This is a genomic window from Streptomyces montanus, from assembly GCF_005786655.1.
In the GTDB taxonomy this organism is placed as follows: Bacteria; Actinomycetota; Actinomycetes; order Streptomycetales; family Streptomycetaceae; genus Streptomyces; species Streptomyces sporangiiformans.
In genome coordinates this window covers 1-57,671 of sequence record NZ_VBZC01000032.1, presented here as the reverse complement: position 1 = coordinate 57,671, position 57,671 = coordinate 1, and the positions used below count along the sequence as shown (strand labels likewise).

At 70.2% G+C, this 57,671-nt stretch carries 50 protein-coding genes and 1 pseudogene (1 of these 51 running past the window's edge); 40 read left to right on the top strand and 11 right to left on the bottom strand.

The window, feature by feature from the left end; translation table 11 throughout:
* The 5 genes from aroB to nusB form a co-directional block, all read left to right on the top strand.
* A protein-coding gene (aroB, locus tag FE633_RS26930) for a 3-dehydroquinate synthase (RefSeq protein ID WP_138047786.1) crosses the window boundary here: on the top strand, positions 1-878 show its 3' portion. It extends 223 nt beyond the left edge of the window; only the last 878 of its 1,101 coding nucleotides appear in the window; its start codon lies beyond the left edge, outside the window; the stop codon is at positions 876-878.
* A gap of 233 nt (positions 879-1,111) precedes the next feature.
* Positions 1,112-2,035, top strand: a complete 924-nt coding sequence (locus tag FE633_RS26925) for a Pro-rich N-terminal domain-containing protein (protein WP_138047785.1) — start codon at positions 1,112-1,114, stop codon at positions 2,033-2,035.
* 103 nt (positions 2,036-2,138) lie between these two features.
* A complete protein-coding gene (locus FE633_RS26920; RefSeq protein WP_138047784.1) occupies positions 2,139-3,254 on the top strand; it encodes an aminopeptidase P family protein in 1,116 nt (371 codons plus the stop codon).
* Positions 3,255-3,312: 58 nt separating this feature from the next.
* The gene (efp, locus tag FE633_RS26915; RefSeq protein WP_138047783.1) at positions 3,313-3,879 is read left to right on the top strand and encodes an elongation factor P; all 567 of its coding nucleotides are present in this window, start codon (positions 3,313-3,315) and stop codon (positions 3,877-3,879) included.
* A gap of 2 nt (positions 3,880-3,881) precedes the next feature.
* Positions 3,882-4,316: a transcription antitermination factor NusB gene (gene nusB, locus FE633_RS26910; protein WP_138047782.1), complete on the top strand. Its 435-nt coding sequence runs from the start codon at positions 3,882-3,884 to the stop codon at positions 4,314-4,316.
* A gap of 259 nt (positions 4,317-4,575) precedes the next feature.
* Here the strand turns inward: nusB and bldD are convergent, their stop codons facing one another.
* A complete protein-coding gene (gene bldD / locus FE633_RS26905) occupies positions 4,576-5,076 on the bottom strand; it encodes a transcriptional regulator BldD (protein ID WP_006379429.1) in 501 nt (166 codons plus the stop codon).
* A 243-nt stretch (positions 5,077-5,319) separates the two neighbouring features.
* On the opposite strand from bldD, the gene pyrR reads away from it, so the two are divergent.
* The 14 genes from pyrR (at position 5,320) to FE633_RS26835 (ending at position 22,027) form a co-directional block, all read left to right on the top strand.
* Positions 5,320-5,892 (top strand): bifunctional pyr operon transcriptional regulator/uracil phosphoribosyltransferase PyrR, encoded by a 573-nt coding sequence (gene pyrR, locus FE633_RS26900; RefSeq protein WP_138047781.1) that lies wholly within the window; start codon positions 5,320-5,322, stop codon positions 5,890-5,892.
* A 120-nt stretch (positions 5,893-6,012) separates the two neighbouring features.
* Positions 6,013-7,017 (top strand): aspartate carbamoyltransferase catalytic subunit, encoded by a 1,005-nt coding sequence (locus tag FE633_RS26895; RefSeq protein ID WP_138047780.1) that lies wholly within the window; start codon positions 6,013-6,015, stop codon positions 7,015-7,017.
* A 6-nt stretch (positions 7,018-7,023) separates the two neighbouring features.
* Entirely contained in the window at positions 7,024-8,310 is a 1,287-nt protein-coding gene (locus FE633_RS26890) for a dihydroorotase (RefSeq protein WP_119102683.1), read from the top strand.
* Positions 8,307-8,879 carry a PH-like domain-containing protein gene (locus FE633_RS26885; RefSeq protein WP_138047779.1) on the top strand — a complete coding sequence of 191 codons (573 nt, stop codon included), beginning with the start codon at positions 8,307-8,309 and terminating at the stop codon, positions 8,877-8,879. The genes FE633_RS26890 and FE633_RS26885 overlap by 4 nt, the downstream gene beginning before the upstream one ends.
* The gene (gene carA, locus FE633_RS26880) at positions 8,876-10,018 is read left to right on the top strand and encodes a glutamine-hydrolyzing carbamoyl-phosphate synthase small subunit (RefSeq protein WP_138047778.1); all 1,143 of its coding nucleotides are present in this window, start codon (positions 8,876-8,878) and stop codon (positions 10,016-10,018) included. The genes FE633_RS26885 and carA overlap by 4 nt, the downstream gene beginning before the upstream one ends.
* A complete protein-coding gene (carB, locus tag FE633_RS26875) occupies positions 10,011-13,319 on the top strand; it encodes a carbamoyl-phosphate synthase large subunit (RefSeq protein ID WP_138047777.1) in 3,309 nt (1,102 codons plus the stop codon). Before carA ends, carB begins: the two co-directional genes overlap by 8 nt.
* 74 nt (positions 13,320-13,393) lie before the next feature.
* Positions 13,394-14,500 (top strand): quinone-dependent dihydroorotate dehydrogenase, encoded by a 1,107-nt coding sequence (locus tag FE633_RS26870; RefSeq protein ID WP_138047776.1) that lies wholly within the window; start codon positions 13,394-13,396, stop codon positions 14,498-14,500.
* Positions 14,497-15,348: an orotidine-5'-phosphate decarboxylase gene (gene pyrF / locus FE633_RS26865; RefSeq protein ID WP_138047775.1), complete on the top strand. Its 852-nt coding sequence runs from the start codon at positions 14,497-14,499 to the stop codon at positions 15,346-15,348. The genes FE633_RS26870 and pyrF overlap by 4 nt, the downstream gene beginning before the upstream one ends.
* Before the next feature lie 289 nt (positions 15,349-15,637).
* Complete coding sequence (locus FE633_RS26860; RefSeq protein WP_005319887.1) at positions 15,638-15,961, top strand: integration host factor; 324 nt, start codon at positions 15,638-15,640, stop codon at positions 15,959-15,961.
* A 38-nt stretch (positions 15,962-15,999) separates the two neighbouring features.
* Entirely contained in the window at positions 16,000-16,593 is a 594-nt protein-coding gene (gene gmk / locus FE633_RS26855) for a guanylate kinase (RefSeq protein ID WP_138047774.1), read from the top strand.
* A 38-nt stretch (positions 16,594-16,631) separates the two neighbouring features.
* Positions 16,632-16,904 (top strand): DNA-directed RNA polymerase subunit omega, encoded by a 273-nt coding sequence (gene rpoZ / locus FE633_RS26850; RefSeq protein WP_003982715.1) that lies wholly within the window; start codon positions 16,632-16,634, stop codon positions 16,902-16,904.
* A 136-nt stretch (positions 16,905-17,040) separates the two neighbouring features.
* Complete coding sequence (gene coaBC / locus FE633_RS26845; RefSeq protein ID WP_138047773.1) at positions 17,041-18,243, top strand: bifunctional phosphopantothenoylcysteine decarboxylase/phosphopantothenate--cysteine ligase CoaBC; 1,203 nt, start codon at positions 17,041-17,043, stop codon at positions 18,241-18,243.
* 239 nt (positions 18,244-18,482) lie between these two features.
* A complete protein-coding gene (gene metK / locus FE633_RS26840; RefSeq protein ID WP_138047772.1) occupies positions 18,483-19,691 on the top strand; it encodes a methionine adenosyltransferase in 1,209 nt (402 codons plus the stop codon).
* A 188-nt stretch (positions 19,692-19,879) separates the two neighbouring features.
* A complete protein-coding gene (locus FE633_RS26835; protein WP_138047771.1) occupies positions 19,880-22,027 on the top strand; it encodes a primosomal protein N' in 2,148 nt (715 codons plus the stop codon).
* Positions 22,028-22,126: 99 nt separating this feature from the next.
* On the opposite strand, the gene FE633_RS26830 is transcribed toward FE633_RS26835, so the two are convergent.
* Positions 22,127-22,666, bottom strand: coding sequence for a hypothetical protein (locus tag FE633_RS26830; protein ID WP_138047770.1), 540 nt, complete (start codon positions 22,664-22,666; stop codon positions 22,127-22,129).
* A gap of 316 nt (positions 22,667-22,982) precedes the next feature.
* Here FE633_RS26830 and fmt point away from each other — a divergent pair, with 316 nt between their 5' ends.
* Positions 22,983-23,921, top strand: a complete 939-nt coding sequence (gene fmt / locus FE633_RS26825) for a methionyl-tRNA formyltransferase (protein ID WP_138047769.1) — start codon at positions 22,983-22,985, stop codon at positions 23,919-23,921.
* A 7-nt stretch (positions 23,922-23,928) separates the two neighbouring features.
* Here fmt and FE633_RS26820 read toward each other — a convergent pair whose 3' ends face one another.
* Positions 23,929-25,488: a multicopper oxidase family protein gene (locus FE633_RS26820; protein WP_138047768.1), complete on the bottom strand. Its 1,560-nt coding sequence runs from the start codon at positions 25,486-25,488 to the stop codon at positions 23,929-23,931.
* 212 nt (positions 25,489-25,700) lie between these two features.
* On the opposite strand from FE633_RS26820, the gene FE633_RS26815 reads away from it, so the two are divergent.
* From FE633_RS26815 to FE633_RS26800, 4 genes and pseudogenes are all read left to right on the top strand, one after another.
* Positions 25,701-27,146: an RsmB/NOP family class I SAM-dependent RNA methyltransferase gene (locus tag FE633_RS26815; protein WP_138047767.1), complete on the top strand. Its 1,446-nt coding sequence runs from the start codon at positions 25,701-25,703 to the stop codon at positions 27,144-27,146.
* A 35-nt stretch (positions 27,147-27,181) separates the two neighbouring features.
* Positions 27,182-27,572 (top strand): annotated as a pseudogene (locus FE633_RS26810) (SDR family NAD(P)-dependent oxidoreductase); the annotation flags it as partial.
* 82 nt (positions 27,573-27,654) lie between these two features.
* Positions 27,655-27,870, top strand: a complete 216-nt coding sequence (locus FE633_RS26805) for a hypothetical protein (protein WP_138047766.1) — start codon at positions 27,655-27,657, stop codon at positions 27,868-27,870.
* Positions 27,871-27,916: 46 nt separating this feature from the next.
* A complete protein-coding gene (locus FE633_RS26800; RefSeq protein ID WP_138047765.1) occupies positions 27,917-28,486 on the top strand; it encodes a TetR/AcrR family transcriptional regulator in 570 nt (189 codons plus the stop codon).
* A gap of 248 nt (positions 28,487-28,734) precedes the next feature.
* Here FE633_RS26800 and FE633_RS26795 read toward each other — a convergent pair whose 3' ends face one another.
* Positions 28,735-29,568, bottom strand: a complete 834-nt coding sequence (locus FE633_RS26795) for a PIG-L family deacetylase (protein ID WP_138047764.1) — start codon at positions 29,566-29,568, stop codon at positions 28,735-28,737.
* A 451-nt stretch (positions 29,569-30,019) separates the two neighbouring features.
* Between FE633_RS26795 and FE633_RS26790 the strand changes: the two genes are divergently transcribed.
* The 3 genes from FE633_RS26790 (at position 30,020) to FE633_RS26780 (ending at position 32,419) form a co-directional block, all read left to right on the top strand.
* Positions 30,020-31,318, top strand: a complete 1,299-nt coding sequence (locus tag FE633_RS26790) for an SNG1 family protein (RefSeq protein WP_138047763.1) — start codon at positions 30,020-30,022, stop codon at positions 31,316-31,318.
* A 232-nt stretch (positions 31,319-31,550) separates the two neighbouring features.
* A complete protein-coding gene (locus tag FE633_RS26785; RefSeq protein ID WP_138047762.1) occupies positions 31,551-32,123 on the top strand; it encodes a TetR/AcrR family transcriptional regulator in 573 nt (190 codons plus the stop codon).
* Positions 32,124-32,173: 50 nt separating this feature from the next.
* The gene (locus tag FE633_RS26780) at positions 32,174-32,419 is read left to right on the top strand and encodes a hypothetical protein (protein WP_138047761.1); all 246 of its coding nucleotides are present in this window, start codon (positions 32,174-32,176) and stop codon (positions 32,417-32,419) included.
* 52 nt (positions 32,420-32,471) lie between these two features.
* Here FE633_RS26780 and FE633_RS26775 read toward each other — a convergent pair whose 3' ends face one another.
* The gene (locus FE633_RS26775) at positions 32,472-32,732 is read right to left on the bottom strand and encodes a hypothetical protein (RefSeq protein WP_138047760.1); all 261 of its coding nucleotides are present in this window, start codon (positions 32,730-32,732) and stop codon (positions 32,472-32,474) included.
* A gap of 355 nt (positions 32,733-33,087) precedes the next feature.
* Here FE633_RS26775 and FE633_RS26770 point away from each other — a divergent pair, with 355 nt between their 5' ends.
* Positions 33,088-33,876 (top strand): TylF/MycF/NovP-related O-methyltransferase, encoded by a 789-nt coding sequence (locus FE633_RS26770; RefSeq protein ID WP_138047759.1) that lies wholly within the window; start codon positions 33,088-33,090, stop codon positions 33,874-33,876.
* Positions 33,877-33,893: 17 nt separating this feature from the next.
* On the opposite strand, the gene FE633_RS26765 is transcribed toward FE633_RS26770, so the two are convergent.
* From FE633_RS26765 to FE633_RS26745, 5 genes are all read right to left on the bottom strand, one after another.
* Positions 33,894-34,832, bottom strand: coding sequence for a carbohydrate ABC transporter permease (locus FE633_RS26765; protein ID WP_138047758.1), 939 nt, complete (start codon positions 34,830-34,832; stop codon positions 33,894-33,896).
* On the bottom strand, positions 34,832-36,193 hold the full coding sequence (locus FE633_RS26760) for an ABC transporter permease (RefSeq protein WP_138047757.1): 1,362 nt from the start codon (positions 36,191-36,193) through the stop codon (positions 34,832-34,834). Before FE633_RS26760 ends, FE633_RS26765 begins: the two co-directional genes overlap by 1 nt.
* 13 nt (positions 36,194-36,206) lie before the next feature.
* Positions 36,207-37,526, bottom strand: coding sequence for an ABC transporter substrate-binding protein (locus tag FE633_RS26755; protein ID WP_138047756.1), 1,320 nt, complete (start codon positions 37,524-37,526; stop codon positions 36,207-36,209).
* Positions 37,527-37,650: 124 nt separating this feature from the next.
* Positions 37,651-39,243, bottom strand: a complete 1,593-nt coding sequence (locus tag FE633_RS26750; RefSeq protein ID WP_246113845.1) for a glycoside hydrolase family 13 protein — start codon at positions 39,241-39,243, stop codon at positions 37,651-37,653.
* 407 nt (positions 39,244-39,650) lie between these two features.
* Positions 39,651-40,922 (bottom strand): ABC transporter substrate-binding protein, encoded by a 1,272-nt coding sequence (locus FE633_RS26745; RefSeq protein ID WP_138047754.1) that lies wholly within the window; start codon positions 40,920-40,922, stop codon positions 39,651-39,653.
* A 172-nt stretch (positions 40,923-41,094) separates the two neighbouring features.
* Here FE633_RS26745 and FE633_RS26740 point away from each other — a divergent pair, with 172 nt between their 5' ends.
* Genes FE633_RS26740 through FE633_RS26730 form a run of 3 tightly spaced genes read left to right on the top strand, consistent with a single transcriptional unit; the run spans position 41,095 to position 44,681 of the window.
* Complete coding sequence (locus FE633_RS26740; RefSeq protein ID WP_119106205.1) at positions 41,095-41,601, top strand: PadR family transcriptional regulator; 507 nt, start codon at positions 41,095-41,097, stop codon at positions 41,599-41,601.
* Entirely contained in the window at positions 41,598-42,368 is a 771-nt protein-coding gene (locus tag FE633_RS26735; RefSeq protein WP_246113844.1) for an ATP-binding cassette domain-containing protein, read from the top strand. Before FE633_RS26740 ends, FE633_RS26735 begins: the two co-directional genes overlap by 4 nt.
* 3 nt (positions 42,369-42,371) lie before the next feature.
* Positions 42,372-44,681, top strand: coding sequence for an FtsX-like permease family protein (locus tag FE633_RS26730; protein ID WP_138047753.1), 2,310 nt, complete (start codon positions 42,372-42,374; stop codon positions 44,679-44,681).
* Positions 44,682-44,723: 42 nt separating this feature from the next.
* On the opposite strand, the gene FE633_RS26725 is transcribed toward FE633_RS26730, so the two are convergent.
* Entirely contained in the window at positions 44,724-46,904 is a 2,181-nt protein-coding gene (locus FE633_RS26725; RefSeq protein WP_138047752.1) for an MMPL family transporter, read from the bottom strand.
* A 239-nt stretch (positions 46,905-47,143) separates the two neighbouring features.
* On the opposite strand from FE633_RS26725, the gene rpe reads away from it, so the two are divergent.
* From rpe to FE633_RS26680, 9 genes are all read left to right on the top strand, one after another.
* On the top strand, positions 47,144-47,830 hold the full coding sequence (gene rpe, locus FE633_RS26720; protein ID WP_138047751.1) for a ribulose-phosphate 3-epimerase: 687 nt from the start codon (positions 47,144-47,146) through the stop codon (positions 47,828-47,830).
* A gap of 89 nt (positions 47,831-47,919) precedes the next feature.
* A complete protein-coding gene (locus tag FE633_RS26715) occupies positions 47,920-48,963 on the top strand; it encodes a sugar-binding transcriptional regulator (protein WP_171060139.1) in 1,044 nt (347 codons plus the stop codon).
* A gap of 203 nt (positions 48,964-49,166) precedes the next feature.
* Positions 49,167-49,520 carry a barstar family protein gene (locus FE633_RS26710; RefSeq protein WP_138047750.1) on the top strand — a complete coding sequence of 118 codons (354 nt, stop codon included), beginning with the start codon at positions 49,167-49,169 and terminating at the stop codon, positions 49,518-49,520.
* 107 nt (positions 49,521-49,627) lie between these two features.
* Positions 49,628-51,070, top strand: coding sequence for a GuaB1 family IMP dehydrogenase-related protein (locus tag FE633_RS26705; protein ID WP_171060138.1), 1,443 nt, complete (start codon positions 49,628-49,630; stop codon positions 51,068-51,070).
* Positions 51,071-51,284: 214 nt separating this feature from the next.
* Positions 51,285-52,754 (top strand): amino acid permease, encoded by a 1,470-nt coding sequence (locus FE633_RS26700; protein WP_138047748.1) that lies wholly within the window; start codon positions 51,285-51,287, stop codon positions 52,752-52,754.
* A 39-nt stretch (positions 52,755-52,793) separates the two neighbouring features.
* A complete protein-coding gene (locus FE633_RS26695) occupies positions 52,794-53,246 on the top strand; it encodes an Lrp/AsnC family transcriptional regulator (RefSeq protein ID WP_119106212.1) in 453 nt (150 codons plus the stop codon).
* A 248-nt stretch (positions 53,247-53,494) separates the two neighbouring features.
* Positions 53,495-54,691, top strand: a complete 1,197-nt coding sequence (locus FE633_RS26690) for an MFS transporter (protein ID WP_138047747.1) — start codon at positions 53,495-53,497, stop codon at positions 54,689-54,691.
* A 330-nt stretch (positions 54,692-55,021) separates the two neighbouring features.
* Positions 55,022-55,810, top strand: coding sequence for a carbon-nitrogen hydrolase family protein (locus FE633_RS26685; protein WP_138047746.1), 789 nt, complete (start codon positions 55,022-55,024; stop codon positions 55,808-55,810).
* A 54-nt stretch (positions 55,811-55,864) separates the two neighbouring features.
* Complete coding sequence (locus FE633_RS26680; RefSeq protein ID WP_138047745.1) at positions 55,865-57,577, top strand: flavin monoamine oxidase family protein; 1,713 nt, start codon at positions 55,865-55,867, stop codon at positions 57,575-57,577.
* Positions 57,578-57,671: the final 94 nt, after the last annotated feature.

Sequence of the window (57,671 nt, the reverse complement as noted above, 5' to 3'; positions counted from 1 at the left end):
AGGTGCCCAACGCGGAGGAGGCCAAGACCGCCGAGGTCGCCGCGTACTGCTGGAAGGCGCTGGGGCAGTCCGGCTTCACCCGGACCGACGTGATCGTCGGGGTGGGCGGTGGGGCGACCACCGACCTGGCCGGGTTCGTGGCCGCGAGCTGGCTGCGCGGCGTGCGCTGGATCGCCGTGCCCACGACCGTGCTGGCCATGGTGGACGCGGCGGTCGGCGGCAAGACCGGCATCAATACCGCCGAAGGCAAGAACCTGGTCGGGGCCTTCCACCCGCCCGCCGGCGTGCTGTGCGACCTGGCGGCGCTGGACTCGCTGCCGGTCCATGACTTCGTGTCCGGGCTCGCGGAGATCATCAAGGCCGGGTTCATCGCGGATCCGCGGATCCTGGAGTTGATCGAGGCCGATCCGGAGGGGGCCCGTACCCCGGCCGGTCCGCACACCGCGGAGCTGATCGAGCGGTCCATCCAGGTCAAGGCCCAGGTCGTCTCCTCCGACCTGAAGGAGTCCGGGCTGCGGGAGATCCTCAACTACGGGCACACGCTGGGCCACGCCATCGAGAAGAACGAGCGCTACCAGTGGCGGCACGGCGCCGCCGTCGCGGTCGGCATGCACTTCGCCGCCGAACTGGGCCGTCTGGCAGGCCGGTTGGACGACGCGACCGCCGACCGGCACCGCACCATCCTCGAGTCCGTCGGCCTTCCGCTGCACTACCGCTACGACCAGTGGCCCAAGCTGCTGGAGACCATGAAGGTCGACAAGAAGTCCCGAGGCGACTTGCTGCGCTTCATCGTCCTCGACGGCCTGGCCAAGCCCACCGTCCTGGAGGGCCCGGACCCGGCCGTGCTCCTCGCCGCCTACGGCGAAGTGGGCGAATAACACCCCAGGACACCGCTTCACCTGATGTGCCTTGTGCCCAGGGGCACTTCGCACCGCCCCCGGCCGTTCACCAAACGGCGGCCGGGGGCGGTACCGTTCGGTGGGGAGCGGGGCAGGTGCCCCGCTGCCAGCGCCAATTGCCTGCGGCGAGCGAGCCGGAGGGGCGCGCTCGACACAGGCTCTGGCGCCCCGGAGGCGAACGAGCTCAAGAGAACGAGACGGAGTGGCACCGGATGCAGCACGCAGTGGGGTCTCCGCTGCCGCCGCCCCACCAGCCGGGGCACGGACCGGCCGCCGGCTGGTCGCCGGCCGCACAACACCCCGGATCGCACCACCCGGACGCGCACCCAGGCCCCGGGCCGGTGAGCTCTCCCACGGGTCCCGCCCCCGCGAGCCCGCCGCCACCGGGTTTCGCCGGAGCACCGACCGGCCCCACGGCACCGCACCCTCCCGGCCACGCGCCCGCTCCGCATCACACGGCGCCTCACCAGGGGTCCGTGCCGCCGACGCCGGACACCACGGGCCACGTACAGCTGCCGCCGGGCGGCCCCGTCGCGATGCCGAGCCCGCCGCCGAGCCCGGGCACGCCCGACCCCACGTCCACGACGCTCGCCGTCCTGCTCATAGGCCCGGCCGGCGCCGGCAAGACGAGCGTCGCCAAGTACTGGGCCGACCACCGCAGGGTGCCCACCGCGCACATCAGCCTGGACGACGTACGGGAATGGGTGCGCTCGGGCTTCGCGGACCCCCAGTCGGGGTGGAACGACCACTCGGAGGCGCAGTACCGTCTCGCCCGCCGTACCTGCGGCTTCGCGGCGCGCAACTTCCTGGCCAACGGCATCTCGTGCGTGCTCGACGACGCCGTCTTCCCGGACCGGCCGGTCGTCGGCCTCGGCGGCTGGAAGCGGCATGTGGGACCCGGCCTGCTGCCGGTCGTCCTCCTGCCGGGCCTGGAGATAGTCCTGGAGCGCAACGCCGAGCGCTCCGGAAACCGTCGCCTCACCGACGAGGAAGTCGCCCGCATCCACGGCCGCATGGCCGGTTGGTACGGCTCCGGGCTTCCCATCATCGACAACTCCCAGCTCGACGTACCGGCGACGGCCCGGGTGCTCGACGACGTGCTGGCGAGGTCGATCGCCAGCCCACCGCAGTGGTGACCGGCGTGGTGCCTGAGCGTGTCTGAGCCCGGCACACGTCGGCTCCCGCCCGGTCGGACGTTCTGAACCGGCGGTATCCGGCCACCGCTCGTAGGCTCGGGTCATGGCACAGGTGTACGCGGCCCGCCGGGACCGGCTACGGGAGCGCTGTACGGCGGGCGGCAGCGCGACGGCGCTGGTGTCCCGCCCCGCCAACGTCCGCTATCTCGCGGGCGCGGCGCCGGAGGGTGCCGTTCTCCTGCTGGGCAAAGGGGAAGACCTGCTGGTGTGCGCGGATTCCCCCGCGCAGCCCGGCCCTCAGTCCGAGCAGGGGCGGCCCGACGAGGCGCTGCGGGTCCAGCTGCTGCCGACGGTCGGCGGTGATCCGGCCGTCGCCGCGGCCGACGTCGCGACGGCCCAGGGGGCCGAGTCCCTCGCCGTCGAGGAACACCACCTGACGGTGGCCCGCCACCGTGCCATCCGGTCCGTGGCCCCCCGGCTCCGGCTGGCCGACCTCGGCGGTGCCGTCGAGCAGCTGCGCGTCGTCAAGGACGAGGAGGAGATCTCCTGTCTGCGGATCGGCGCAGAGATCGCCGACCAGGCACTGAGCGAACTCCTCGAATCGATCCTCGTCGGCCGCACGGAACGTCACCTCGCCCTGGAGCTGGAGCGACGCCTCGTCGACCACGGTGCCGACGGCCCGGCTTTCGAGACCTCGGTCGCGACCGGCCCCAACGCGGGGCGCCGCGGCCATCGCCCCACCGACCGTCGCGTCGAGGAGGGCGACTTCCTCTCCGTGTGCCTCGGCGCGACCTACCGCGGCTACCGCTGCGAGATCGGCCGTACGTTCGTCATCGGCACCTCGCCCACCGACTGGCAGATCGAGTTGTACGACCTCGTCTTCGCCGCTCAGCGGGCCGGCCGCGAGGCGCTGCTGCCCGGCGTCGCCTACCGTGACGTGGACCGCGCGGCCCGTCAGGTGCTGGACTCCGCGGGGTACGCGGACGGCCTTCCACCGCTGACCGGGCACGGTGTAGGGCTCGAAATCGACGAGGACCCGCAATTGGCTCCCGCGGCCATGGGTAAACTGGACGCTTGCGTGCCGGTCACCGTCGAACCGGGGGTCCACCTCCCGGGCCGGGGCGGTGTCCGGATCGATGACACGCTCGTCGTACGCCCCGAGGCGGACGGCGGACCCGAGCTACTCACCATCACGACCAAGGAGCTGCTCGCGCTCTAGCTTCGCGCTGTGCGCCTGCCCCGGGGTCGTCCACGTCAGTCCAGGAGATTCCGCAACCGTGGCTTCCACGAACGACCTCAAGAACGGCATGGTGCTCAAGCTCGAAGGCGGCCAGCTCTGGTCCGTCGTCGAGTTCCAGCACGTCAAGCCCGGCAAGGGCCCGGCCTTCGTGCGCACCAAGCTCAAGAACGTGCTCTCCGGCAAGGTCGTCGACAAGACGTTCAACGCCGGTGTCAAGGTCGAGACGGCCACTGTCGACAAGCGCGACATGCAGTTCTCGTACATGGACGGCGAGTACTTCGTCTTCATGGACATGGAGACGTACGACCAGCTCCATGTCGACAGGAAGGCCGTCGGCGACGCCGCCAACTTCCTGGTCGAGGGTTTCACCGCGACCGTCGCCCAGCACGAGGGCGAGGTGCTCTTCGTCGAGCTGCCCGCCGCCGTCGAGCTGACCATCCAGGAGACCGAGCCGGGTGTCCAGGGCGACCGCTCCACCGGTGGCACCAAGCCCGCCATCCTGGAGACCGGTCACCAGATCAACGTGCCGCTGTTCATCACCACCGGCGAGAAGATCAAGGTCGACACCCGCACGAGCGACTACCTCGGCCGGGTGAACAGCTAACCGTGGCTGCCCGCAACACGGCCCGCAAGCGTGCCTTCCAGATCCTCTTCGAGGGTGACCAGCGCGGCGTGGACGTCCTGACGGTCCTCGCGGACTGGATCCGGCACTCCCGATCCGACACCCGGCAGCCGCCGGTGAGCGAGTACACGATGCAGCTGGTCGAGGGGTATGCCAAGCGGACGTCGCGTATCGACGAGCTCATCGCGCAGTATGCCGTCGGCTGGACGATCGACAGGATGCCGGTCGTCGACCGCAACATCCTGCGCCTCGGTACCTACGAGCTGATCTGGGTCGACGAGACTCCGGACGCCGTGGTGCTCGACGAGGCGGTTCAGCTTGCCAAGGAGTTCTCCACGGATGAGTCGCCGGCCTTCGTGAACGGTCTGCTCGGCCGCTTCAAGGATCTGAAGCCGACGCTTCGACGGGACGAGGGGTAGGCGCTGCCCGCTCACCATCAAGCCGTCACGGAGGGCCCGCAGCCTGTGCTGCGGGCCCTCCGGCGGTTGGGGGCGCGCCTCTTTAGAAATCGAACCCGGGGTCCTGGGGGCGCAGCCCCCAGTTTCGGGAAGGGGTGGGGTTAGGGGAAGGAAAACCTCCCCCCACCCACCCGTCGCTGACAAAACCGCCGAGGTGGCCGGAACCCCTTGGTTCCGGCCACCCCGGCGGCACGTTTCTGCACGGTGTCGGGCTGGGCGGTCAGCCTTCCTCGTGGGAGACCGCGCGGCGCGCGTCCGCGTCCAGGACTCCCCAGCTGATCAGCTGCTCGGTGAGGACCGAGGGGGACTGGTCGTAGATGACGGCGAGGGTGCGCAGGTCGTCCTGGCGGATCGACAGCACCTTGCCGTTGTAGTCACCGCGCTGGGACTGGATCGTGGCGGCGTAGCGCTGGAGGGGGCCCGCCTTCTCGGCAGGCACGTGGGCCAGACGCTCCAGGTCCAGGACCAGCTTCGGCGGCGGCTCGGCGGCGCCGCCCGGTGTGGTGCCCGGCAGGAGCTCCTGCACCGGCACCCCGTAGAAGTCCGCCAGCTCGGCAAGGCGCTGAACGGTCACGGCGCGGTCGCCACGCTCGTACGAACCGACCACAACGGCCTTCCAGCGTCCCTGGGACTTCTCCTCGACGCCGTGGAGGGAAAGGCCCTGCTGGGTACGGATGGCGCGGAGCTTGGCCCCGAGCTGTTTGGCGTATTCGCTGGACATATAGCTCCCCGGACACTGTGTCGACGTGCGGTCTTGCCGCGCGGCTGGTGACTCACTGTGAGGTTACGCAGCGTTACTCTGCCCCGTCAAGCCGAATGGTCCGGACCGACTCCTCGGTGGGAGTCACTGACGGGTGACCCGAGGGGGGTGATCAGGGTCATTGCCGGGCTGGTACCGTAGGTGGCGCAAATCCGACGTCCTTTAAGGTCCGTCCCGTGAGGCGGAGAAGGAGGTCCGTTTCGTATGGACACACAGCAGTCCGATGCCCGGCCCGTGCTCGAAGGCCCCGACATCGCGCGGGCGTTGACCCGCATCGCCCACGAGATCGTCGAGCGCGCCAAGGGCGCCGACGACGTGGTACTCCTCGGCATTCCGACCCGAGGCGTCTTCCTCGCCCAGCGGCTTGCCGCCAAGCTCGCGGAGATCACCGACCGCAAGGTGCCGGTCGGCTCGCTCGACATCACCATGTACCGCGACGACCTACGTATGCAGCCCCCGCGTGCGCTGGCCCGCACCGACATCCCGGGTGACGGCCTCGACGGCCGCCTGGTCGTCCTCGTCGACGACGTGCTCTTCTCCGGCCGCACCATCCGTGCCGCGCTGGACGCGCTGAACGACATCGGCCGTCCGCGCGCCGTGCAGCTCGCGGTCCTCGTCGACCGCGGCCACCGCGAACTGCCCATTCGGGCCGACTACGTCGGCAAGAACCTCCCCACGTCGCTGCGGGAGACGGTCAAGGTCCAGCTCGCCGAGGAGGACGGTCGTGACACCGTGCTGCTCGGAGTGAAGCCGGCCTCCCCGGGCGCACGGAAGTAGACCTCGGCGTACGGCACTGACGTACGCCGCCGACTGCTTCTTCGCGCGCCAGCCCGCCCGGCTGCGACCTCCCGCCGGGCTCTCGCCTCCCGAACTGAACTGCCTTACGGAGCCTGAAAGATGCAGCGTCATCTCATCTCGGCCGCCGACCTCACCCGTGACGACGCCGTCCTGATCCTCGACACCGCCGAGGAGATGGCCCGGGTCGCCGACCGGCCGATCAAGAAGCTGCCGACCCTGCGCGGCCGCACCGTCGTCAACCTCTTCTTCGAGGACTCCACCCGTACCCGGATCTCCTTCGAGGCCGCCGAGAAGCGCCTCTCCGCGGACGTCATCAACTTCACCGCCAAGGGGTCCAGCGTCTCCAAGGGCGAGTCCCTGAAGGACACCGCGCAGACCCTGGAGGCGATGGGAGTCGACGCCGTCGTCATCCGGCACGGCGCCTCCGGAGCCCCCTACCGGCTCGCCACCTCCGGGTGGATCGACGCCGCCGTCATCAACGCCGGCGACGGCACGCACCAGCACCCCACCCAGGCCCTGCTTGACGCGTTCACCATGCGGCGCCGGCTCGTCGGCCGGGACGCCGGGCTCGGCCAGGACCTGGCGGGAAAGCGCATCACCCTCGTCGGTGACGTGCTGCACAGCCGGGTCGCCCGCTCGAACGTCGACCTGCTGCACACCCTCGGTGCCGAGGTCACCCTGGTCGCGCCGCCCACTCTGGTGCCGGTCGGCATCGAGTCCTGGCCCTGCGAGGTCGCGTACGACCTGGACGGCACGCTGCCCAAGTCCGACGCCGTGATGCTGCTGCGCGTGCAGCGCGAGCGGATGAACGCGGCCTTCTTCCCGACCGAGCGCGAGTACTCGCGGCGCTACGGCCTCGACGGCGACCGCATGGCGCGGATGCCCGAGCACGCCATCGTGATGCACCCCGGACCGATGGTCCGCGGCATGGAGATCACCGCCGAGGTCGCCGACTCCGACCGCTGCACCGCCGTCGAGCAGGTGGCGAACGGTGTCTCCATTCGCATGGCGGTCCTCTACCTGCTTCTGGGCGGCAACGAGCCCGCCATCACCCACACCCGCCCCTCCAACGAGCGCTCCGTTCCCGCGGACGAGGAGAAGTAAGAACCGATGAGCAAGATCCTTATTCGTGGTGCGAAGGTGCTCGGTGGCGAGCCGCAGGATGTCCTGATCGACGGGGAGACGATCGCGGCGGTCGGCAGCGGGCTGTCGGACGAGGGTGCCCAGGTAGTAGAGGCCGACGGCAAGGTGCTGCTGCCCGGTCTCGTCGACCTGCACACCCACCTGCGCGAGCCCGGCCGGGAGGACTCCGAGACCGTCCTGACCGGTACGCGGGCCGCCGCGAGCGGCGGCTACACGTCCGTGTTCGCCATGGCCAACACCTTCCCGGTGGCCGACACCGCCGGTGTCGTCGAGCAGGTCTACCGGCTCGGCCAGGAGCACGGCTACTGCGATGTGCAGCCCATCGGAGCCGTAACCGTCGGCCTGGAGGGCAGGAAGCTCGCCGAGCTGGGCGCCATGCACGAGTCGGCGGCCGGCGTCACCGTCTTCTCGGACGACGGCAAGTGCGTGGACGACGCCGTGATCATGCGGCGGGCGCTGGAGTACGTGAAGGCCTTCGGCGGCGTCGTGGCCCAGCACGCGCAGGAGCCGCGCCTCACCGAGGGCGCCCAGATGAACGAGGGCATCGTCTCCGCCGAGCTGGGGCTCGGCGGGTGGCCCGCGGTGGCCGAGGAATCGATCATCGCCCGGGATGTCCTCCTCGCCGAGCACGTGTCGTCCCGCGTGCACATCTGCCATCTGTCGACCGCCGGTTCGGTCGAGATCGTGCGCTGGGCCAAGTCCCGCGGCATCGATGTGACGGCCGAGGTCACCCCGCACCACCTGCTCCTCACCGACGAGCTGGTCCGCACGTACGACCCGGTCTACAAGGTCAACCCGCCGCTGCGCACGGAGCGCGACGTGCTCGCCCTGCGCGAGGCACTCGCCGACGGCACCATCGACATCGTCGCCACCGACCACGCCCCGCACCCGCACGAGGACAAGGACTGCGAGTGGGCCGCGGCCGCCATGGGCATGGTCGGCCTGGAGACGGCGCTGTCCGTGGTCCAGCAGACGATGGTCGACAGCGGGCTGCTGGACTGGGCCGCTGTCGCGGAGCGGATGTCCTTCGCGCCCGCCAGGATCGGGCGGGCCACGGGGCACGGCCGCCCCGTCTCGGCAGGTGAGCCCGCCAACCTCACGCTCGTCGATCCGGCATACCGTGGTGCCGTGGACCCCGCGGGCTTCGCATCGCGCAGCCGCAACACTCCGTACGAGGGTCGTGAGCTGCCGGGCCGTGTCACGTACACGTGGCTCCGGGGCCGCGCCACGCTCGTCGACGGGAAGCTCGCGTGACAACCCTCCATCTGCTGGCCACCTCAAGCGCCGCCGAACAGAAGTCGGCGGAAGTGACCGACTGGGCCGCTCGCATCGGCTGGCTCGTGGGACTCGCGCTGTTCGTCGCCCTCGTCTACTGGCTGATGCGCGAGGGCTGGAAGTGGCGCGGCACGCTCCAGGGCGACCTGCCCGAGCTGCACGAAGCACCGGCCGAGCCCGGTCCGGTGAGACTGACGCTGAGCGGCCGCTACCACGGCTCGACGACAGCCGGGCAGTGGCTCGACCGCATTGTGGCGCACGGCCTGGGCACCCGGAGCCGGGTCGAGCTCACACTGACGGACGCGGGCCTTGACGTCGTACGCCCAGGAGCGGCCGACTTCTTCGTCCCGGCCGCACAGCTGCGTGAGGCCCGGCTCGACAAGGGCATCGCGGGCAAGGTGCTCACCGAGGGCGGTCTGCTGGTCGTCACCTGGGAGCACGGAGACAGGCTGCTCGACTCCGGGTTCCGCTCCGACCACGCGGCCGAGCACAACGAGTGGGTCGACACTCTGAACCAGATGATCAACAAGACGGAAGGCGCACGATGACGACCTCCACCAGGGGAGCTTCCAAAGTTCCCGCCGTGCTCGTCCTGGAGGACGGCCGGACCTTCCGCGGCCGCGCCTACGGGGCCGTGGGGGTGACCTTCGGCGAGGCCGTGTTCTCCACCGGGATGACCGGCTACCAGGAGACCCTCACCGACCCGTCGTACCACCGTCAGGTCGTCGTGATGACCGCCCCGCACGTCGGCAACACCGGCGTCAACGACGAGGACCCGGAGTCGAAGCGGATCTGGGTCGCCGGTTACGTCGTCCGCGACCCCGCGCGCGTGCCCTCCAACTGGCGCTCCCGCCGCTCGCTGGACGAGGAGCTCGCCCAGCAGGGCGTCGTCGGGATCTCGGGCATCGACACCCGGGCGCTCACCCGCCACCTGCGCGAGCGCGGAGCCATGCGCGTCGGCATCTTCTCCGGGAACGCGCTGCCCGACGAGGGCGTCATGCTCACCGAGGTGCGCCAGGCCCCCGAGATGAAGGGCGCCAGCCTCTACGAGGAGGTCGCCACCCCTCAGGCGTACGTCGTCCCCGCCATCGGCGAGAAGAAGTTCACCGTCGCCGCCGTGGACCTCGGCATCAAGGGCATGACCCCGCACCGCATGGCCGAGCGCGGCATAGAGGTGCACGTGCTGCCGGCCACCGCGACCGCCGAGGACATCTACGCGGTCGGTCCCGACGGTGTGTTCTTCTCCAACGGTCCCGGCGACCCGGAGAAGGCCGACCACCCGGTCTCGCTGATGCGGGAGGTCCTCTCCAGGAAGACCCCGCTGTTCGGCATCTGCTTCGGCAACCAGATCCTGGGCCGTGCGCTCGGCTTCGGCACGTACAAGCTGAAGTACGGCCACCGCGGCATCAACCAGCCGGTGCAGGACCGTACGACCGGCAAGGTCGAGGTCACCGCGCACAACCACGGGTTCGCCGTCGACGCGCCGCTCGACCGCGTCAGCGACACCCCCTACGGGCGTGCGGAGGTCTCGCACGTCTGCCTGAACGACCAGGTCGTCGAGGGGCTCCAGCTGCTCGACCAGCCTGCGTTCAGCGTCCAGTACCACCCCGAAGCGGCAGCCGGCCCGCACGACGCCGCCTACCTGTTCGACCGCTTCGTATCCCTGATGGAGGGCCAGCGTGCCTAAGCGCACCGATATCCAGTCCGTCCTGGTCATCGGCTCCGGCCCGATCGTCATCGGCCAGGCCGCCGAGTTCGACTACTCCGGCACCCAGGCGTGCCGCGTCCTCAAGGCCGAGGGCCTCAGGGTCGTCCTCGTCAACTCCAACCCGGCGACGATCATGACCGACCCGGAGATCGCGGACGCGACGTACGTCGAACCGATCACTCCCGAGTTCGTCGAGAAGATCATCGCCAAGGAGCAGCCGGACGCCCTGCTGCCCACCCTGGGCGGCCAGACGGCCCTCAACACGGCCATCTCGCTGCACGAGTCGGGGGCGCTCGACAAGTACGGCGTCGAGCTGATCGGCGCGAACGTCGAGGCGATCAACAAGGGCGAGGACCGCGATCTCTTCAAGGAGGTCGTGGACGCGGTGAACGCGAAGATCGGGCACGGTGAGTCCGCCCGGTCGGTCATCTGCCACTCCATGGACGACGTCCTCGCCGGCGTCGAGACGCTCGGCGGTTACCCGGTCGTCGTCCGGCCGTCCTTCACCATGGGCGGCGCCGGTTCCGGCTTCGCGCACGACGAGGACGAGCTGCGTCGTATCGCCGGCCAGGGGCTCACCTTGTCTCCGACCACCGAGGTGCTCCTGGAGGAGTCGATCCTCGGCTGGAAGGAGTACGAGCTGGAGCTGATGCGCGACAAGCACGACAACGTCGTGGTCGTCTGCTCCATCGAGAACTTCGACCCGATGGGCGTGCACACCGGCGACTCGATCACCGTCGCCCCGGCGATGACGCTCACGGACCGTGAGTACCAGGTCCTGCGCGACATCGGCATCGCCGTCATCCGCGAGGTCGGCGTCGACACCGGCGGCTGCAACATCCAGTTCGCGGTGAACCCCGAGGACGGCCGGGTGATCGTCATCGAGATGAACCCCCGGGTGTCCCGGTCGTCCGCCCTCGCCTCCAAGGCGACCGGCTTCCCGATCGCCAAGATCGCCGCGAAGCTCGCCGTCGGCTACACGCTGGACGAGATCCCGAACGACATCACCGAGCAGACGCCGGCGTCCTTCGAGCCGACGCTCGACTACGTCGTCGTCAAGGCGCCGCGTTTCGCGTTCGAGAAGTTCCCGTCCGCCGACTCCACGCTGACCACGACGATGAAGTCGGTCGGCGAGGCCATGGCCATCGGCCGCAACTTCACCGAGGCACTGCAGAAGGCGCTGCGGTCGCTGGAGAAGAAGGGCTCGCAGTTCACGTTCGTCGGCGAGCCCGGCGACAAGAAGCAGCTCCTTCAGGAGTCGATCCGGCCGACCGACGGGCGGATCAACCTGGTCATGCAGGCCATCCGCGCGGGCGCGACCCAGGAGGAGGTCTTCGAGGCGACGAAGATCGACCCGTGGTTCGTGGACCAGCTGTTCCTCATCCAGGAGATCGCGGACGAGCTGGCCGAGGCGGACAAGCTGGATCCCGGGCTCCTGGCCCAGGCCAAGCGGCACGGCTTCTCCGACGCGCAGATCGCCGAGATCCGCGGTCTGCGCGAGGACGTCGTCCGTGAGGTCCGGCACGCGCTCGGCGTCCGCCCGGTCTACAAGACGGTCGACACCTGCGCCGCCGAGTTCGCGGCGAAGACGCCGTACTTCTACTCCTCCTACGACGAGGAGAGCGAGGTCGCCCCGCGCGACAAGCCCGCGGTGATCATCCTCGGCTCCGGGCCCAACCGCATCGGCCAGGGCATCGAGTTCGACTACTCCTGTGTCCATGCCTCCTTCGCGCTCAGCGACGCCGGGTACGAGACCGTGATGGTCAACTGCAACCCGGAGACCGTCTCCACGGACTACGACACCTCCGACCGGCTGTACTTCGAGCCGCTCACGCTCGAAGACGTGCTGGAGATCGTCCACGCGGAGACGCTGGCCGGCCCGGTCGCGGGTGTGGTCGTGCAACTCGGCGGCCAGACGCCGCTGGGTCTGGCGCAGGCGCTCAAGGACAACGGCGTTCCGGTGGTGGGCACGCCGCCCGAGGCGATCCACGCCGCCGAGGACCGCGGCGCCTTCGGCCAGGTGCTCGCCGAGGCGGGGCTCCCGGCTCCCAAGCACGGCACCGCGACGACGTTCGCGGGCGCCAAGGCCATCGCGGACGAGATCGGCTACCCCGTTCTCGTACGGCCCTCGTACGTGCTCGGCGGCCGCGGCATGGAGATCGTGTACGACGAGACGCGCCTCGAGGCGTACATCGCCGAGTCGACGGAGATCTCCCCGTCGCGCCCGGTTCTCGTCGACCGCTTCCTCGACGACGCCATCGAGATCGACGTGGACGCGCTGTACGACGGCCATGAGCTGTACCTCGGCGGCGTCATGGAGCACATCGAGGAGGCCGGCATCCACTCCGGCGACTCGGCGTGCGCGCTGCCGCCGATCACCCTGGGCGGCTTCGACGTCAAGAGGCTGCGCGCCTCGACCGAGGCCATCGCCCGCGGTGTCGGGGTGCGCGGACTGATCAACATCCAGTTCGCGATGGCCGGCGACATCCTGTACGTCCTCGAAGCCAACCCGCGTGCCTCGCGCACCGTCCCCTTCACCTCGAAGGCGACCGCGGTGCCGCTCGCCAAGGCCGCCGCCCGGATCTCGCTGGGCGCGACCATCGCGGAGCTGCGGGCAGAGGGGCTGCTCCCGGCCAGCGGTGACGGCGGCACGCTGCCGCTCGACGCGCCGATCTCCGTCAAGGAGGCCGTCATGCCGTGGACGCGCTTCCGTGACATCCACGGGCGTGGCGTCGACACCGTGCTCGGCCCGGAGATGCGCTCCACCGGTGAGGTCATGGGCATCGACTCGGTGTTCGGCACGGCGTACGCCAAGTCGCAGGCGGCCGCGTACGGTCCGCTGCCGACCAAGGGCCGCGCCTTCATCTCCGTCGCCAACCGCGACAAGCGCTCGATGATCTTCCCGGCGCGCGAACTGGTCGCCCATGGCTTCGAGTTGCTCGCCACGTCCGGCACGGCCGAAGTGCTCAAGCGCAACGGCATCAACGCCACCGTGGTCCGCAAGCAGAGCGAGGGCACCGGCCCGAACGGCGAGCGGACGATCGTCCAGCTCATCCACGAGGGCGAGGTCGACCTGATCGTCAACACGCCGTACGGCACCGGCGGCCGCCTCGACGGCTACGACATCCGTACGGCGGCCGTGGCGCGCTCCGTACCGTGTCTGACGACGGTGCAGGCGCTGGCCGCCGCCGTCCAGGGCATCGACGCACTCCATCACGGAGACGTCGGGGTCCGCTCACTCCAGGAACACGCGGAACACCTGACCGCGGCCCGCGACTGATCACCGAGGGGGACACCGGAAACGGTGTCCCCCTCCGCATGAGGACTCATGCGGCTTCACGAGGACACTGAGACATGTACAAGCTCTTCTTCCAGCTGGTCTTCCGACGGATGGACCCGGAGCGGGCCCACCACCTCGCCTTCCGCTGGATCCGCCTCGCGGTCCGCGTCCCCGGCTTGCGGACGTTCGTCGCCGCGCTGCTCGCTCCCCGCTACGAGGAGCTGCGCACCGAGGCGTTCGGGCTGCGGATGCACGGGCCGTTCGGACTCGCGGCGGGCTTCGACAAGAACGCGGTCGCCGTCGACGGGATGTCGATGCTCGGCTTCGACCACATCGAGATCGGTACGGTCACGGGGGAGGCCCAGCCCGGCAACCCCCGCAAGCGGCTGTTCCGGCTCGTCCCCGACCGCGCGCTGATCAACCGCATGGGGTTCAACAACGAGGGGTCGGCCGCGGTCGCCGAGCGTCTGGCTTCCCGTACGCCGGTGTTCAGGACCGTCGTGGGGGTGAACATCGGCAAGACCAAGGTCGTCCCCGAGGCCGAGGCGGCGGCCGACTATGTGAAGTCCACGGAGCGGCTCGCCGAGCACGCCGACTACCTCGTGGTCAACGTCAGCTCCCCGAACACACCCGGCCTGCGCAATCTCCAGGCCACCGAATCACTGCGACCTCTGCTGAGCGCGGTCCGCGAGGCCGCCGACCGCGCGGTCACCTCCCGGCGCGTACCGCTTCTCGTCAAGATCGCCCCCGACCTCGCGGACGAGGACGTCGACGCCGTCGCCGACCTCGCCGTCGAGCTGGGCCTGGACGGGATCATCGCCACGAACACCACCATCGCGCGCGAGGGGCTCGGTCTGAAGTCCGAACCCTCCGTGGTGAAGGAGACCGGCGGTCTCTCCGGGGCCCCTCTGAAGGCCCGCTCCCTGGAGGTCCTGCGCCGCCTCTACGCGCGCGTGGGCGACGACATCACGCTCGTGGGCGTCGGCGGCATCGAGAACGCCGAGGACGCCTGGCAGCGCATCCTCGCCGGCGCCACCCTCGTCCAGGGCTACAGCGCCTTCGTCTACCAGGGCCCCTTCTGGGGCCGCGCGATCCACAAGGGGCTCGCCGCGCGCCTCCGTACGAGTCCCTACGCCACCCTCGCCGACGCGGTCGGCGCCGACGTAAGGAAGGCAGCATGACTGTTCTGGAGCCGTTCGGTGCCCGTCTGCGCCGTGCCATGGACGAGCGCGGCCCGCTCTGCGTCGGCATCGACCCGCACGCCTCGCTGCTCACCGACTGGGGCCTGAACGACGACATCGGCGGCCTGGAGCGCTTCAGCCGCACCGTCGTCGAGGCGCTGGCCGGGCGGGTCGCGGTCCTGAAGCCTCAGAGCGCGTTCTTCGAGCGCTTCGGGTCGCGCGGCATCGCCGTACTGGAGAAGTCGGTCGAGGAGGCGCGGGCCGCCGGTGCGCTCGTCGTCATGGACGCCAAGCGCGGCGACATCGGCTCGACCATGGCCGCGTACGCCGAGACCTTCCTGCGCAAGGACTCCCCGCTCTTCTCGGACGCGCTCACCGTCTCGCCGTACCTCGGCTACGGCTCGCTGAAGCCGGCGGTCGAGCTCGCCCGCGAGAGCGGCGCCGGGCTGTTCGTGCTCGCGCTCACCTCCAACCCGGAGGGCGGCGAGGTGCAGCACGCGGTACGGCCCGACGCCGCCGGCCGGAACGTCGGCGCGACCATGCTCGCGCACCTCGCCGAGGAGAACGCGGGTGCGACCCCGATGGGCTCCTTCGGTGCGGTCGTGGGCGCCACGCTGGGCGACCTCTCCTCCTACGACCTCGACATCAACGGACCCCTCCTCGCACCCGGCATCGGCGCCCAGGGAGCCACGCCCGCCGACCTTCCCGGTACCTTCGGGACGGCGGTGCGCAATGTGGTGCCGAACGTCAGCAGGGGTGTCCTGCGTCACGGGCCCGATCTCGTCGCGCTGCGCGAGGTGGCGGAGGGCTATGCGGAGGAGATCCGGGCCGCCGTGACCGCCGCCTGAGTCCTCCGATGAGTGCCTCCCGGGGCGCTCAGAGTCTGAATACATCCTCAAATCCTGGGCATTATGCCGGAAATGTCCGTCTCGGTTGAGGCTGACCAGGACTTTTCCGCTGTTCTCGCTGACTCCGGCGGACTTGCCCGCTAGTCTCCGACGAGTGGGGGCACCTCCCACGCTTTTAAGGCAGTGGGGGAGAACGGGCGAAAGCGTTGCTCGTTGCTCCCCAGGTGTGGGGCGACTAGGTTCCTCACCGGTCCGTATCCGACAGTTCGACATCCGAGGTGACGTAGGCGTGGCTCTTCCGCCCCTTACCCCTGAACAGCGCGCAGCCGCGCTCGAAAAGGCCGCCGCGGCTCGCCGGGAGCGGGCCGAGGTCAAGAATCGACTCAAGCACTCCGGCGCCTCCCTTCACGAGGTCATCAAGCAGGGTCAGGAGAACGACGTCATCGGCAAGATGAAGGTCTCCGCTCTCCTTGAGTCCCTGCCAGGCGTGGGCAAGGTCCGCGCCAAGCAGATCATGGAGCGACTCGGGATCTCCGAGAGCCGCCGCGTGCGGGGTCTCGGCTCCAACCAGATCGCGTCTCTCGAGCGCGAGTTCGGCGGCGGTGCCGCCTGACGTTCTCGGGCACTCCTGAGAACCTGGATAATCGCTGCATGGCTGCAACATCCCGGGGGACGACCCCCGTACCCCCGGAATCACGTCCGCGGCTGACCGTGCTCTCCGGCCCCTCCGGGGTCGGCAAGAGCACGGTCGTCGCTCATATGCGCAAGGAACACCCCGAGGTCTGGCTCTCGGTGTCGGCGACGACCCGTAAACCACGCCCCGGTGAGAAGCACGGCGTCCACTACTTCTTCGTCAGCGACGAGGAAATGGACAAGCTGATCGCCAATGGCGAGCTTCTCGAATGGGCGGAGTTCGCCGGCAACCGTTACGGCACCCCGCGGGGTGCCGTGATGGAGCGCCTGGAGGCCGGTGAGCCGGTCCTCCTGGAGATCGATCTCCAGGGCGCCCGGCAGGTCCGGGAGTCCATGTCCGAGGCTCTGCTGGTGTTCCTGGCTCCTCCCTCCTGGGAGGAGCTGGTGCGCAGACTCACCGGGCGGGGAACCGAGCCGCCCGAGGTGATCGAGCGCCGCCTGGAGGCGGCCAAGGTCGAGCTGGCGGCCGAGCCGGAGTTCGACGTCACCCTGGTCAACACCTCCGTCGAGGATGTGGCGCGCGAGCTGCTAGCCTTGATGGACGTAGTGTGATCGTTTTCGATCTCATCCCCTCTTTCGGAAGGTAGAGCGTGTCCTCTTCCATTACCGCGCCCGAGGGCATCATCAACCCGCCGATCGACGAGCTCCTCGAGGCCACCGACTCGAAGTACAGCCTCGTGATCTACGCGGCCAAGCGTGCCCGCCAGATCAACGCGTACTACTCGCAGCTCGGCGAAGGTCTTCTCGAGTACGTCGGTCCGCTCGTGGACACGCACGTCCACGAGAAGCCGCTCTCGATCGCCCTGCGCGAGATCAACGCGGGTCTGCTGACCTCCGAGGCCGTCGAGGGCCCGGCGCAGTAAGTAGTACCTGCAGATCGCAGAGGGTTTTTCCACAGGCTCGGCAGCGCGACTGTCGGGCCTGTGGTGTGTGATTGACCTGTACGCCGCTGAGCCGAGGCGTGCGTGTCGTGCGTGTTTCGAGTGCGGGGAGGCCCGGGTGGACAAGCCGAAGGTCGTGCTGGGGGTCAGCGGTGGCATCGCCGCGTACAAGGCGTGCGAGCTGCTGCGCCGGCTGACCGAATCAGGGCATGACGTCCGCGTCGTACCGACCGAGTCGGCGCTCCACTTCGTAGGCGCCGCGACCTGGTCCGCGCTCTCCGGGCACCCCGTCTCGACCGAGGTCTGGTCCGATGTGCACGAGGTCCCGCATGTCCGTATCGGGCAGGAGGCCGACCTGGTGGTCGTGGCCCCCGCCACCGCGGACATGCTGGCGAAGGCGGCCCACGGCCTGGCGGACGACCTGCTGACCAACACCCTGCTCACCGCCCGCTGTCCGGTGGTCTTCGCCCCCGCCATGCACACCGAGATGTGGGAGCACCCGGCCACGCAGGAGAACGTCGCGACGCTCCGCCGCCGCGGTGCCGTCGTCATCGAGCCCGCCGTCGGCCGTCTGACGGGCGTCGACACGGGCAAGGGCCGGCTGCCGGAGCCCGACGAGATCTTCGAGACGTGCCGCCGGGTGCTGGCGCGCGGGGCCCTGGCTCCCGATCTGGCGGGCCGCCACGTCGTGGTCAGCGCCGGTGGCACGCGCGAGCCGCTCGACCCGGTCCGTTTCCTCGGCAACCGCTCCTCGGGCAAGCAGGGGTACGCCCTCGCCCGCACCGCGGCGGCGCGCGGCGCCCGGGTCACACTGATCGCCGCGAACGCCGGGCTGCCGGATCCGGCGGGCGTGGACGTCGTACCGGTCGGGACGGCCGTTCAGCTGCGTGAGGCGGTGCTGAAGGCCGCCGCGGACGCCGACGCGGTGGTGATGGCGGCCGCCGTCGCCGATTTCCGGCCTGCGACGTACGCGACCGGAAAGATCAAGAAAAAGGACGGCGAGGACCCGGAGCCGATCACCCTGGTCCGTAACCCGGACATCCTGGCCGAGATATCCGCCGAGCGCGCCCGCCCCGGCCAGGTGGTCGTCGGCTTCGCGGCCGAGACGGACGACGTCCTGGCCAACGGCCGGACGAAACTGCGGCGCAAGGGGTGCGATCTCCTTGTCGTGAACGAGGTGGGGGAGCGCAAGACCTTCGGCTCCGAGGAGAACGAAGCGGTCGTGCTCGGCGCCGACGGCAGTGAGACACCCGTGCCGTACGGGCCCAAAGAAGCCCTGGCCGAGACCGTGTGGGATCTCGTCGCGCGCCGCCTCGGCTGAATGTCTCATTCGTCTCATCAGGCTCCTCAAAACCACTGAATTCGGGCGTGGGAGCCTGGCGGAGCGTGTTCGTTGTGGCACAGAATGCCTGTGGTGCAGGTCACAGCACTCCCGAGGTGCGAGACGGGTGGACCCGTGGCCGAGCGCGACCGATAAGCTGTTCTCGGACGACACCGGGCGCAGCCCCCGAACCGTCCGCCATTGATCAGCCAGCAGCCGCTGCAACCCCAGGGAGCGTTGTGTCCCGTCGCTTGTTCACCTCGGAATCTGTGACCGAGGGTCACCCCGACAAGATCGCTGACCAGATCAGCGACACCATTCTCGACGCGCTTCTGCGTGAGGACCCGTCGTCCCGGGTCGCCGTAGAGACACTGATCACGACCGGCCTCGTCCATGTGGCGGGCGAGGTCACGACCAAGGCCTACGCGGACATCGCGACGCTGGTCCGCAGCAAGATCCTCGAGATCGGTTACGACTCCTCGAAGAAGGGCTTCGACGGCGCCTCCTGTGGCGTGTCGGTGTCCATCGGCGCCCAGTCACCCGACATCGCTCAGGGTGTGGACACGGCGTACGAGTCCCGTGTCGAGGGCGACGAGGACGAGCTGGACCGCCAGGGCGCGGGTGACCAGGGCCTGATGTTCGGTTACGCGACCGACGAGACGCCCGAGTTGATGCCGCTGCCGATCCATCTGGCGCACCGTCTGTCGAAGCGTCTGTCCGAGGTCCGCAAGAACGGGACGATCCCGTACCTGCGTCCGGACGGCAAGACCCAGGTCACCATCGAGTACGACGGCGACAAGGCCGTTCGCCTGGACACGGTCGTCGTCTCCTCCCAGCACGCGTCGGACATCGACCTGGACTCGCTCCTGGCCCCCGACATCCGCGAGTTCGTGGTCGAGCCGGAGCTCAAGGCTCTCCTCGACGACGGCATCAAGCTGGACACCGACGGCTACCGCCTCCTGGTCAACCCCACCGGCCGCTTCGAGATCGGCGGCCCGATGGGCGACGCCGGCCTCACCGGCCGCAAGATCATCATCGACACGTACGGCGGCATGGCCCGCCACGGTGGCGGCGCCTTCTCCGGCAAGGACCCGTCCAAGGTCGACCGCTCCGCCGCGTACGCGATGCGCTGGGTCGCCAAGAACGTCGTCGCCGCGGGCCTCGCCTCCCGCTGCGAGGTCCAGGTCGCCTACGCCATCGGCAAGGCCGAGCCCGTCGGCCTCTTCGTCGAGACCTTCGGTACGGCGAAGATCGACGCCGAGAAGATCGAGGCGGCGATCAGCGAGGTCTTCGACCTCCGCCCCGCCGCCATCATCCGCGACCTCGACCTGCTGCGCCCGATCTACGCCCAGACGGCGGCGTACGGTCACTTCGGGCGCGCGCTGGACGACTTCACGTGGGAGAAGACGGACCGAGTGGACGCGCTGCGGAAGGCCGTGGGTCTCTGATCCTCGTTCGCTGACTGCTTCCGCGGGCCCGGCTCTCCGTCTGAGAGCCGGGCCCGTTCGCGTCCGTCCACGTACCCGGCCGGTGTGCGAGCGCCGTGTGCACACGCGCCTTGGGGCGTTGGTGGTCCGCGGTGGGGCTGGTCTCGGGGCGTGCGCCGGTGTCAGTGGAGTTTGGTAAGAATGCAAGGGTGAGCAGCAAGAACGGGCAGGGGGACGGCGGTGCCGAGGGGGCGCCGCCGGAGCAGCTTGCGCTCATTCGGGAGAGTGTGCGGAAGGCCAAGGAGCCGCGGGCCAAGCCGCGGACGTGGCGGGGGGCCGCCTTGGCCAAGGAGCGACCGGTGGCGCGGGTGCTCGTGGACAAGGGTGTGCTGCATCTTGATCGGTACTTCGACTACGCCGTTCCCGAGGAGTTGGATGCCGACGCCCAGCCCGGCGTGCGGGTGCGGGTGCGGTTCGGGGCCGGGCGGCATCGGGTGCGGGACGGGCGGCGTGAGGGCGGGGGGCTGATCGACGGGTTCCTGGTGGAGCGGCTCGCCGAGTCCGACTACTCGGGGCCTCTCGCCGCGTTGGCTCAGGTTGTCTCGCCCGAGCCTGTGCTGAGTGAGGAGTTGCTGGGACTCGCACGGGCCGTGGCCGATCGGTATGCGGGGAGTGTGGCCGATGTGCTGCAACTGGCCGTGCCGCCTCGCAACGCACGGGCGGAGAAGAAGCCGTCGCCCGCGCCGTTGCCCGCACCCGAGGTCCCTGACGCCGGGTCGTGGGCGCGATACGGGCGTGGGGAGGCCTTCGTACGAACGCTCGCGACGGGCGGGGCGCCGCGCGCTGTGTGGAACGCGCTGCCGGGGGCCGGTTGGGCCGAGGAGCTGGCGCGGGCCGTCGGTGCGACGCTCGCTTCGGGGCGTGGCGCTCTGGTCGTCGTACCGGACGGGCGGGCTGTGTCCCGGGTCGATGCCGCGCTGACCTCGCTGCTGGGGGAGGGGCGGCATGCGGTGCTGACGGCCGAGGCCGGGCCCGAGAAGCGCTATCGGCAGTGGCTTGCGGTGCGGCGGGGGTCCGTGCGGGCCGTCGTGGGGACGCGGGCCGCCATGTTCGCACCGGTACGGGATCTGGGGCTCGTCGCCATCTGGGACGACGGGGACGACAGCCACAGCGAGCTGCACGCACCTCAGCCGCATGCGCGGGAAGTGCTGCTCCTGAGGGCCGCCCACGACAAGTGCGCCTTTCTGCTGGGAAGTTGGAGCTGCACTGTCGAGGCCGCGCAGCTCGTCGAGAGCGGGTGGGCGGCGCCGCTCGTCGCCGACCGGGAGCAGGTGCGGCAGGCGGCTCCTCTCGTACGGACCGTGAGCGACGGGGATCTCGCGCGGGACGAGGCGGCCCGGGCGGCACGGCTGCCCACGCTCGCCTGGCAGGTCGTACGCGAAGGGCTGCGGCACGGTCCTGTGCTGGTGCAGGTGCCCCGGCGTGGCTACGTACCTCGGATGGCGTGTGCCCAGTGCCGGGCGCCCGCGCGGTGCCGGCAGTGTGCCGGGCCCTTGGAAGGCCAGGACGCCGGGGGCCTGCGGTGCGGGTGGTGCGGACGTGACGAGGGCGCCTGGCAGTGTCCCGAATGCGGTGGGTTCCGGCTGCGCGCGCAGGTCGTGGGGGCGCGGCGGACCGCCGAGGAACTGGGCCGCGCGTTTCCGGCCGTGCCCGTGCGGACATCGGGGCGCGAGCAGGTGCTGGACACGGTTCCGGGGGCCGCCGCGCTCGTCGTCAGCACGCCGGGTGCGGAGCCCGTCGCCGAGGGCGGTTACGCGGCGGCGTTGCTGCTCGACGGCTGGGCGATGCTGGGGCGGCCCGATCTGCGGGCGGGCGAGGAGGCGTTGCGACGGTGGACCGGGGCGGCGGCGCTCGTACGGGAGCAGGGGGCCGGCGGTACGGTCGTGATCGTCGCCGAGCCGACGCTGCGGCCTGTGCAGGCGCTGGTGCGCTGGGATCCCGTCGGGCACGCCGTCCGTGAGCTCGCGGAGCGGGCCGAGCTGGGGTTCCCGCCGGTGTCGCGGATGGCGGCCGTGTCCGGTACGGCGGAGGCGCTCGCCGGATTCCTGGCCGCGGTCCGACTGCCCTATGGCGCCGAGCTGTTGGGGCCGGTCCCCCTGCCCGTCACGGACGCCGGCCGGCCTCGGCGTACGGGGGCGCCGCCGGTCGGTGAGCAGTGGGAGCGGGCGTTGATCCGGGTGCCGCCGGGGAGTGGAGCCGCGTTGGCCTCCGCTCTGAAATCCGCGCAGGCGGCGCGGATGGCTCAGGGGGGCGGTGAGGTGGTTCGGGTTCGGATCGATCCGCCGGACATTGGGTGACGGGTACTTGCGGTTGCGGTCGTGGCACCGGATCGCCGGGCGCCGATGCGCGTCTGCCTCCCGACGTTCGTCGGGAGGCAGACGGATGACTGGTGTGCGTCAGCCGCTGCGCGGCCCCGGGAAGGCGCTCGGCCTTGCCTCCTCGCGGAGGGTGGGGCTGCCTGCCTTCGGCTGCGCGGGCAAGGGCAGGGAGCGCGCCGCGGGCACCGCGGGGAGACCCGCGTTGACGGCGACCGGACGGGCGCTCGACGACTCCGTGGCGCGCTCGGCCTCCGCGGCGGCCTGTGCGGCGGCGCGTCGGGCGCCGTAACGGCGGTGCACCGCCTGCTTGGTGACTCCGAGTGCGGAGCCCACTGCGTCCCACGAGAAACCCAGTGAGCGATCGAAGTCCACGGCGGCCGTGACCAGGGTTTCGACACTGTCCCGCAGCTCCTGGGCGAGGCGGACGGTCGGGGCGGGGGCGCGTCCGTAGACGACGAAGCCTGTGGACGGGCCGGAGCGGCGCGGGCGGTAGACGTTGCCCAACTGGGCGGTGAGCGTGCGCAGTGCGTCCACCTGCCGGCGGACCCGCTCGATGTCCCGCACCAGCAAGTGCAGGCTGGCCCGAGCCTGGGCGTCGTGGGTTGCATGGTCGGCCATGAACAAGCCTCTCGAACCGGCGTTGAAAAGGATCGGGCCGCGACCGCGGCCCGTTGTGGTCAACTCTGTCTTGACCAACGCGGCTGAGGGTGAGTGGTCACGCTGCAGGGGCGCGGGGGCGTGTGCGTACGCCCCCGGCGGTCGGGGGCGCGCGGCGTTCGGATGCGTTCGAGCGCGCGTTGGGCACATCCTTCTCGCTCGCGCATGCCACGGCCTTCGGTCGGCCGGTTCGCGGCCCGCGCCTTCAACGATCCGTACGCCCCATAGACTGGTGAGCTGCCCGTCACGTATTCGCCCGAGAGGCCGACTCCCGCCCATGAAGCTCGTCTTCGCAGGTACCCCCGAGGTCGCCGTTCCCGCTCTGGACGCCCTGATCGCCTCCGGGCGGCACGAGGTGGCCGCCGTCGTCACCCGGCCCGACGCCCCGGCGGGGCGGGGGCGGAGGCTGATCGCGAGCCCGGTCGCGGAGCGGGCGGAGGAGGCGGGGATCGAGGTGCTGAAGCCGGCGAAGCCCCGGGACGAGGAGTTCCTCGCGCGGCTGCGCGAGATCGCGCCCGACTGCTGTCCCGTGGTCGCTTACGGGGCGCTGTTGCCGCGGGTCGCGCTCGACATCCCCGCCCACGGCTGGGTCAATCTGCATTTCTCGCTGCTGCCCGCCTGGCGTGGTGCGGCGCCCGTGCAGCACGCGCTCATGGCGGGGGACGAGATCACGGGTGCGTCCACCTTCCTGATCGAGGAGGGGCTCGACTCCGGGCCTGTCTACGGGACCGTCACCGAGGAAGTACGGCCCACCGACACGAGCGGGGATCTGCTGACGCGGCTCGCCTTCGCGGGCGCCGGGCTCCTCGCCGCGACGATGGACGGGATCGAGGACGGCACGCTCAAGGCCGTACCGCAGCCTGCGGACGGCGTCACGATCGCTCCGAAGATCACCGTGGAGGACGCCCGGATCGACTGGGACGCACCCGCGCTGCGCGTCGACCGTGTCGTACGCGGCTGCACCCCCGCGCCCGGTGCGTGGACCGTCTTCCGCGGCGAGCGTCTCAAGCTCATCCAGGTGGCGCTCGCGCCCCAGCGCACGGACCTCGACCTCGCCCCGGGTGCGCTGGCCGTCGGCAAGAACAACGTGTACGTCGGCACCGGCTCGCACCCCGTCGAGCTCCTGTGGGTCCAGGCTCAGGGCAAGAAGCCGATGCGCGCCGCGGACTGGGCACGCGGGGTACGGATCGCCTCCGGCGAGCAGGTCGGGGTGTAGCCGGGGCTCAATGCCCCGCGTGTGCCTCGTGTTCACCGCTGTCCGGCTGTCCGGCCCGCTGACCTTTCTCGACCACCACGAACTGGCCCATCATGCCCTGGTCCTCGTGGTAGAGGAGATGGCAGTGGTACATGTACGGAGTGTCCGGGTCGGCCGGGCCTTCGAAGCGCAGCGCCAGCTTCATCGTCGTACCGCTCGGCACGAAGACGGTGTCCTTGGCGGCGCCCAGCAGATGCGGCGGCGGGGTCTTTCCGTTCACCTCCAGGACGCGGAACTGCACGTCGTGGACGTGGAAGTTGTGCGGCATACCGTTGGTGTTGCGCACGGTCCAGGTCTCGGTGGTGCCCCGGGTGACCGTCTCGTCCACCCGGTCCATGGCCATCTTGTGTCCATTGATCCCGGACCGCTTCAGGTCGAAGTGGCGGGCGCGCACGGCCCCGGAGCCGTCCGGTACCTCCGGCTCACCCAGCCGCTCCCGCAGTGCGGGCGAGGGGCGGAGCGTCGCCGCGGCCCGCAGTTGCAGGATGTCGAACGAGTCGTCGCCCCCGCCGAACCGGGTGTTCCAGGCGTCCCCGTAGTTGTCCTGCGGAAAGCTGCGCAGGGTGGTGCGCTCGCCGGGCCGCATCCGTACGACGATCTCGGCGCGTTCCCCGGGCGAGAGCTGCAGCCGGTCGGTCTCCACGGGGCGTTCCAGGAGGCCGCCGTCGGTCGCTATGTGCGCATAGCGTCGGCTGTCGTCGAAGCCGAAGGAGTAGGTGCGGGCCGTCGAGGCGTTGAGCAGGCGCAGCCGCACCAGCTCGTCACGGACCTCTCGGTACGGATCGAGGGTGCCGTTGACCATGGTGCGGTCGCCGAGGAAGCCGACGTCCTGCATCATGCCGCGCCGGTCGTCGAACCGATCGCCGTCGAACTTCACGTCCTGGACGATGACGGGCAGGTCGTCGACGCCGTACTTCTTCGGCAGCGGCAGGGCGGAGGACCTCTCGTCGTCGAGAAGGAACATCCCGGCGAGGCCGCGCTGGACGTGCTTCGCCGTGCGCCCGTGCGGATGCGGGTGGTACCAGAGGGTGGCGGCGGGCTGGTCGATCTTCCAGTGGGGGGTCCACGTGGCGCCCGGCCGCACCATCTGGTGCGGGCCGCCGTCCATCCGTGCGGGCAGGTGCATGCCGTGCCAGTGCACGGTCGACGACTCGTCAAGTGTGTTGCGGACCCTGACCTCCACCTTGTCACCGCGTTCGGCGCGCAGGGTCGGGCCGAGGTGATCGCCGTTGAAGCCCCAGGTGGTGGTCGGTCGGCCCGGCCTGAACTCGGTCTCGCCGGCGCGCATTTCCAGGTCGAAGACCTTGGTGCCGTCCGCCTTGACGCGGGTGTGCTCGGCGAGCGGGGGTATGACGAGTTCATTGGCGAAGGAGCTCTTGCCGGCCGTGCTGGTGTCGGCGCCGGTCCACAGCCAGGCGAACCCTCCGCCGAGGGCGGCGAGCAAGACGGCCACCACCGTGCCGAGTGTGATCAGGACCCGCTTGAGCGTGCGGCGCCCGCCTGTGTTCCTCGTCCCCGTTTTCGTCATACCTCGACGGTCTCGGCGCGGCGGTGCCACGGGTATCCGGGCACCGCCCTGAGCTGCCCCGGGCTTGTCCCCTACGGGACCCGGGCTCGCGACCCTGGTCGCCGCCGGCCTGGGCGGGCCGGTGTGTTCCGGCCCCTCCCGCCCGGCGCCACCGCCCCGCCCGCGACGTACGCTGGTGAGGTAGCCCTTCCAAGATCCGGAGCACCTTTTACGTGAACGAGCAGGACCGTCGTCGTCGCCCTCAGGGCAAGCCCCATCGTCGTCCGAAGAAGGACCCCGTCCGGATGCTCGCCTTCGAGGCGTTGCGGGCTGTCGACGAGCGGGACGCGTACGCCAATCTCGTGCTGCCGCCGCTGCTGAGGAAGGCGCGGCAGAAGGGGGACTTCGACGGGCGGGACGCCGCGCTGGCCACGGAGTTGGTGTACGGGACACTGCGGCGGCAGGGGACGTACGACGCCGTCATCGCGGCCTGTGTGGACCGGCCGTTGCGTGAGGTCGACCCGCCCGTCCTCGATGTGCTGAGCCTTGGCGTGCACCAGTTGCTCGGTACGCGGATTCCGACGCACGCCGCCGTGTCCGCCTCCGTCGAGCTCGCCAGGGTCGTACTCGGCGACGGGCGGGCCAAGTTCGTCAACGCCGTCCTCAGGAAGGTCGCCCAGCACGACCTCGACGGGTGGCTGGAGCGGGTGGCGCCGCCCTACGACGAGGACCCCGAGGACCACCTCGCCGTCGTGCACTCGCATCCGCGGTGGATCGTCTCCGCGCTGTGGGACTCGCTCGGCGGGGGACGTGCCGGGATCGAGGACCTCCTTGAAGCCGACAACGAGCGGCCCGAGGTGACCCTGGTCGCCCGGCCCGGGCGCTCCACCGCCGATGAGCTGCTGGGCGCGCTCGATGACGAGGCCGCTCTGGCCGGGCGCTGGTCACCGTATGCCGTGCGGCTTTCCGAGGGCGGCGAACCGGGTGCCATCGAGGCCGTGCGCGAAGGCCGGGCCGGAGTGCAGGACGAGGGCAGCCAGCTCGTGGCGCTCGCCCTCGCGAACGCGCCCCTCGACGGGCCGGACAAGACGTGGCTGGACGGCTGCGCCGGTCCCGGCGGCAAGGCGGCGATGCTCGCCGGGCTCGCCGCCGAGCGCGGTGCCGTGCTGCTGGCCGCCGAGAAGCAGCCGCACCGAGCCGGTCTCGTGGCGAAGGCGCTCGCCGGGAACCCGGGGCCGTACCAGGTCATCGCCGCCGACGGCACGCGTCCGCCGTGGCGGGCCGGCACGTTCGACCGCGTACTGATGGACGTGCCCTGCACGGGACTCGGAGCCCTGCGCCGCCGTCCCGAGGCGCGCTGGCGTCGCCGGCCCGACGACCTGGACGGCTTCGCGCCGCTGCAGCGCGGGCTGCTGCGTACGGCGCTGGCGTCGGTGCGGGTCGGCGGTGTCGTCGGGTACGCCACCTGCTCGCCGCACCTCGCCGAGACCCGTGCGGTCGTCGACGACGTCCTCAAGCAGTACGAGGGCTCCACCGAGAGCGGCTCCGCCGAACTGCTGGACGCCCGCCCGCTGCTGCCGGGCGTACCGGCTCTGGGCGACGGTCCCGACGTACAGCTGTGGCCGCATCTGCACGGGACGGATGCGATGTACCTGGCGCTGATCCGTCGAACGGGCTGACGGGCGGGCGGGTGCCAGCCATGGGTGCAGTCGGCTACATGGCCGTCTACGGCGCGTCCAAGCATGCGATCGAGGGCTACTCCCAGTCCCTGGACCACGAGGTCCGGCAGTACGGCGTCCGCTCGCTCCTCGTCGAACCCGCCTACACCAACACCGGATTCGAGGCCAACAGCGCCAAGCCCGACACCCCCCTGCAGACCTACGCCGACCAGCGGCACGTCTTCGACCGCCTGATGACGGAGGCGATCAAGGACGGCGACGACCCCGCCGTGGTCGCCAAGGCGATCGTCACGGCCGCCACCGACGCGAAGCCGAAACTGCGCTACGCCGCCGGCCCCATGGCCGGACGCGCACGCCTGCTCCGCTTCGCTCCCGCCTGGGGTCCTGGACAAGCAGATCCGCACGATGAACAAGCTCACCGGCTGACACCCGCCACCCCGCGCACCCCGTCCACCAAGCACGTCGGCACCCGCACATCCCATCGCGCCGCTGATACCGGAAGAGACCCATGTCCGAGACCCTGCACTCCGCCGCCGCTACCGTCGCGAGCTGGCGCTCCGCCGAGGAACGCGGTGACGTCGACGCCGCGGTCGCGTGCCTGAGCCGCGACGTCGTGCTCTCCGAGTTTCCCGACCGTGTCGTAGAGCCAGTGCGGCACTGTGTAGCCGCCGGAGCTCGCGTGCTCGACTGTGCGCTGCGCCGCAACCGCCTCGACACCCCCTGAAAACCGATCGGTTTTTATTTCGTCCGCATCGAGTTAACCTCGCAGTATGACCACCGAAGTGAAGCCAAGTACCAGAGAGCGGCTGCTGGAGGCTGCGGCCACGCTCACCTACCGGGACGGTGTCGGCATCGGCGTCGAGGCGCTGTGCAAGGCGGCGGGGGTGTCGAAGCGCTCCCTGTACCAGCTGTTCGAGAGCAAGGACGAACTGCTGGCGGCGAGCCTGGAGGAGCGCTCCTCTGCCTTCGTGGCGACCCTTCTGCCCGCGGCGGACGATGGCCGATCGTCCCGCGAGCGGATCCTGTACGTCTTCGGGCGGATGGAGTCGCAGGCGGCTGCGCCCGAATTCCGAGGCTGTCGGTACCTGGCTGTTCAGGTCGAGCTCAAGGATCAGAGCCACCCCGCGAGCCGGGTGGCCCATCAGATCAAAGCGAACCTGACGGCGTTCTTCCGTTCCGAGGCCGAACAGGGCGGGGCGAGCGATCCCGACCTGCTGGCCCGGCAGCTCATCCTCGTCTTCGATGGCGCCAGTGCCCGTGCGGGAATCCAGGCCGACAACCTGGCCGGGCTCATCGCGCCCACTGTGACCACCCTGCTCGATGCGGCAGGCATGCGCTGACGCGGCGCCTTATTAATGCCTGGTCAGCCCCGTGTGTGATGGGGGGTGTCTCCAAGGTGGCCGTGCCGCGCCGGAGGTCGTGCAGCAGGATGGGCTGGAGACCCGGAGGCGGCGGGGGACCGCTCGAAACAGTCGGTGACCTTGCCGGGGTGCGCCCAGGAGCTGTCCTCCTGGGCGACCCGGCTCGGGGCGCGGCGTGTGCAGGCTGCGGTTCTCCGTGTGTCCGAGGGACGGTCGCCGGTTGGAGCTCAGCGTAGGCCGGCGAAGAGGTCGGTCTCGGGCAGGGGCGCGCCGGTGGTGTCGTGGACCCGGACGAACGTCTCCACTCCCATGAGCTGTGTGAACCTCTCCTTGCCCATCCGCAGGAAGAAGATGTTCTCACCCTGGCTGGCATGCGCGGCCAGCGCGTCGAACTTCTGGCTGCCGAACTCAGTCGTGTCCACCCACGTGGTGATCTCCTCGTCGGGCAGGCCGATTTCGGGCCCTTCTCCGGCGTCGGACGGATCCGGCTCCTCCCAGTCCGTGCCGAACTCGCGCATGATCTGCCCGAACTGCTTCATCATCGAGCGCGGCGCCGTCGTCCAGTACACCTTCGACGCCATCCCGGTCAGCGACAGCGCTGCCATTGTGATCCGGTTCGCCTGGATGTGATCGGGATGGCCGTAGAACCCGTTCTCGTCGTAGGTCACGACGACATCAGGCTGGTAACGCAGCATCAGTTCGGCCAGCCGAGCGGCTGCCTCATCCACGGGCGTACTCCAGAACGATCCGGGCGCGCTGTTGGTGGGCCAGCCCATCATCCCGGAGTCGGCGTACCCGAGCAGCTCAAGATGACCGACCCTCAGGACGTCACAGCTCGCTTCGAGCTCGCCTCGACGCATCACGGCAACGGCACCTGGATCATGCCCGGGGTCGCCCGGCTTGGCGCCCCCCGGACCGTCACCGCAGCTACCGTCGGTGCACGTGACGAGCACCGTGCGGATGCCCTCCGCCGCATAACGCCTCAGGACACCCCCTGTTCCCGTAGCCTCGTCGTCCGGGTGGGCGTGCACTGCCATCAGTGTCAAAGGCCGGTCAGCCATGAAATCCATCCCCTGGTCGGTCAAGCGATCGGTGCCAGTCTGCGGCACAGCGGTACGTGACCGCCCGCAGTCCCCGAGTCCGTCCGGTGCCTCCGGATCAGACCGGCCTGGGTTCAACCGCTGTTGTCCTCCAGTGAGGCCGGTGCCTGGGCGAGGACGCCACCCCACGGCCGCGAGCGCACCGCGATGCTATGACGGCGCCGGCATGCGGCTTCCTGGCGCTGCTGGGATATGGGCCAGCGCCTCGACTTGGAATGTGAAAACTGATCGGTTTACGATGGGCCTGAAACCGACCGGTTTCATCGTCGGAGTCTCGGCGGGGTGCTGTATCCCCGGTTCCGCGTCGACGGCCGTGTGTGCCGAGATTGAACGTTCCGAGGGTCGCCGGACCGCAATGAAGCTGTCCGCTCTTCTCCGGATATGAGTGTGTTGTCCGAGACCGGAGTAAGTCATGAGTGGGATTCACCCGTTCCGCGTCCTGCGTGCCAAACCCCTGTGGATCGCCAACGGCGTCATCACGGGCGTCCTCGCGCTGCTGTTCACCGTGTTCTACGTCGGGGCCAACATCGATCCCGTCGATCACATGAAGAATCTGCCCGTCGGCCTGGTCAACGCCGACAAGGGGGCCGCTGTCGGCGGCGAGCAGGTCAACCTGGGGGCTCGGATCACCGAGTCGATCAAGAAGTCCACCGCGAGCGGGGACAAGATCGACTGGAAGGTGATGGACGAGAAGGAGATGAAGGAGGAACTCGGCAAGGGCGAGCTGTACGGCGCGCTCGTCGTCCCCGCCGACTTCACCTCCGCCACCACCGCACTCACCGGCGCCGCGACCACCGGGGCCCCGACCCGTCCGACGCTGACGGTGCTGACCAACCAGTCCGCCGGCAGTGTGGGCTCCAGTCTGGCCCGGACTGCGACGACGCAAGCGGCCGAAGGCGCCTCGCTCCAGGTGGGCAAGGAGCTCATGTCCCAGGGCGGGACCGGGCAGGCGAAGCTGCCCACCGCGGCACGCGTCCTGCTGGCCGACCCGGCCGCCGTCACCGTCGAGGACGGCCATCCCCTCGACTCGCACAGCGGCCTGGGCCTGACGGCGTTCTACTACGCCCTCGTCCTCGTGGTCTGCGGCATGCTCTCCGCCAACGTCATCAGCGGCCAGGTGGACCACGCCCTCGGCTACACCCACAACGACATGGGCCCGCTGCGCCTGCACCGCCCGCTCATCCGGGCGACCCGGGTGCAGACCCTCGCCATCAGCAGCACCCTCATGGCCGGGCTGTCCCTGCTGATGGGGAGCCTGGTCATGGTGGGCGCGGTCGGACTCATGGGGATGCACGCCGCCCATCTGCCGCTGCTGTGGCTGTTCTCGGTGTGCGCCATCGCGGTCTCCGGGATCGGTGCGCTCACCCTGCTCGCCGTCTTCGGTACGCCCGGCATGCTGGTGGTCACGCTGGTCTTCATCGGGATGGCGGTGCCGACGGCCAACGCCACCACGCCGATCCAGGCACTGCCCGGCTTCTACCGCTTCCTCGCGGAGTTCGAACCCCTGCGGCAGATCACCGGCGGCATCCGCTCGATCCTCTACTACGACGCCCAGGCCGACGCCGGCCTGACCCGGGGCTGGGTCATGATGGCCGTCGGCCTCGCGGCGGCCGCCCTCTTCGGCTTCGGCATGGCCAGCTGGTACGACCGCAAGGGGCTGCACCGCATCCCCGCCGAGACGGAGCCCGAGAAGACCGCTGCCGCGGCGTAGCGGAAGGCGGCTCACCCAAGATGGGGCCATTACTCGGAGTGGCCCCGGTGTGCATCGCCCCCGTGGGGACGAGAGGCGCGCGCACCATCAGGGCTCGGCGACGGTCTCTCCCCAAGGCCGTCACCGAGTCTCTGAGTGACCTTCAGGCGTCCGCACGGCGGCGGGAGTCTCCCCGACACTCCATGGAAACCGATCGGTTTCTATTTCGTCCGCTTCGAGTTAACCTCGCGGTATGACGGCCAAAGTGAAGCAAAGCCCCCGGGAGCGGCTGCTGGAGGCTGCGGCCACGCTCACCTACCGGGACGGTGTCGGCATCGGCGTCGAGGCGCTGTGCAAGGCGGCGGGGGTGTCGAAGCGCTCCCTGTACCAGCTGTTCGAGAGCAAGGGCGAACTGCTGGCGGCGAGCCTGAAGGAGCGTGCCGCTGCCTTCGTGGCGAGGGCCCTGCCCCCGGCGGACGATGGCCGTTCCCCCCCCCGCGAGCGGATTCTGTACGTCTTCGAGCGGGTGGAGTCGCAGACGGGTGCGCCCGACTTCCAAGGCTGCCGGTACCTGGCTGTGCAGATCGAGCTCAAGGATCAGACCCACCCCGCGAGCCGGGTGGCCCACCAGATCAAAGCGAACCTGACGGCCTTTTTCCGTTCCGAGGCCGAACAGGGCGGCGCGAGTAACCCCGACCTGCTGGCCCGGCAGCTCATCCTGGTCTTCGACGGCGCCAGCGCCCGCGCGGGGATCGGCGCCGACAATCTGACCGGGCTCATCGCGCCCACTGTGACCACCCTGCTCGATGCGGCAGACATGCACTGATCCACCCCGTCTTCGAGCAGGATCGGCGACCGAAGCGCTCTTTCGGCACGGTGCTCGGACCCGTCGTCGGCGTGGGCATCGTCTACTACGGACTGACCCGCTTGCTTCAGGACCAGCAGACACTGTCCCTGGTCATCGAAGGAATCCTGCTGATCCTGATCGTGCGCTTCGCCCCCCAAGGAGCCTGGCCCCTCATCTGCCGCGCCGTACGGCTCCCGGCCGCCCGCCGCCGGGTCCCGCCCGCCGCGGCGGACACCGGCTCCGACGCCGGCACCCGGACTCTGGAGCACGCGTGACAGCGTCCGAGGGCTGTGTGAGGGATAGGTCGTCCTCGTCCCTTTGGCGCCGCTACGGGCGTGCGGTGAACCGCCCGTCGGGTCGTTTGTGCAGCCAGCCGCGGTCGGCGAGTTTGGTCAGCTTCGCGCGCAAGGGCTCCAGCTTGCCGCGCGCCGTCACCTCCAGGCCCAGCTCCTCGCCGACGCCCCTGACCTGCACCGGGCCGTCGGCTGCCCGCACGATCGCCAGGATCTTGCGGTAGTCGCCGGGCAGGGCGGCCTCGTCGGGATTCTCGCTGCGGTGCGGGATCGGCAGTACCGCCGGCCCCGCCACCCGGGCGGGAGCCGGGCGACGGCCGCAGCGGCCTCCGTCGCGGCCCGGTCCTGCTCAGCCAGCCGGATCAAGACCCGCTCGGCGATCACAATTCCTCCCGCTCGGCCTGGACCTCCTGCAGCTGTTTGGCCAACTCCTCGGCGAGCGCGTCCAGTTCACTCCGGCGAGCCGTGATCTCGCCGGCGTGGCCCTCGGCGTCCTGGAGTCGGTCAGTGTCGGACTGTGCGGCGGCGGCAGGGGACTAAGCGCTGGTCATCCGTACCCCGAATAAGTCATTCCGGATAGGCGCCTACAGTGACGGGCGGGTGCGGCTTCCGCGTTCGCCGGGGCCCGGTTCGGGACGTACGTTGCCCTTATGGCATGGCGCAAGAACGTCAATGACACCTTGAGGCGGCTCACGGGCTACGAACTCCGTCGCTTGAGGCCCGCCACGTCCCCACCGAGGTCACAGGGGAGTCCTGGCCGCCCCGCGTTTCCCGCCGACTACGACGACACGGCCAAGGACGTCATCCGGGCGGTGTCGCCCTACACGATGACCTCACCCGAACGGCTCAATGCCCTCATTCTGGCCACCCGTTACGTCAGTCGGCACAACATCGCCGGTGACATCGTCGAGTGCGGAGTGTGGCGGGGCGGCAGTATGCAGGCAGCCGCCCGAACGTTGCTCAGCCTGCATGACACGGAGCGGAACCTGTACCTCTTCGACACGTTCGAGGGCATGCCGGAGCCGACCGACAAGGACCTTCGCCGGGACGGCGAATTGGCCGCGGATCTGCTCGCCAGACAGGACAGGAGCCGCCCCATCTGGGCGGTCGCCACGCTGGAAGACGTCAAAGAGGGCTTTCAGCGGGTTCCGTACCCCGCGGATCGCGTCCATTTCGTCCCAGGGCTTGTGGAGGACACCATCCCCGCCGAGGCCCCCGAGCGGATTTCGATTCTGCGGCTCGACACCGACTGGTACGCCTCCACCCGCCACGAACTGGAGCACCTCTACCCGCGACTGGTCAGCGGCGGCGTCCTCCTCATCGACGACTACGGCTGGTGGCAGGGGTCGAGGGCCGCGGTGGACGAGTTCCTGGAGAAGACGGGCGCCCGACTCCTGCTGCTCCGGATGGATGAGGGCCGCATCGCGGTCAAGCCATAAGTGCCGGGCGCCGAGGCTCACTTCACCGAGCCGGCCATCACCCCCTCCACCAAGTGGCGCTGGAACACGAAGAACACCACGAGCGGCACGGTCAGTGACAGGAAGGCCCCCGGCGCGAGCACATCGATGTTCGAGCCGAACTGGCGGACCTGGGACTGGAGCGCCACCGTCAGCGGCTGGGAGGCGCTGTCGGCGAAGATCAGCGACACCAGCATGTCGTTCCACACCCACAGGAACTGGAAGACGGCGAGGCTCGCGATGGCGGGGCGGCCCATGGGCAGGATCAGCCGCCAGAAGATCAGCCAGTCGCCGCCGCCGTCCATCCGGGCGGCCTCGAGCATCTCCGCGGGGATCTCCGCGAAGTAGTTGCGCAGCAGGAACACCGCGAACGGCAGGCCGTAGGCGACGTGGAAGAGAATCACGCCGGGGATCGATCCGAAGAGGCCGAGGGTGCCGAAGAGCTTGGCGACCGGCAGCAGGCCGATCTGCACGGGCACCACCAGCATGCCGACGACCAGCAGGAACACCCAGTCGCGGCCGGGGAACTTCAGCCAGGCGAAGGCGTATCCCGCGAGCGCGGCGATCACCACCACCAAGGCCGTGGCCGGCACCGAGATCAGCACGGTGTTCAGGAACGCCTGGCTCAGCCCGCTGTCGCCGAGCAACTTGGTGTAGTTGTCGAACGACAACTGGCCCGGGTGGAGGAGCGCCGCCCACCAACCGCTGCTCTCCTGCTCGCCGGAGGCGCGCAGCGACGAGACGAACAGGCCCACCGTCGGCGTCAGCCAGATGAGTGCGACGATCGCCAGTACGGTCTGCACGGCGCCGTTGCGGAGCAGGCCGATGACCCGGTGGGCCACCGACTCGCGAGGCTTCGGCGAACTCTGGGGAACGGCGGTCCCGGGGCCGCCGCCGACGGGGGCAGACGGCCTCTCGACAAAGCTTTCGGCGGCCATCAGCGACTCCTGCGGAAGCGTCGGATGTTGATTGCCATCGCGGGGATGACGAGCAGCAGCAGGACGACGCCGATGGCGCTGCCGAGCCCCTGGTTGTTGCCGCCGCCGAAGGACACCAGCCACATCTGCAGTGCCAGCACGTTGGCGTCCTGCTGCACCGGGCCCGGCGCGATGATGTAGACGAGGTCGAAGACCTTCATCACATTGATGATCAGGGTGACGAAGACCACGCTCAGCACCGGGGCGAGCAGCGGGACGGTGATCTTGCGGAACACCTGCCACTCGTTGGCCCCGTCCATCCGGGCGGCCTCCAGGGTCTCCCTCGGGAGTGCCGCCAGACCGGCGCCGATCAGGACCATCGAGAAGCCGGCCCACACCCACAGATAGGCGGCCATGATCGCGGGGGTGATGAGAGCCTCGCCGAGCCAGCTCACTCCCGCGTACGGCTGGGCGAAGTTCTTGGCGGGCACGGTCACCCCGAACGGGCCACTGCCCTTGTCCGGGAAGCGGAACGTGCCGTCGGGTCCGGTGGTGGCCGTGGCGACCGTACGTCCTTCGCGGGTGAGCTGGACGGTGACGCCCGGCAGGCCCTTCTCGCCCTTGTCGACCTGGTCCGGCTTGCCGCCGCCGCCCAGCGCGAAGTCCAGGTACACCACCCCTGACACGGCGTCCGGCGTGCGGGTGGTGGGCGCCGCGACCGCCTGCTCGGCGTCCGTGGGCAGCTTGGCCGGCGTGATACCCACCAGGCCCAGCGTGACCGGGGATCCCGGCTCGGCCCGGTGCACCGCTGTGTAGTCGCCGTTCTTTCCGGTGCTCAGTGTCTTGCCGTCCCGCGGCCGGGCCCCGGGGTAGGCGGGGGTGCCGGTGAAGGCATCGTGGACGCCGACGGTGGCGGCGTTGAGGATGCCCTGATTGGGGTCCTCGTCGTACACGAGCCGGAACGTGATGCCGGCGGCCAGGAAGGACACCGCCATCGGCATGAAGATGATCAACTTGAAGGCGGTGGCCCAGCGGATCTTCTCGGTCAGCACCGCCAGTACGAGCCCGATGCCGGTCAGCAGCGCGGGAACGACCAGCACCCAGGTGGCGGTGTTGCGCAGGGCGATGAGGGTGTTGTGGTCCTGGAACAGCTCGGCGTAGTTGGACAGGCCGACGAAATGGCTGCCCTGGGCGTCGAAGGTCGAGCGGACGACGGAGTAGAGGATGGGGTAGCCCACCAGCGCTCCCAGCAGCACGAGTGCCGGGAGGGCGAAGAGGACGGCGGTGACCATGGAGCGCCGCTTTCGGCGGGCGCCGGCGGCCCGTTGGGCCGCCGGCGCCGGCGTCTGCGACGCGGGCGTGGGAGAGAGCGTCGTGGACATGGTGGACGTCCGGTCAGTGCCCGTAGGCCTTGGCGGCCGCGGACTCCAGGGTCCGCGCGGTCGCCTTCGGGTTGGACGGGTCGGCGAGGAAGTCCTGGAGGATCTTCAACTCACCGGTGCCGGCCGTGCCGCCGAACGCGGCGGGCGCCTGGTCCGACATGTCGAAGCGGAGGCCGTTGCCCGCGTCGATGAGCGACTGCGCGGTCTGCCGGCTCGTGGTGTCGGGGTACGCGGACATCGCGAGTGCCTTGTTGGGGGAGACGAAACCGCCCTGCTTGGCCCAGATCTGCGCGGCCTGCGGGCTCGCCAGATACTTCAGCAGCTTCATCCCCGCGGTCTTGTTCTTGCCGTCCTTGAGCACGACCGCGGCGTCACCGCCGCCGACCACCGGTGCCTTGCCGCCGTCGACCGACGGGAAGGGGAAGAACTTGGCGTCCGTACCGACCTTCTTGTGCAGGTCGTTGGTGATGTTGCCGCTGACGAAGTCACCTTCGTACGTCATCGCCGCGGTCGGCGACTTGCCGAAGACCTGGCTGACCGAGGTCGGGAAGTCCGTCTCCAGCGCTCCCTTGGCGCCGCCGGCGATGAGTGCTTTCTGCTTGAACAGGTCGCCGAGGGTGGTGAGGGCCTTGACCACGCTCGGGTCCGTCCACTTGATCTCGTGCTGGGCGAGCTGGTCGTACTTCTCCGGACCGGCCTGGGAGAGGTAGATGTTCTCGAACCAGTCGGTCAGCGTCCAGCCGTCCTGCCCGCCGATGGCGAACGCGGCGAGACCGGAGTCCGAGAGCGTCTTGGCGTTCGTCATCATCTGCTCGTACGTCTTCGGCGGGGTGACGCCGGCATTGGTGAACGCCGTCGGGTTGTACCAGACCGTCGACTTGTCGGACGCCTTGAAGTACAGGGCGTACAGGGTGTTGTCGACGCTGCCGTAGTTCTGCCAGACCTTGGCGTAGTTCTTGTCGATGGCCTTCTTCACGTCGGCGGACAGCGGCTGCAGCCACTTGGACTTGGCGAACTGCTGCACCACGCCCACCTGAGGGACCATCACCACGTCCGGGGCGTCACCGCCCTGGATCTTGCTGCCGATGACGGTCGAGACGTTGTCACCGGTGGAGACGAACTGGGTCTTCGCGCCGGTCTCGGCGGTGAAGCCGTCCAGCACCTTCTTGAAGCCGGCCTGCTCCTCGCCCGTCCACACACCGGCCACGGTGACGGTCTGCCCGGACAGCGGCAGTTTCTTGGAAGAGGTGTCGGAACTGTCGCCCCCGCCGCAGGCGGTGGCGGTGAGCGCCATGCCGCAGACGAGGGCGGTGGCGACTGCGAGTCGCTTCATGTTGGTGTCCTTAGCGTTGAGGGTGAACCGGTTGAGGGTGAGCGGGAACTGGGGCTGCGAGCCCCACGAGGCGGAGATGTGGGAGATGGGGGGAGGGAGGTGGGGGAGATGGGGGCGGCCGCGGTCACAAAGAGGTCAGGGAGTCGATCCACCAGGCCGCGGTGTTGCCGGGCAGCAGTCCCGGTGGGCAGGGGGCGCTGGACAGCAACGGGGTGCCGGGCAGCGGGGCGGGGACCGTCTGCTCGCCGAAGTTCACCGCGCACACCACGCCGTCGCCGCGCACGAAGGTGAGCACGTCCCGCGGCGACTCCAGCCAGCGCAGGGTCCCTGTGCCGAGCTGCGGCAGCCGGGACCGCAGGCTCAGCGCGTCCCGGTACAGATGCCAGAACGACGTGGTGTCCATCAGCGCCCGGTCGGTGGTGTGTTCGGCGAACCAGGCGGGCTGCGGCAGCCACGGCTGGGAAGTCGCGGTCCCGGCGGTGAAGCCGAACGGTGAGGCGTGCCCCGACCAGGGCAGGGGGACGCGGCAGCCGTCCCGGACGTAACGGCGGCTGCCAGTGCGTCGGAAGATCGGGTCGGTCAGCGCCTCGTCCGGCAGGTCCACGACTTCGGGCAGGCCGAGCTCTTCACCCTGGTAGATGTAGGCCGCCCCGGGCAGCGCCAGCATCAGCAGCGCGGCCGCCCGGGCCCGGGTGGCGCCGAACACGCCCGTGTCATCGCCGTACCGCGTCACGGACCTGACCTGGTCATGGTTGTTGAGCACCCAGGTGACGGTGGAGCCGGTGCCGGCGATGTCGCGCAGCGCGTCGTCGATGGTCCGGCGGAAGGCGTCCGCGTCCCACGGGGCACTCAGCAGGTCGAAGAAGAAGGCCTGGTGCAGCTCGTCGGGGCGCACATAGCGGGCCTGGTCGGCGGCGGTGGGTACGGACACCTCGCCCACCAGCAGCCTCTCCCGGCCGTCCTGTGCGGTGTACTCCTCGCACACCGCACGCCACCGGCGCCATACGCCGTGCACGTCGGGCTGGTTCCACGCCAGCGGGTTGACGGAGTCGCGGGCGCGCTCGTCGGCTCCCGGGTCTGGGGAGTCCGGCAGGTCCGGGTGGCGGAACAGGCCCGTCGCCACATCGATGCGGAATCCGTCCACGCCCCGGTCGAGCCAGAAGCGGACGATCCGCTCGAAGTCGTCACCGACGCGTGGGTCACGCCAGTTCAGGTCGGGCTGCTCGGGAGTGAACATGTGCAGGTACCACTGGCCGGGGGTGCCGTCCGGCTCGGTGATCCGGGACCAGGCCGGTCCGCCGAACATCGCCCGCCAGTTGTTGGGCGGCAGTTCGCCGTGCTCGCCGCGGCCGTCGGCGAAGTGGTAGCGCGCCCGCTCGGGGCTGCCGGGCGAGCCCGCCAGGGCGGTGCGGAACCATGCGTGCGCCGTCGAGGTGTGGTTGGGCACGATGTCGATGACGACGCACAGACCCAGCCGGTGCGCGTCGGCCACCAGCCGGTCGAACTCCTCCAGGTCGCCGTAGACGGGGTCCACGGCGCAGTAGTCGGCGACGTCGTAGCCGTGGTCGTGCTGCGGGGAGGGGTAGAAGGGGCTCAGCCAGATGCCGTCCACCCCCAGTTTGCTGAGGTAGGGCAGACCGGCGCGAACGCCGGCCAGGTCTCCGACACCGTCGCCGGTGCTGTCCAGGAAACTGCGGATGTACACCTGGTACAGCACGGCGTCGCTCCACCAGTGGTGCTGCGACGGGCCGAGGCCGGCGGCAGGTACGGGGGACTTGACCGACTCGGCCGCAGAGGGAGCTCCAGGCACCGGACACCATCCTGATCACGGGCGCGCGACGAAATCCGCGCGGACGAAGTGCTGAACAACGACGTGCTGAAACAACAGCGACACGTGCGGACCGCACACCGGTGGCCGACTCGAAACAGCCACCTCGCTGTTATGCATGCATGTTAAGTAGCAGCGACAGCGAGGTGTCAACGATCTGTCGCCAGTTCTCTCCCTGGCCCCTGCTCAATAGGCGACAGAGTGTGGGGGTATGTGGGGAATTACCCCCACAGAACGACGAAGCCCGCCCACTTAACAAGTAAGTAGGCGGGCTGGAGAGTGCGGGACCGGACCGGTCAGGCGCTCCGGGTGATGGCACGCAACTCCCGGTTCACCCGGGAAATCGCCCCCGCCACCGTCGTCTGACCGCGCAGGGCGTCGCTGGAGACGGCCGCGACCGCCAGACTCACCTGCTCGTACGCGGCACTCTTCGGCCGGACCCTGGCCGCACGGACGCTCTGCTCCAGCGCGGGCAGATACGGATAACGCCGGGTCAGGTCCCGGTCGGTGTACAAGGCCGCCAGCACCGGCGGCAGCGAGCCCCGGGTCAGCACCTGGCGCTGCACTTCCTCGCCGGTCATGTGGGCGAGCAGATCGGCGGCGGTCTCCGGGTGGCGGCAACGGGAGGTGACGGCGAGGTTCGAGCCGCCGAGCACACTCGCGCCCTGACCGTCCGGCCCGGGCAACAGGGTCACCCCGAACCGGCCGGCCACCGCGGAGCCGGCCACGGACGCCATGTCGTACACGTACGGCCAGTTGCGCAGGAACAGCAGCGTGCCCGTCTGGAACGCCAGCCGGGACTCCTCCTCCTTGAACGTCAGCGCCCGCTGCGGTATCCAGCCGTCCCGGACGCCACGCACCAGGAAGCCCAGGCCCTCCCGGGCCGCCGCCGAGCCGACCGTCACCGAGCGTCCGTCCGGGTCGAGTATCGACCCGCCCGCCGACTCCACCGCCTCGTCGACGTTCACGGTGAGGCCCTCGTACGGCAGGAACTGTCCCGCGTAGCCGTCCACTCCGTACCGCGGCGCGACCGTCCGCGCGGCATGCTCCAGTTCGGCCCATGTCCGAGGCGGTCCGAGGCCGGCCTTCTCCAGGAGATCCTCGCGGTAGTACAGCAGTCCCGCGTTCGTCACGTACGGCGCCGCGTACAGCCGGCCCCGGAACGTCGCGGTGTCCAGGACGGAAGGGAGCATCCGGTTCAGCGGGAGCCGGTCGGGGTCCACCGGGGAGATCCACCCCGCGCTCGCGAACTCCGCGGTCCATGTCACGTCGATGTTCAGCACATCGAAGCGGTCGCGGCCCGCCCGCAGACTTTCCACCATCTGCGCGTGCACCTCGTCCGCCGCCTCGGGCAGCTGCACCAGCGTCACCGCTTCCGCGGGGTGTGCGCGGTTCCAGCCGTCCAGCACGTGCTGCAGGTACCCGGTCAGGTCACGCCCGGTCGCCAGGGTCAGCGGCCCTCTGCCGGAACCCCGGCGCGGCGCCGCGGAACCGGCGCCGGCATACCCTGCGGCCAGCAGGGCGGCGGCGAGGAATCCCCGTCGTCGCATGTCCTGCGGGCACCGCATGAGAGCTCCTCTTCCGGGCGCGGCTTGAAATCGACCCCGCCCCTGCGTGTTATCTATACCTGTTGAGCATGCGGGATACTAGTTCCGGGTAGGGGCCTTCCGGACACATGGCAGGTACGGTTCCGTCCCATGCTCCGGACATCAAGGCGGCAGCATAGGAGGCTGAGCACGAATGCGTCTGGCGCTGCTCGCTCTCCTCGCCAAAGGGCCCGCGCACGGATACGAACTCAAGCAGGCCCTTGAGAGCCTGTTCGGTTCGGCCTACCCTCAGCCCAACATCGGCCAGATCTACGTCACCCTCACACGCCTGGAGAAGTCGGGACTCATCCAGGGTGAGGACGTCGCACAGTCCGGCCGTCCGAACAAACGTACCTACACACTCACCGAAGCGGGCCACGAAGCCGTGGCGGCCTGGTTCGAGGAGACCTCCGACGAGCCGCGCGTACGCGACGAGTTCTTCATGAAACTGGCGCTTGCCCCCCTGACCGGAGCCGCCGACCAGGTCGGGTTGATCAACCGACAGCGCCGCCACTACCTCAACCTGATGCGGTCCATGACCCGGCTCGCCGCCGCCGAGGACCGCGACAACAAGGTCGCCCAACTACTCATCGAGGGCGCCATGCTGCACCTGCAGGCCGATCTGGACTGGCTGGAACGATGCCAGGAGGAACTGGAATGAGACGCAACGAGACCTCGGGGGAGGGCACGCCGGGCGACATGCTCGTCGTCGAGGGCCTCGTCAAGACCCACCGCACCGACGGCACCGAGGTTCGCGCGGTCCGCGGCGTGGACCTGCGGATATGCCCGGGCGAGTTCGTCGCGGTCACCGGCCCCTCGGGCGCAGGAAAATCGACCCTGCTGCACCTCCTCGGCGGCCTCGAACGCCCCGACAGCGGCCGAATATGGCTCGGCGGCCGCCGCGTCGACACCCTCAGTGAGGCCCGCTGGGCGGCACTGCGCCGACGGGAGGTGGGCGTCGTCTTCCAGTTCTTCAACCTCGTCTCCACCCTCACCGTCGCCGACAACATCGAACTGCCCGGCCTGCTCGCCGGACACCCGCCGCGCCGGGTCCGCGAACGGCGCCGCGACCTCCTCACCGAACTCGGCCTGGAGGGCAAGGAGGACAGCACCCCCGCCGAGCTCGCCGGCGGCGAACAGCAGCGCGTGGCCCTGGCCCGCGCCCTGATCAACCGCCCCGCCGTGCTGCTCGCCGACGAACCCACCGGCAGCCTCGACAGCAAGGGCACCCGCGAGGTGCTGCGCATGCTCTCCGGCTACCACCAGCGTGGCCAGACCATCGTGCTGGTCACCCACGACGCCAATGTCGCCAGCACCGCCGACCGGGTCGTCACCCTGCACGACGGGGAGATCGCCGACGACATCTCCTTCACCGACCCGCCCGCCACCGGGCAGGCCGCCGCGCACGTCGTCCGATTGCTGGGCTGAAGCGTGCGTGCCTTCCTCCGCTGGGCCCTGGCCGACCTGCGCACACACCGGGGCCAGGCCGCCTCCCTGGTCCTGGCCACCGCCGGGATCACGGCTTCCCTGCTGATCTCCGTCGCCCTGCTCGTCTACGCCGCGGATCCCTGGCAGCGGCTGTTCACCGCCACCAACGGCGCCCACGTCTGGCTGCGCACCGAACCCGGCGCGCAGACCTCCGCGCTGAACTCCATCCCCGGCGTCACCGCTGTCTCCGGCCCCTTCTCCACCGTCGCCGAGACGGTGCGCAGTGGCCCCGAACAGGCCGTCCTCGACCTGCGCGCCGCCGGGCCCACGCGGCCGGAGGTGGGCCGGCCCGAGATCGAGAGCGGCCGCTGGCTGAACGGTGGACCGGCCGACGGCATCGTGCTGGAACGCTCGCTGGCCAGCGCCCTGTGGGTCTCGCCGGGCGACCGCATCACCCTGCCCGGCGATCACGGCCGTACCCTGCGGGTCGTCGGCATCGTTCGGACCGCGGAGGCCGGCTACGCGCCCGGCGACTCACCCGGGATCGCCTGGGCGTCGCCCGCTCTCGTCGCCGATCTGCTCGCCGAGGGAGGCCGGCACACCCAGACCCTGGGCTTGCGTCTCTCCGACCCGGGTGACACCGGCTATCTGGTGCAGCGTGCGGTCGCCGCGGTCGGCTCACCGGACGTCGTGGACGTCTCCACCTGGCAGGACGCCCGCACCGAGGCCGAGGGCGACAACCACCTGCTCGGCCTGCTGATCGGGCTGTTCGCGCTCAGCGCGCTCGCCGCCGCGGCGGTCGCCGTCACCGGAGGCATCGGAGCCCGGGTCTTCGCGCACGCCCGGGACATCTCCGTCCTCAAGGCGGTGGGTTTCACACCCGGCCAGGTGACGGTCATGTTCCTGGTGCGGCACACCGTGCTCGCCTCGCTCGGCGTGTTCCTCGGCTTCCTGGCCACCGAGGCCTTCGGCAGCCTCGTCCCCGGCTCGCTCGGCTCCGCCATGGACGTATGGCGGGCGCTGCCTATGCACGCGTGGACCTCCCTCGGCGTGTGTCTGGCCACCGTCGCCGTGATCGCCTTCGCCACCACCCTCGCCGCCTGGCGGGCCGGAAGGGTCCCGGCCATCCCGGCGGCCCGCGTGGCCGCCCCCGGCCGGCGCCGGATGTCCGGCGCCGCCAGGTTCGCCCTGCGACTGCGCCTGCCGGCGGCTCTCGTCCTCGGCGCGCGCGCCGTGATGCACCGGCCCGGCTCGTCGGCCGCCACCGTGCTGCGGCTCGCCCTGCCAGTGCTGATCGTCACCATCACGTTCGGCACCTGGGCCACGGTCGACCGGCTGGAGCACGACCCGGCGCGGGTCGGCCTGGCCGGAGGTCTCATCGCCCGCCCCAACGGCGTGAGCAACGCCGAGGCGGAGCGCGAACTCGACCGCTCTCCGGACGTGTCGGCGGTCCACCCCGGCGTCGAACTCGCCGCGCTCGCGCCCGGACAGTCGAAGTCCGTCACCCTGCGGGGCGTCGGCACCTCCGCCCGCCCGTACCCGTTCGCCGTCGCGGAGGGCCGGGCGCCCACCGCGCCGGGCGAGGCCGTCGCCGGTCAGGGCCTGCTCAACGCCCTTGACGTGTCCGTCGGGCAGTGGGTGCGCGTCACCGTCGGCGGTACCCCGCACATCCTGCACATCGTGGGGCGCTGCATCGAGACGGAGGACGACGGACGCGTCATCTCCACCTCGTACAGCACGCTGCACGCCCAGGACGAGCATGTCCTGCCGACCTACTTCAGCCTCGAACTGCGTGGCGGCGCGGACCCGTCGGCCGTCCGGTACGAGTTGACCGCGGCCTCGCACGGCACCCTGGAGGTCCGCGACGCCGTCAGCTCCGTACCCGATCTGTCGCCGGTGCGGGGCGTGATCGTCGTTCTGGTCGGGGTGCTCTCGCTGATCGGGCTGGTGGAACTGTCCACCGCGATCTTCGTCTCCGTACGGGACCACTCCCGGGACCTGCGCGCCTACCGTGCGGTGGGCATGACACCCCAGCAGACCGTCGGGACCATGGTGGCGCAGATCGGCCTGCTCGCCCTCGGCGCCGCGGCCCTGGGCATCGGTCTCGGCATCCCCCTCGCCCAGTGGCTCATCGACCAGCAGAGCGCGGACGGGGGCATCGGCGCGGGCATCGCCGGCCCACCCTCCTGGCAACTGCTCACCATCGTCGCGGTCCTCGCCGTCGGCGGAGCGGTAGCGGCTTCCGTACTACCCGCCACCCGCGCCACGGCCCTCGCCCGCCACCAACTCACCCACCGCGACGGCCCTGGCTGAACAAGGGGGTCGCTGGGCGTGCTGACTGTGCAGCCGCCCGTGCTACTCCGATGGGCCGCTGGGCCGCGGTTCCGTTTCGGGGGCGCTCGTGACCGCCGTCGGGCGTGCCGTGTCGCCGTCCTCGTGGGCCAGCCGGTGTGGCCACCACACCTTCGGGCCCACATCGAGGAACAGGGCCGTCACGAGCACCGAGCGGACGACGAACGTGTCCAGCAGCACGCCGAGCGCCACGGCGAAGCCGATCTCCGCGAAGGCCACCATGGGCAGCGTGCCGAGGGCGGCGAAGGTGCCCGCGAGGACCAGGCCCGCCGAGGTGATGACGGCGCCGGTCGCGGCCAGGCCCGTGACCACGCCGGCGCGGGTGCCCTGGCGGGCCGCCTCCTCGCGGATGCGGGTGGTCAGGAAGATGTTGTAGTCGATGCCGAGGGCCACCAGGAACACGAAGACGAAGAGCGGGAAGTCGGTCGTCTCGCCCGCGTAGTCGAAGAGGTACCGGAAGGCGAGCGCACTGATCCCCAGCGCGGCGGCGAACGACAGCACCACCGTGCCGATCAGCAGGAGCGGCGCGATCAGCGCGCGCAACAGCGCCCCCAGGATCAGCAGCACGACCACGAGCACCAACGGGATGATCAGTACGTTGTCGTGGGTCGTCGCCCTGTCCATGTCCAGCAGGGCCGCCGTGCCGCCGCCGACCTGCGCGTCCGCCTCGGGCACCGCGTGCACGGCGTCCCGTACCCGCTCGACCGTCTCTTTCGCGGTCTCGCTGTCCGCGGGGGCGGTCATGGTGGCCTCGAAGAGGACCCTGCCCTCGTGCTCGGGCTTCGTGCCGGGCGGCAGGCCCAGTGACTCCGGTACGACACCGGGGGTGGCCGCGACCGCCCGGCCCACTCGCTCGGCCTGCGCCCGGTCGCTGACGATGACCAGCGGATCGCCGCTGCCCGCGGGGAAGTAGCGCGCGGATACCTCCTGGCCGACGACCGAGTCCGGCTTGTCGGTGAAGGCGTCGGCGTTGCTGATCCCCTCCGCGCGCATCTGGATCAGGCCCAGCGACAGCAGCGCGAGCACGGCCGCCGTGACGCCCCAGATCACGCGCGGGCGGCGGGCGATACCCCGGCCCATACGGGCCCAGACACCGCGCTCGGTCGGGTCGGGCGAACCGAGGTGCGGGATCACCGGCCAGAAGATCCAGCGGCCGAAGATCACGAGCAGGGCCGGGAAGAGGGTGAGCATCACGATCAGCGCCACCGCGACCCCGATGGCCGCCACCGGGCCGAGGCCGCTCGTCGAGTTCATCTCGGCGGCGAGCAGCACCAGCATGCTCAGGACGACCGTGGCGCCGGACGCGATCACCGCGGGACCCGCCCGGTGCAGGGCCAGTGCCATGGCCTCGTGGCGGTCCTTGTGGCGGCGCAGTTCCTCCCGGTAGCGGGCGACCAGGAGCAGGGCGTAGTCCGTCCCGGCGCCGAACACCAGGACCGTGAGGATGCCCGCGCTCTGTCCGTTGACGGTCAGGCCCGCGTGCTCCGCGAGGAAGTAGATCAGCGCCTGCGCGGTGAACAGCGCGACGACCACCCCGAGCAGCGGGACGATCAGCAGCGTCGGGCTGCGATAGGTGAGCAGCAGCATCACGATGACGACGGCCATCGCCGAGAACAGCAGAGTGGAGTCGATGCCCTCGAAGGCCTCGGAGAAGTCCGCGGACGTACCGCCCGGACCCGTGATGTGCACGGCGAGCCCGCCGCCGCCCCTGCCGACGTCGGCACGGATCGAGTCGACCGCGGGCGCGATCCGCTCCCAGCCCTTCTCGTCCATGGTGATCGGCACCTGGATCTGGGCCGCCCGTGGATCGGCGTCCCGGTCGAAGACCGGGCCCCGGGTCTCCGCCCCGCGGATGCCGTGGTCACGCAGCTCCTTGACCTGGCGCACGTCCTCGGCGATCTGCGCCCGGTCCTGTGCCGTGAGGCCGCCCTCGCGGGCGTACACGACGACCGCCGGGATCTGTTCCGGCCTGAAGTCCTCGGAGATCTGCAGGACTTGAGTCGATTCCGCGGAGCCGGGCAGCCAGGACGCCGCGTCGTTGTCCTGGGCGTCGGTGAGCTTCTGGGCGAACGGTGCCGTGAAAACCAGCAACACCAGCCACAGCGCCACCACGAGCCACTTGGCCCGGCGCCCGCAGACAAGGTGGGCGACGCCCCGCCGCTGCCTCTCCTGTACCTCCGTCATGGCCACCCCCGTAGCCGCCTCTGGAGCCGGTGGGCCGCCCAGCATGGCATGGCCGAACAGGGAGCAACACCCGCAGAAGGGATGAGGCGGTCCCGCGCCCCGTAAGGGGTGCGGGACCGTGACACGTGCGGTTCCGCCGCGCGGGCGCGACCAGCCACAGACGACCCGCGGCTCCCCTCGAACCGTCCCCACCCGAGACCGATGCCGCCCACCCCCCGATGGCATGGCAGTCTTGGGGCATGGCCGTGCAGATCAACCCCAGCATTCTGTCCGCCGACTTCGCACGCCTCGCCGACGAGGCGAAGGCGGTCGAAGGGGCCGACTGGCTCCATGTGGACGTGATGGACAACCATTTCGTCCCGAACCTCACGCTCGGTGTGCCGGTCGTAGAGTCCTTGGCGCGTGCGACGGACACGCCGCTGGACTGCCATCTGATGATCGAGGACGCCGATCGGTGGGCGCCCCAGTACGTAGAAGCGGGTGCCGGTTCCGTCACCTTCCATGTGGAAGCGGCCGCCGCGCCGGTACGGCTCGCCCGCGAGATCCGGGCCAAGGGCGCCCGTGCCTCCATGGCGCTCAAGCCCGCCACGCCCATCGAGCCGTACGAGGATCTCCTCGGCGAACTCGACATGCTGCTGATCATGACGGTCGAGCCCGGCTTCGGTGGCCAGGCTTTTCTCGACATCATGCTTCCGAAGATCCGCCGGACCCGCGAGTTGATCAGCAAGCACGGCCTCGAACTCTGGCTCCAGGTCGACGGCGGGGTCTCGGCCACCACCATCGAGCGCTGCGCCGAGGCCGGGGCCGACGTCTTCGTGGCCGGTTCTGCGGTGTACGGGGCATCGGACCCGGCCCAGGCGGTACGTGCATTGCGCACCCAGGCGGAGGCGGTGACCGCTGACGCGGCCTGGGCGTGCGGCCACTGAGCCACCACGAGACCAAGGGAACGTGAACGCCGCCCATCAGGGCTGATCAAGTACGCCGAATCTGCAAGGATGAACGGCGTATCCAGAGTGTGAACAGCAGTGAGGAGATGGCCGTGTCGGGTATGTCGGCGGGCCGGTCAGCCATGCGGATGGGACCCGCTGAGCTGGTGCAGGCGGCGGCCATGGCCCGCCGCTTCTACCTCGAGGGCAAGTCCAAGATCCAGATCGCCGAGGAGTTCGGCGTCAGCCGCTTCAAGGTGGCCCGGGTCCTGGAGACCGCTCTCGAACGGGATCTGGTGAGGATCGAGATCCGTGTCCCCGCCGAGCTGGACGCGGAGCGCTCCGACGCGCTGCGCGCCCGCTACGGCCTCCGGCACGCCGTCGTGGTCGAGTCCCCGGCCGATGCGGAGGAGTCGCCCGATCCGGAGAACCTCGGTGAAGTGGCGGCCGACCTGCTCGGCGAGCTGGTCGCCGAGGGCGATGTGCTCGGCCTCGCATGGGGCCGGTCCACCATTCACATGGCGGCGGCGCTCGACCGGCTGGCGCCGTGCACGGTCGTGCAGCTGACGGGTGTGTACGACGCCGGTACGGCCGAGCGGGGCTCGGTCGAGGCCGTGCGCCGGGCCGCCCAGGTCTCGGGTGGCGACGCCCACCCGATCTACGCGCCGATGCTGCTGCCGGACGCGGCCACCGCGGCAGCGCTGCGCAACCAGACGGGGATCGCCCGCGCCTTCGAGTACTTCGACAAGGTGACGGTCGCCTGTGTGTCCATCGGCTCCTGGGAGGCGGGCATCTCGACGGTGCACGACATGCTCACCGAGGAGGAGCGCTCCCACTACGCGTCCCTCGGCGTCGCCGCCGAGATGTCGGCCCACCTCTTCGACGCGGAGGGCCGCCGGGTCGGACGGGACCTGGGGGAGCGGTGCATCACGGTCGAGGCCGACCGGCTGCGGCGTATCCCCGAGGTCGTCGCGATCGCCGGCGGACAGCGCAAGGCGGCCGCCATCGACGCGGTGCTCCGCTCCGGCCTGGTCACCAGCCTGGTGACCGACACATCGGCCGCGGACTACCTGATGGCGGCGGGTCCGGCGCCGCGTCCGGCACTGGACCGGGCCGACCCCGACGGGCCCTGACCTGGGCCCTGGCCAAGGCCCTGAGCCTTTCGTGGATCTGGGGCCCGTCGGCGGATCGGCAACGCGCCTCGGGCGACGGCCGTGGCAGCGTCGGCGACAGGCTGCCCCGGCTCCGTGCGCTCGCACGAATGCCTGGACGCACGGACGCACGGACGCACGGACGCACGCGATGATCACTTCGAGTCCTTCAAGGCGGTGCTGAGATGACGGACGACGTGGCGGGCCGACTGGTGGTCACCCTGGACCTCGCCGGAGTCGTGGACAAGGCGGGCTTCATGGAGCGCTGCGTACGGGCCCTCGATCTGCCCGACTGGTTCGGCCGCAACTGGGACGCGCTGGCCGACAGCCTCACCGATCTCTCCGTCTGGCCCGAGGCCGCCGCCGGGCACGGACTGCTGGTCGTCGTCACCGGTTGGCAGGCGTACGCGAAGGCACGGCCGGGCGAGTGGGAGACGGCACAAGAGGTGTTCTCCGAGGCCGTGGACCGCACGCCGCGGCTCTCTGTGGCGCTCGCCCTTGGAGGATCCCACCAGACCCCCTCCCACCTGCCTGGATGATCGGCCCGGGCACCGCCCACCAGTCGACATGGGAGAATGAAGTACGTGCTCTTCCCCCTGGCTGACCTGTCCGGGGGCCACCTCTGATCGACTGGGATGTGCAGCACGTGCGTTTTCTCAATGACATCCAGCCCGCGTACGACCTGACGTACGACGACGTCTTCATGGTGCCGAGCCGCTCCGCGGTCGGTTCGCGGCAGGACGTCGACCTGACTTCCCCCGACGGCAGCGGCACGACCATCCCGCTGGTGGTCGCCAACATGACGGCGATCGCGGGGCGCCGGATGGCCGAGACCGTGGCCCGTCGCGGCGGGCTCGTCGTCATACCGCAGGACATCCCGATCGACGTCGTCACCGAGGTCGTCTCCTGGGTCAAGGGCCGCCATCTCGTGCTCGACACCCCCATCGTGCTGGGTCCCCATCAGACCGTCGCCGACGCGCTGTCGCTGCTGCCGAAGCGCGCGCACAACGCGGGCGTCGTGGTGGACGAGGACGGCAAGCCCGTGGGCGTGGTCACCGACGCCGACCTGAGCGGGGTCGACCGGTTCACCCAGCTGACCGAGGTCATGTCCCGGGACCTGCTGCTGCTCGACGCGGACATCGAGCCGCGCGAGGCCTTCAACACGCTCGACGCCGCAAACCGCCGCTACGCTCCCGCCGTCGACCAGGACGGCCGCCTCGCGGGCATCCTCACCCGCAGGGGCGCCCTGCGCGCCACGCTCTACACGCCGGCCACCGACGCGCACGGCAGGCTGCGCACGGCCGCCGCCGTCGGCATCAACGGCGATGTGGCGGGCAAGGCCAAGCAGTTGCTCGACGCGGGCGTGGACACACTCGTCATCGACACGGCGCACGGCCACCAGGAGTCGATGATCGGCGCGATCAAGACGGTGCGCGCGCTCGACCCGAGGGTGCCGATCGTCGCCGGCAACGTCGTCGCCGCAGAGGGTGTACGTGACCTGATCGAGGCCGGAGCGGACATCGTCAAGGTCGGTGTCGGACCGGGTGCCATGTGCACCACGCGCATGATGACCGGCGTCGGGCGGCCGCAGTTCTCGGCGATCGTCGAGTGCGCCGCCGAGGCGAAGAAGTACGGCAAGCACGTGTGGGCCGACGGTGGAGTGCGGCACCCGCGCGACGTCGCCATGGCGCTGGCCGCGGGCGCGTCGAACGTCATGATCGGGTCCTGGTTCGCCGGTACGTACGAGTCGCCCGGCGATCTGCAGCAGGACGCCGACGGGCGCTTCTACAAGGAGTCGTTCGGCATGGCGTCCTCACGTGCGGTGCGCAACCGCACGTCGGACGAGTCGGCGTACGACCGCGCCCGCAAGGCCCTGTTCGAGGAGGGCATCTCCACCTCCCGCATGTTCCTCGACCCGACCCGCCCGGGCGTCGAGGACCTGATCGACTCGATCATCGCGGGCGTCCGCTCCGCCTGCACCTACGCCGGCGCCCACTCCCTGGAGGAGTTCGCCGAGAAGAGTGTCGTCGGCATCCAGAGCGCCGCGGGTTACGCGGAGGGCAAGCCCCTGCACGCCAGCTGGAACTGAGAAACGGCTCGCGCAACGAACACACGTCGCTCCGCCAGGAACGCAACGATCTTGCGGGGGTACGCAAGGTTGCCGCATTACGCCTGTGAAGGCCGAGATCGTAAGGTCGTGGGCTGTACATAGTGTGGCGGGGACCTCCTGCTCGGCGGTCCCTTCCTTCGGGCCGCCGTGGGGGCCGCGCCGCCCTGACCGGCAGCGATGAAGGAGCCAGCGCGTGCTCGACCCCGGCGCACCCCCACAGTCCCCCCGTGACCCCAGCCGGCCACCCCAGGGCGCCGGACCGCGGCTGATGCGCCGCAAGCCCGTGGAACGGCTGGTCGACGAGGGGGGCCAGGGCGAGGGAGGTTCGCTTCGGCGCTCCCTCGGGCTCTGGCAGCTCACCATGATCAGCATCGGTGCCACCCTGGGCACCGGGATCTTCGTCGTCCTCGGCGAGGCCGTTCCCGAGGCAGGACCCGCCGTCACCGTCTCCTTCGTGATCGCCGGCCTCACCGCGCTGTTCTCGGCCCTCTCCTACGCCGAACTGGCGGGCACCATCCCGGTCGCCGGCTCCTCGTACTCGTATGCGTACGCAACGATGGGCGAACTGATCGCCTGGATCTGCGGCTGGTGTCTCGTCCTGGAGTACGGCGTCTCGGTGGCCGCCGTGGCGGTCGGCTGGGGCGAGTACCTCAACGAGCTGCTCGACGGCACCATCGGGGTCACCATCCCGGACGCGCTCTCCGCGCCGCCCGGTGACGGCGGGGTCTTCAACCTGCCCGCGCTGATCGTCGTGCTGCTCGCGATGGCGTTCCTGCTCGGTGGCGCGCGGGAATCCGCGCGCGCCAACACGATCATGGTCGTGGTGAAGATCGCCGCGCTGCTGCTGTTCTGTGCGATCGGCCTCCAGGGCTTCCGCTCCGGCAACTACGAGAACTTCATGCCGCTCGGCATGGCCGGAGTGAGTGCCGCCGGGGCGACCCTCTTCTTCTCGTACATCGGTTTCGACGCGGCCTCCACGGCCGGCGAAGAGGCCAAGAACGCCCAGCGCGACCTGCCCCGCGCCATCATGCTCTCGCTGATCATCGTGACGGCGCTGTACGTCCTCGTCGCGGCCGTCGCCGTCGGTGCGAAGCCCTGGCAGCGGTTCTCCGGTTCGGAGGCCACGCTCGCCGGGATCATGAAGGACGTCACCGGGCAGAGTTTCTGGGCGACGCTCCTCGCGTTCGGCGCGGTGATCGCCATCGCCAGCGTCGTCCTGACCGTGCTCTACGGCCAGACCCGCATCCTCTTCGCCATGTCCCGCGACGGGCTTGTGCCCAAGGTCTTCTCGCGAGTGCACCCGAAGACGGGTGCGCCTCGCGCCAACACCCTCATCGTGTCCGCCTTCTGCGGTGTCCTCGCCGCCGCGATCCCTCTCGGTCAGCTCGCCGACGCCACCAGCATCGGCACGCTCTTCGCCTTCGCGCTGGTCAATGTCGCGGTCGTGGTGCTGCGGCGTACGCGTCCGGAGATGCCGCGTGCGTTCCGCGTGCCGCTGTCGCCGGTGCTGCCGGCGCTCGGCTTCGGCTTCTGCCTCTGGATGATGGGCAGCCTGGACACCGTCACCTGGGTCGTCTTCGGCGTCTGGATGGCCGTCGGGCTCGTGTTCTACTTCCTGTACGGCTATCGCCGTTCGCGTCTCGCGGCCGAACCGGCCGAGTGAGCGGTCCTCGAAGACCTGAAGAAAAGTGATCCACCCGCAGTGCTGAACGATCTCGACGAACACATAGTGCACGCCCTCGCCGAGGACGCCCGACGCTCCTACGCCGACATCGGCCAGGAGGTCGGGCTGTCGGCGCCCGCGGTGAAGCGGCGCGTGGACAGGCTGCGCGCCACCGGGGCCATCACCGGCTTCACGGTCCGTGTGGACCCGGCCGCGCTCGGCTGGAAGACCGAGGGGTTCGTCGAGATCTACTGCCGTCGCAACACCTCACCCGAGACCATTCAGCGCGGTCTCGAGCGCTACCAGGAAATCGTGGCCGCCTCCACCGTCACCGGCGAGGCCGACGCCGTCGTCCAGGTCTTCGCCTCCGACATGCGGCACTTCGAGCGAGTGCTCGAGCGGATCGCGGGCGAGTCGTTCGTGGAGCGGACCAAGTCCGTGCTGGTGCTGTCCCCGCTGCTGCGCCGCTTCTCGTCGGGTGCACCGACGTAGCGCTCCGCTTTTGGGCCGGTTCGAAGGTGCGGGTCCGTCGTGGCTGGTCGCGCAGTTCCCCGCGCCCTTTGTGGGGCTGCGCCCTTTGCGGGGCTGCCGACCGCCCATATTTTCCCTGGGCCGCGTCGATGGGCCCGGTTACTATCGGTGCCATGGCCTGGCGACATTGATTCACCAGCCGCGCCTCCCGAGGGCCGCCGCGGACGCCCGTAATTCCGGCGTCCGAACTGTCCCTGCGGGAAGGCCTCATGACTCTCACAACCGCGCGTGTGCCCACCAACGGTATCCGGCGGCTGACGGCCACGCTGTACGGCTACGCGTTCCTCGACGACTTCGTCCTGCTCTACCCGGTGTATGCGCTCCTGTTCGCCGACACCGGTCTCCCGGTATGGCAGATCTCCTCCCTCTTCGTCCTGTGGTCACTGACCGGCGTCCTGGTCGAAGTCCCATCCGGCGCCTGGGCCGACGCCGTCTCCCGGCGGATGCTGCTGTGGCTCGGCCCGCTGCTCAGCTCGGTCGGCTTCGCCCTGTGGGTGCTCGTCCCGTCGTACTGGGCGTTCGCCGTCGGCTTCGTGCTCTGGGGTCTCAGGGGAGCGCTCGGCTCCGGCGCGCTGGAGGCGCTGGTGTACGAGGAACTCGACCGGCTCGGCGCGGCCGACCGGTACGCGCGCGTCATGGGCCGTGCCCAGGCGACCGGGCTGATGGGCGTCATGGCGGCGATGGGGCTGGCCGCACCGGTGTTCGCGGTCGGCGGGTACCTGGCCGTGGGGCTGGCCAGCGTGCTGGCCTGCCTGTTGACCGCGGCGGTCGCGGCCCGCTTCCCGGAGCACCGGGACCCGGACGCGGCCACGGCCGGTGCCGGCTGGGCCGCGACACTGCGCGCCGGACTCGCCGAGGCCCGCGGCGACCGGTCCGTACGCGGCGCGCTGCTGCTCGTCCCGGCCGTCACCGCCGTGTGGGGCGCCCTCGACGAGTACACGCCGCTGCTGGTGCGCGACACCGGCGTGCCCGACGGCACCGTTCCCTGGTTACTGCTGCTGATCTGGGCGGGAGCCACTGGCGGTGGTCTGCTGGCCGCTGCGGGGGAGCGCCTCGGCACCACCGGACTGGCCGGGGTGCTCGCGGGCTCCGCGCTCGCCCTGGCCGCGGGCGCGATGGCGGGGACACCGGCCGCCATCGCGTTGGTGGCCCTCGCCTTCGGCGGCTTCCAGCTGGCGAGCGTTCTGGCCGACGCCCGACTGCAGGAGCGCATCACCGGAACCGGCCGGGCCACGCTCACCTCGGTCGCCGGTGTGGGCACCGACCTGACCACCATCACCGTGTACGGCGCGTACGCGGTGATCGGCTCGACCACCGCACACGGCTCCGTCTTCGCCCTGTTCGCGGTGCCGTACCTGGTGACGGCGCTGATACTCGCGGCCCGGGCCCGCCCCTGTGCCTTTTGACGACAGGGCCTGGAAAACAGTCGGCCGCCAGGGGACGACCGCGAAGTCACCCGCTTTCGCATCCCGGGCGGCGACACGGATCCTGTCCGTGGTCCGGTCCCAGGTGGAGCTCATGCGCGCTTCACCGTAAGCGGCTCCCAACCCGTGAGCTGCGACTCCAGGAGGACCCGGCCTGCGACTGAGGGTGCGCAACGAATCGCCGCCCGGCCGCTGAGGCGCGCAACGATTCGTCCGCGGACGCGCAATGAGTCCGCCTTGTCGGTCAGAAGCCGCCGACCGTACCGTCTATGTGGCCCCCCGACTCCCCTTCGCCCCCGGTGAGGAACACGCATGCGCACCGCCCTGCTCCAGAGCTCCGGACGTCCCGGCTCCGTCGCCGCGAACCTCAAGGTTCTCGACGTGGCCGCGGAACGTGCCGCCGCCGCGGGCGCCGGGCTGCTGGTGGCGCCGGAGATGTTCCTGACCGGGTACGCGATCGGTGGGGACGTGCCCCGGCTCGCCGAGTCCGCCGACGGCGAATCCGCCGACGCGGTCGCGGAGATCGCCTCCCGGCACGGCCTCGCCATCGCCTACGGCTACCCCGAGCGCGACACGGACCAGGTCTTCAACTCCGCCCAGCTGATCGCCGCCGACGGCACCCGTCTCGCCAACTACCGCAAGACCCACCTCTTCGGCTGCTTCGAGCGCGACCACTTCACGCCGGGCCAACTGCCCGTCGTCCAGGCCGAGCTGGCCGGCCTCCGCGTCGGCCTCATGATCTGCTACGACGTGGAGTTCCCGGAGAACGTCCGCGCGCACGCGCTCGCCGGCTCCGACCTGCTCGTGGTGCCGACGGCCCAGATGCACCCGTTCCAGTTCGTCGCCGAGTCCGTCGTGCCGGTGCGCGCCTTCGAGAACCAGATGTACGTCGCGTACGTCAACCGGGTCGGCCGGGAAGGGGAGTTCGAGTTCGTCGGGCTCTCGACGCTGGCCGGGCCCGACGGGGTCGCCCGCACCCGCGCCGGCCGCGGCGAGGAGCTCCTCCTCGCCGACGCCGACCCCGTCCTCCTCGCGGCCTCGCGCGAGGCGAACCCGTACCTCGAGGACCGTCGCCCCGGCCTCTACGGGTCCCTTCTCTGAACCCCGCTCAGCCCTCCCCTCCCCAATCTCTTTCGCGCAAGGAGTCCGTACCCCATGACGTCCACCGTGCCCAACGCAGTCGAGCACGCCGGCGAGCAGCGACTGCCGATCACCATGTTCGGTCCGGACTTCCCGTACGCGTACGACGACTTCCTCGCGCACCCCGCGGGCCTGGGCCAGATACCGGCGACCGAGCACGGCACCGAGGTCGCGGTCATCGGCGGCGGACTGTCCGGCATCGTGGCCGCATACGAGCTGATGAAGATGGGCCTCAAGCCCGTGGTCTACGAGGCCGACCGGATCGGCGGCCGCCTGCGGACCGTCGGCTTCGACGGCTGCGACCCGTCCCTGACCGCCGAGATGGGCGCGATGCGCTTCCCGCCCTCCTCCACGGCGCTGCAGCACTACATCGACCTGGTGGGACTCGAGACCCGGCCCTTCCCCAACCCGCTTGCGGAGGTCACGCCTTCGACGGTCGTCGACCTCAAGGGCGAGTCGCACTACGCCGAGACGGTCGACGACCTGCCGCAGGTCTACCGGGACGTGGCGAACGCCTGGAACAAGTGCCTGGAGGAGGGCGCCGACTTCTCCGACATGAACCGGGCCCTGCGCGAGCGCGACATCCCGCGCATCCGTGAGATCTGGTCGCGGCTCGTCGAGAAGCTCGACAACCAGACCTTCTACGGCTTCCTCTGCGACTCCGAGGCCTTCAAGTCCTTCCGTCACCGCGAGATCTTCGGACAGGTCGGCTTCGGGACGGGCGGCTGGGACACGGACTTCCCCAACTCCATCCTGGAGATCCTGCGCGTCGTCTACACCGAGGCGGACGACCACCACCGCGGCATCGTCGGCGGCAGCCAGCAGCTCCCGCTCCGGCTCTGGGAGCGGGAGCCGGAGAAGATCGTGCACTGGGCGTACGGGACGTCGCTCGCGAAGCTGCACGACGACGGGACGCCGAAGCCCGCCGTGACCCGGCTCCACCGCACGTCCGGCAACCGGATCACGGTCACCGACGCGGACGGCGGCATCCGTACGTACCAGGCGGCGATCTTCACGGCCCAGTCCTGGATGCTGCTCTCCAAGATCGCCTGCGACGACGCGCTGTTCCCGATCGACCACTGGACGGCGATCGAGCGGACGCACTACATGGAGTCGTCGAAGCTCTTCGTGCCGGTCGACCGGCCGTTCTGGCTGGACAAGGCCGTCGACGACAAGGGAGATCCGACCGGCCGGGACGTCATGTCGATGACGCTCACCGACCGGATGACGCGGGGGACCTACCTCCTCGACGACGGTCCGGACCGGCCCGCCGTCATCTGCCTCTCCTACACGTGGTGCGACGACAGTCTGAAGTGGCTGCCGCTGTCCGCGAACGAGCGGATGGAGGTCATGCTGAAGTCGCTCGGCGAGATCTACCCGAAGGTCGACATCAGGAAGCACATCATCGGCAACCCGGTGACCGTGTCCTGGGAGAACGAGCCCTACTTCATGGGCGCGTTCAAGGCCAACCTGCCCGGCCACTACCGTTACCAGCGGCGCCTGTTCACGCACTTCATGCAGGACCGGCTGGACGAGGACAAGCGGGGCATCTTCCTCGCGGGCGACGACATCTCCTGGACGGCCGGCTGGGCCGAGGGCGCCGTACAGACCGCGCTGAACGCCGTGTGGGGCGTCATGCACCACCTGGGCGGCGGGACCGACCCGGCCAACCCCGGACCCGGCGACCTCTACGACGAGATCGCACCGGTGGAACTGCCCGAGGACTGAGGCCAGGCCGGGCCCAGGCCGGGCCAGGCCGGGCCAGGCCGGGCGTGGGCCCGGCCGTCCGCAGGCCGAAGGCGCAGCGGCCCGCGTGGTCGCC

What these genes read in the sequence shown, in the direction of transcription:
- FE633_RS26925 (WP_138047785.1), top strand. Translation starts at nt 1,112, where the DNA reads ATGCAGCACGCAGTGGGGTCTCCGCTGCCGCCGCCCCACCAGCCGGGG.
- FE633_RS26920 (WP_138047784.1), top strand. Translation starts at nt 2,139, where the DNA reads ATGGCACAGGTGTACGCGGCCCGCCGGGACCGGCTACGGGAGCGCTGT.
- bldD (WP_006379429.1), bottom strand. Translation starts at nt 5,076, where the DNA reads ATGTCCAGCGAATACGCCAAACAGCTCGGGGCCAAGCTCCGCGCCATC.
- pyrR (WP_138047781.1), top strand. Translation starts at nt 5,320, where the DNA reads ATGGACACACAGCAGTCCGATGCCCGGCCCGTGCTCGAAGGCCCCGAC.
- FE633_RS26895 (WP_138047780.1), top strand. Translation starts at nt 6,013, where the DNA reads ATGCAGCGTCATCTCATCTCGGCCGCCGACCTCACCCGTGACGACGCC.
- FE633_RS26890 (WP_119102683.1), top strand. Translation starts at nt 7,024, where the DNA reads ATGAGCAAGATCCTTATTCGTGGTGCGAAGGTGCTCGGTGGCGAGCCG.
- carA (WP_138047778.1), top strand. Translation starts at nt 8,876, where the DNA reads ATGACGACCTCCACCAGGGGAGCTTCCAAAGTTCCCGCCGTGCTCGTC.
- FE633_RS26870 (WP_138047776.1), top strand. Translation starts at nt 13,394, where the DNA reads ATGTACAAGCTCTTCTTCCAGCTGGTCTTCCGACGGATGGACCCGGAG.
- pyrF (WP_138047775.1), top strand. Translation starts at nt 14,497, where the DNA reads ATGACTGTTCTGGAGCCGTTCGGTGCCCGTCTGCGCCGTGCCATGGAC.
- gmk (WP_138047774.1), top strand. Translation starts at nt 16,000, where the DNA reads ATGGCTGCAACATCCCGGGGGACGACCCCCGTACCCCCGGAATCACGT.
- FE633_RS26830 (WP_138047770.1), bottom strand. Translation starts at nt 22,666, where the DNA reads ATGGCCGACCATGCAACCCACGACGCCCAGGCTCGGGCCAGCCTGCAC.
- fmt (WP_138047769.1), top strand. Translation starts at nt 22,983, where the DNA reads ATGAAGCTCGTCTTCGCAGGTACCCCCGAGGTCGCCGTTCCCGCTCTG.
- FE633_RS26820 (WP_138047768.1), bottom strand. Translation starts at nt 25,488, where the DNA reads ATGACGAAAACGGGGACGAGGAACACAGGCGGGCGCCGCACGCTCAAG.
- FE633_RS26805 (WP_138047766.1), top strand. Translation starts at nt 27,655, where the DNA reads ATGTCCGAGACCCTGCACTCCGCCGCCGCTACCGTCGCGAGCTGGCGC.
- FE633_RS26800 (WP_138047765.1), top strand. Translation starts at nt 27,917, where the DNA reads ATGACCACCGAAGTGAAGCCAAGTACCAGAGAGCGGCTGCTGGAGGCT.
- FE633_RS26795 (WP_138047764.1), bottom strand. Translation starts at nt 29,568, where the DNA reads ATGGCTGACCGGCCTTTGACACTGATGGCAGTGCACGCCCACCCGGAC.
- FE633_RS26790 (WP_138047763.1), top strand. Translation starts at nt 30,020, where the DNA reads ATGAGTGGGATTCACCCGTTCCGCGTCCTGCGTGCCAAACCCCTGTGG.
- FE633_RS26785 (WP_138047762.1), top strand. Translation starts at nt 31,551, where the DNA reads ATGACGGCCAAAGTGAAGCAAAGCCCCCGGGAGCGGCTGCTGGAGGCT.
- FE633_RS26770 (WP_138047759.1), top strand. Translation starts at nt 33,088, where the DNA reads ATGGCATGGCGCAAGAACGTCAATGACACCTTGAGGCGGCTCACGGGC.
- FE633_RS26765 (WP_138047758.1), bottom strand. Translation starts at nt 34,832, where the DNA reads ATGGCCGCCGAAAGCTTTGTCGAGAGGCCGTCTGCCCCCGTCGGCGGC.
- FE633_RS26760 (WP_138047757.1), bottom strand. Translation starts at nt 36,193, where the DNA reads ATGTCCACGACGCTCTCTCCCACGCCCGCGTCGCAGACGCCGGCGCCG.
- FE633_RS26755 (WP_138047756.1), bottom strand. Translation starts at nt 37,526, where the DNA reads ATGAAGCGACTCGCAGTCGCCACCGCCCTCGTCTGCGGCATGGCGCTC.
- FE633_RS26745 (WP_138047754.1), bottom strand. Translation starts at nt 40,922, where the DNA reads ATGCGGTGCCCGCAGGACATGCGACGACGGGGATTCCTCGCCGCCGCC.
- FE633_RS26740 (WP_119106205.1), top strand. Translation starts at nt 41,095, where the DNA reads ATGCGTCTGGCGCTGCTCGCTCTCCTCGCCAAAGGGCCCGCGCACGGA.
- FE633_RS26735 (WP_246113844.1), top strand. Translation starts at nt 41,598, where the DNA reads ATGAGACGCAACGAGACCTCGGGGGAGGGCACGCCGGGCGACATGCTC.
- FE633_RS26725 (WP_138047752.1), bottom strand. Translation starts at nt 46,904, where the DNA reads ATGACGGAGGTACAGGAGAGGCAGCGGCGGGGCGTCGCCCACCTTGTC.
- rpe (WP_138047751.1), top strand. Translation starts at nt 47,144, where the DNA reads ATGGCCGTGCAGATCAACCCCAGCATTCTGTCCGCCGACTTCGCACGC.
- FE633_RS26710 (WP_138047750.1), top strand. Translation starts at nt 49,167, where the DNA reads ATGACGGACGACGTGGCGGGCCGACTGGTGGTCACCCTGGACCTCGCC.
- FE633_RS26690 (WP_138047747.1), top strand. Translation starts at nt 53,495, where the DNA reads ATGACTCTCACAACCGCGCGTGTGCCCACCAACGGTATCCGGCGGCTG.
- FE633_RS26685 (WP_138047746.1), top strand. Translation starts at nt 55,022, where the DNA reads ATGCGCACCGCCCTGCTCCAGAGCTCCGGACGTCCCGGCTCCGTCGCC.
- FE633_RS26680 (WP_138047745.1), top strand. Translation starts at nt 55,865, where the DNA reads ATGACGTCCACCGTGCCCAACGCAGTCGAGCACGCCGGCGAGCAGCGA.